This is a genomic window from Streptomyces sp. NBC_00322, from assembly GCF_036147535.1.
In the GTDB taxonomy this organism is placed as follows: Bacteria; Actinomycetota; Actinomycetes; order Streptomycetales; family Streptomycetaceae; genus Streptomyces.
In genome coordinates this window covers 3685745-3743091 of sequence record NZ_CP108019.1, presented here as the reverse complement: position 1 = coordinate 3743091, position 57347 = coordinate 3685745, and the positions used below count along the sequence as shown (strand labels likewise).

General features: G+C 70.6%; 53 protein-coding genes (2 of these 53 running past the window's edge). 37 read left to right on the top strand and 16 right to left on the bottom strand.

The features are described 5' to 3' along the window. A protein-coding gene (locus tag OG905_RS16775; protein ID WP_328670959.1) for a DUF389 domain-containing protein crosses the window boundary here: on the bottom strand, positions 1-232 show its beginning. 719 nt of this gene lie to the left of the window's left edge; the window shows 232 of its 951 coding nt (coding positions 1-232); its start codon is at positions 230-232; its stop codon lies off the left edge, out of view. Positions 233-234: 2 nt separating this feature from the next. Then, the gene (gene coaA / locus OG905_RS16770; RefSeq protein WP_328670957.1) at positions 235-1230 is read right to left on the bottom strand and encodes a type I pantothenate kinase; all 996 of its coding nucleotides are present in this window, start codon (positions 1228-1230) and stop codon (positions 235-237) included. Positions 1231-1381: 151 nt separating this feature from the next. Between coaA and OG905_RS16765 the strand changes: the two genes are divergently transcribed. The 9 genes from OG905_RS16765 to OG905_RS16725 all read left to right on the top strand — a co-directional run bounded on the left by OG905_RS16765 (position 1382) and on the right by OG905_RS16725 (position 10359). Further along, positions 1382-2377: an ATP-binding cassette domain-containing protein gene (locus OG905_RS16765; RefSeq protein WP_328670955.1), complete on the top strand. Its 996-nt coding sequence runs from the start codon at positions 1382-1384 to the stop codon at positions 2375-2377. After that, on the top strand, positions 2374-3183 hold the full coding sequence (locus OG905_RS16760) for an ABC transporter permease (RefSeq protein ID WP_328670953.1): 810 nt from the start codon (positions 2374-2376) through the stop codon (positions 3181-3183). The genes OG905_RS16765 and OG905_RS16760 overlap by 4 nt, the downstream gene beginning before the upstream one ends. A gap of 59 nt (positions 3184-3242) precedes the next feature. Next, entirely contained in the window at positions 3243-5090 is a 1848-nt protein-coding gene (gene glmS, locus OG905_RS16755; protein ID WP_328670951.1) for a glutamine--fructose-6-phosphate transaminase (isomerizing), read from the top strand. Then, positions 5087-5455, top strand: coding sequence for a holo-ACP synthase (locus OG905_RS16750; protein ID WP_266486630.1), 369 nt, complete (start codon positions 5087-5089; stop codon positions 5453-5455). The genes glmS and OG905_RS16750 overlap by 4 nt, the downstream gene beginning before the upstream one ends. A gap of 4 nt (positions 5456-5459) precedes the next feature. Next, on the top strand, positions 5460-6905 hold the full coding sequence (locus OG905_RS16745; protein ID WP_328670949.1) for an NAD(P)H-hydrate dehydratase: 1446 nt from the start codon (positions 5460-5462) through the stop codon (positions 6903-6905). 186 nt (positions 6906-7091) lie between these two features. Further along, complete coding sequence (gene alr / locus OG905_RS16740; protein ID WP_328670946.1) at positions 7092-8249, top strand: alanine racemase; 1158 nt, start codon at positions 7092-7094, stop codon at positions 8247-8249. Positions 8250-8259: 10 nt separating this feature from the next. Next, entirely contained in the window at positions 8260-9486 is a 1227-nt protein-coding gene (locus OG905_RS16735; protein WP_328670944.1) for an alpha/beta fold hydrolase, read from the top strand. Further along, positions 9458-10006 carry a tRNA (adenosine(37)-N6)-threonylcarbamoyltransferase complex ATPase subunit type 1 TsaE gene (gene tsaE / locus OG905_RS16730; RefSeq protein ID WP_328670942.1) on the top strand — a complete coding sequence of 183 codons (549 nt, stop codon included), beginning with the start codon at positions 9458-9460 and terminating at the stop codon, positions 10004-10006. The genes OG905_RS16735 and tsaE overlap by 29 nt, the downstream gene beginning before the upstream one ends. A gap of 167 nt (positions 10007-10173) precedes the next feature. Beyond that, positions 10174-10359, top strand: a complete 186-nt coding sequence (locus OG905_RS16725; RefSeq protein ID WP_328670940.1) for a hypothetical protein — start codon at positions 10174-10176, stop codon at positions 10357-10359. A 39-nt stretch (positions 10360-10398) separates the two neighbouring features. Here OG905_RS16725 and OG905_RS16720 read toward each other — a convergent pair whose 3' ends face one another. After that, positions 10399-10959 (bottom strand): L,D-transpeptidase, encoded by a 561-nt coding sequence (locus tag OG905_RS16720; RefSeq protein WP_328670938.1) that lies wholly within the window; start codon positions 10957-10959, stop codon positions 10399-10401. A gap of 102 nt (positions 10960-11061) precedes the next feature. Here OG905_RS16720 and tsaB point away from each other — a divergent pair, with 102 nt between their 5' ends. The 7 genes from tsaB (at position 11062) to OG905_RS16685 (ending at position 16076) form a co-directional block, all read left to right on the top strand. Continuing rightward, a complete protein-coding gene (tsaB, locus tag OG905_RS16715) occupies positions 11062-11715 on the top strand; it encodes a tRNA (adenosine(37)-N6)-threonylcarbamoyltransferase complex dimerization subunit type 1 TsaB (RefSeq protein ID WP_328670936.1) in 654 nt (217 codons plus the stop codon). Between the two features lie 29 nt (positions 11716-11744). Then, on the top strand, positions 11745-12197 hold the full coding sequence (gene rimI, locus OG905_RS16710) for a ribosomal protein S18-alanine N-acetyltransferase (protein ID WP_328682399.1): 453 nt from the start codon (positions 11745-11747) through the stop codon (positions 12195-12197). Between the two features lie 3 nt (positions 12198-12200). After that, positions 12201-13292, top strand: a complete 1092-nt coding sequence (tsaD, locus tag OG905_RS16705; RefSeq protein ID WP_328670934.1) for a tRNA (adenosine(37)-N6)-threonylcarbamoyltransferase complex transferase subunit TsaD — start codon at positions 12201-12203, stop codon at positions 13290-13292. Continuing rightward, a complete protein-coding gene (locus OG905_RS16700; RefSeq protein WP_328670932.1) occupies positions 13289-13552 on the top strand; it encodes a hypothetical protein in 264 nt (87 codons plus the stop codon). Before tsaD ends, OG905_RS16700 begins: the two co-directional genes overlap by 4 nt. 155 nt (positions 13553-13707) lie before the next feature. Next, a complete protein-coding gene (locus OG905_RS16695; protein ID WP_328670930.1) occupies positions 13708-14064 on the top strand; it encodes a YciI family protein in 357 nt (118 codons plus the stop codon). A 48-nt stretch (positions 14065-14112) separates the two neighbouring features. Then, complete coding sequence (locus OG905_RS16690) at positions 14113-15345, top strand: RNA polymerase sigma factor (protein ID WP_328670928.1); 1233 nt, start codon at positions 14113-14115, stop codon at positions 15343-15345. Between the two features lie 80 nt (positions 15346-15425). Then, positions 15426-16076: a hypothetical protein gene (locus tag OG905_RS16685; protein WP_328670926.1), complete on the top strand. Its 651-nt coding sequence runs from the start codon at positions 15426-15428 to the stop codon at positions 16074-16076. Between the two features lie 7 nt (positions 16077-16083). Here OG905_RS16685 and OG905_RS16680 read toward each other — a convergent pair whose 3' ends face one another. Together OG905_RS16680 and OG905_RS16675 are read right to left on the bottom strand one after the other, a co-directional pair. Next, entirely contained in the window at positions 16084-16389 is a 306-nt protein-coding gene (locus tag OG905_RS16680) for a hypothetical protein (RefSeq protein WP_328670924.1), read from the bottom strand. A gap of 35 nt (positions 16390-16424) precedes the next feature. Next, positions 16425-17612 (bottom strand): THUMP-like domain-containing protein, encoded by a 1188-nt coding sequence (locus OG905_RS16675; protein ID WP_328682397.1) that lies wholly within the window; start codon positions 17610-17612, stop codon positions 16425-16427. A gap of 82 nt (positions 17613-17694) precedes the next feature. Here OG905_RS16675 and OG905_RS16670 point away from each other — a divergent pair, with 82 nt between their 5' ends. The 4 genes from OG905_RS16670 to groL all read left to right on the top strand — a co-directional run bounded on the left by OG905_RS16670 (position 17695) and on the right by groL (position 21549). Then, positions 17695-18609, top strand: a complete 915-nt coding sequence (locus OG905_RS16670) for a polysaccharide deacetylase family protein (protein ID WP_328670922.1) — start codon at positions 17695-17697, stop codon at positions 18607-18609. Further along, the gene (locus OG905_RS16665; protein ID WP_328670920.1) at positions 18606-19259 is read left to right on the top strand and encodes a hypothetical protein; all 654 of its coding nucleotides are present in this window, start codon (positions 18606-18608) and stop codon (positions 19257-19259) included. The genes OG905_RS16670 and OG905_RS16665 overlap by 4 nt, the downstream gene beginning before the upstream one ends. A 258-nt stretch (positions 19260-19517) precedes the next feature. Continuing rightward, the gene (gene groES / locus OG905_RS16660; RefSeq protein ID WP_266486653.1) at positions 19518-19826 is read left to right on the top strand and encodes a co-chaperone GroES; all 309 of its coding nucleotides are present in this window, start codon (positions 19518-19520) and stop codon (positions 19824-19826) included. Positions 19827-19920: 94 nt separating this feature from the next. Beyond that, a complete protein-coding gene (gene groL / locus OG905_RS16655; RefSeq protein ID WP_328670918.1) occupies positions 19921-21549 on the top strand; it encodes a chaperonin GroEL in 1629 nt (542 codons plus the stop codon). A gap of 118 nt (positions 21550-21667) precedes the next feature. Here groL and OG905_RS16650 read toward each other — a convergent pair whose 3' ends face one another. The 4 genes from OG905_RS16650 to OG905_RS16635 all read right to left on the bottom strand — a co-directional run bounded on the left by OG905_RS16650 (position 21668) and on the right by OG905_RS16635 (position 25236). Continuing rightward, on the bottom strand, positions 21668-22363 hold the full coding sequence (locus OG905_RS16650; protein ID WP_328670915.1) for an ester cyclase: 696 nt from the start codon (positions 22361-22363) through the stop codon (positions 21668-21670). 68 nt (positions 22364-22431) lie between these two features. Next, positions 22432-23454, bottom strand: coding sequence for a hydroxyacid dehydrogenase (locus OG905_RS16645; RefSeq protein WP_328682396.1), 1023 nt, complete (start codon positions 23452-23454; stop codon positions 22432-22434). A gap of 265 nt (positions 23455-23719) precedes the next feature. Next, the gene (locus OG905_RS16640) at positions 23720-24493 is read right to left on the bottom strand and encodes an SDR family NAD(P)-dependent oxidoreductase (protein ID WP_328670913.1); all 774 of its coding nucleotides are present in this window, start codon (positions 24491-24493) and stop codon (positions 23720-23722) included. 74 nt (positions 24494-24567) lie between these two features. Beyond that, positions 24568-25236 carry an MOSC domain-containing protein gene (locus OG905_RS16635; protein WP_328670912.1) on the bottom strand — a complete coding sequence of 223 codons (669 nt, stop codon included), beginning with the start codon at positions 25234-25236 and terminating at the stop codon, positions 24568-24570. 80 nt (positions 25237-25316) lie between these two features. On the opposite strand from OG905_RS16635, the gene OG905_RS16630 reads away from it, so the two are divergent. Beyond that, positions 25317-26207: a LysR family transcriptional regulator gene (locus tag OG905_RS16630; RefSeq protein WP_328670911.1), complete on the top strand. Its 891-nt coding sequence runs from the start codon at positions 25317-25319 to the stop codon at positions 26205-26207. 75 nt (positions 26208-26282) lie between these two features. Here OG905_RS16630 and OG905_RS16625 read toward each other — a convergent pair whose 3' ends face one another. After that, positions 26283-26606: a WhiB family transcriptional regulator gene (locus OG905_RS16625; protein WP_266486659.1), complete on the bottom strand. Its 324-nt coding sequence runs from the start codon at positions 26604-26606 to the stop codon at positions 26283-26285. 466 nt (positions 26607-27072) lie between these two features. On the opposite strand from OG905_RS16625, the gene OG905_RS16620 reads away from it, so the two are divergent. The 4 genes from OG905_RS16620 to OG905_RS16605 all read left to right on the top strand — a co-directional run bounded on the left by OG905_RS16620 (position 27073) and on the right by OG905_RS16605 (position 31382). After that, positions 27073-27684, top strand: coding sequence for a response regulator transcription factor (locus tag OG905_RS16620; RefSeq protein ID WP_003948568.1), 612 nt, complete (start codon positions 27073-27075; stop codon positions 27682-27684). 254 nt (positions 27685-27938) lie between these two features. After that, the gene (locus tag OG905_RS16615) at positions 27939-28514 is read left to right on the top strand and encodes a sigma-70 family RNA polymerase sigma factor (protein WP_266486661.1); all 576 of its coding nucleotides are present in this window, start codon (positions 27939-27941) and stop codon (positions 28512-28514) included. Between the two features lie 140 nt (positions 28515-28654). Continuing rightward, a complete protein-coding gene (guaB, locus tag OG905_RS16610) occupies positions 28655-30154 on the top strand; it encodes an IMP dehydrogenase (RefSeq protein ID WP_328670358.1) in 1500 nt (499 codons plus the stop codon). A gap of 103 nt (positions 30155-30257) precedes the next feature. Further along, entirely contained in the window at positions 30258-31382 is a 1125-nt protein-coding gene (locus tag OG905_RS16605; protein ID WP_324983301.1) for a GuaB3 family IMP dehydrogenase-related protein, read from the top strand. A 111-nt stretch (positions 31383-31493) separates the two neighbouring features. On the opposite strand, the gene OG905_RS16600 is transcribed toward OG905_RS16605, so the two are convergent. Together OG905_RS16600 and OG905_RS16595 are read right to left on the bottom strand one after the other, a co-directional pair. Next, on the bottom strand, positions 31494-31982 hold the full coding sequence (locus OG905_RS16600; RefSeq protein WP_328670357.1) for a hypothetical protein: 489 nt from the start codon (positions 31980-31982) through the stop codon (positions 31494-31496). A gap of 124 nt (positions 31983-32106) precedes the next feature. Continuing rightward, positions 32107-33348: a nucleotide sugar dehydrogenase gene (locus OG905_RS16595; protein ID WP_328670356.1), complete on the bottom strand. Its 1242-nt coding sequence runs from the start codon at positions 33346-33348 to the stop codon at positions 32107-32109. 230 nt (positions 33349-33578) lie between these two features. Between OG905_RS16595 and OG905_RS16590 the strand changes: the two genes are divergently transcribed. The 7 genes from OG905_RS16590 (at position 33579) to OG905_RS16560 (ending at position 48069) form a co-directional block, all read left to right on the top strand. After that, complete coding sequence (locus tag OG905_RS16590; protein WP_328670355.1) at positions 33579-35285, top strand: glycerol-3-phosphate dehydrogenase/oxidase; 1707 nt, start codon at positions 33579-33581, stop codon at positions 35283-35285. 358 nt (positions 35286-35643) lie between these two features. Then, positions 35644-38007 (top strand): serine/threonine-protein kinase, encoded by a 2364-nt coding sequence (locus OG905_RS16585; RefSeq protein WP_328670354.1) that lies wholly within the window; start codon positions 35644-35646, stop codon positions 38005-38007. A 139-nt stretch (positions 38008-38146) separates the two neighbouring features. Continuing rightward, complete coding sequence (locus tag OG905_RS16580; RefSeq protein ID WP_328670353.1) at positions 38147-40774, top strand: protein kinase; 2628 nt, start codon at positions 38147-38149, stop codon at positions 40772-40774. A 90-nt stretch (positions 40775-40864) separates the two neighbouring features. Then, on the top strand, positions 40865-42514 hold the full coding sequence (locus OG905_RS16575) for a serine/threonine-protein kinase (RefSeq protein WP_328670352.1): 1650 nt from the start codon (positions 40865-40867) through the stop codon (positions 42512-42514). Positions 42515-42543: 29 nt separating this feature from the next. Next, entirely contained in the window at positions 42544-44214 is a 1671-nt protein-coding gene (locus tag OG905_RS16570; protein ID WP_328670351.1) for a serine/threonine-protein kinase, read from the top strand. A 310-nt stretch (positions 44215-44524) separates the two neighbouring features. Further along, positions 44525-46141: a succinic semialdehyde dehydrogenase gene (locus tag OG905_RS16565; RefSeq protein ID WP_328670350.1), complete on the top strand. Its 1617-nt coding sequence runs from the start codon at positions 44525-44527 to the stop codon at positions 46139-46141. Positions 46142-46254: 113 nt separating this feature from the next. Further along, positions 46255-48069: a GMC family oxidoreductase gene (locus tag OG905_RS16560; RefSeq protein ID WP_328670349.1), complete on the top strand. Its 1815-nt coding sequence runs from the start codon at positions 46255-46257 to the stop codon at positions 48067-48069. Positions 48070-48145: 76 nt separating this feature from the next. Here OG905_RS16560 and OG905_RS16555 read toward each other — a convergent pair whose 3' ends face one another. Then, positions 48146-49099 (bottom strand): LPXTG cell wall anchor domain-containing protein, encoded by a 954-nt coding sequence (locus OG905_RS16555; RefSeq protein ID WP_328670348.1) that lies wholly within the window; start codon positions 49097-49099, stop codon positions 48146-48148. Positions 49100-49839: 740 nt separating this feature from the next. Then, entirely contained in the window at positions 49840-50136 is a 297-nt protein-coding gene (locus OG905_RS16550; RefSeq protein ID WP_328670347.1) for a chorismate mutase, read from the bottom strand. A gap of 300 nt (positions 50137-50436) precedes the next feature. On the opposite strand from OG905_RS16550, the gene guaA reads away from it, so the two are divergent. Further along, entirely contained in the window at positions 50437-52020 is a 1584-nt protein-coding gene (gene guaA / locus OG905_RS16545) for a glutamine-hydrolyzing GMP synthase (protein WP_328670346.1), read from the top strand. Positions 52021-52036: 16 nt separating this feature from the next. Here guaA and OG905_RS16540 read toward each other — a convergent pair whose 3' ends face one another. After that, positions 52037-52477, bottom strand: a complete 441-nt coding sequence (locus OG905_RS16540; RefSeq protein ID WP_328670345.1) for a cupin domain-containing protein — start codon at positions 52475-52477, stop codon at positions 52037-52039. Positions 52478-52545: 68 nt separating this feature from the next. Between OG905_RS16540 and OG905_RS16535 the strand changes: the two genes are divergently transcribed. The 3 genes from OG905_RS16535 to OG905_RS16525 all read left to right on the top strand — a co-directional run bounded on the left by OG905_RS16535 (position 52546) and on the right by OG905_RS16525 (position 55376). Further along, positions 52546-53334 carry a class II aldolase/adducin family protein gene (locus tag OG905_RS16535; RefSeq protein ID WP_328670344.1) on the top strand — a complete coding sequence of 263 codons (789 nt, stop codon included), beginning with the start codon at positions 52546-52548 and terminating at the stop codon, positions 53332-53334. Between the two features lie 157 nt (positions 53335-53491). Further along, the gene (locus tag OG905_RS16530; RefSeq protein ID WP_328670343.1) at positions 53492-54733 is read left to right on the top strand and encodes a hypothetical protein; all 1242 of its coding nucleotides are present in this window, start codon (positions 53492-53494) and stop codon (positions 54731-54733) included. 121 nt (positions 54734-54854) lie between these two features. Next, entirely contained in the window at positions 54855-55376 is a 522-nt protein-coding gene (locus tag OG905_RS16525; protein ID WP_328670342.1) for a DoxX family protein, read from the top strand. A 168-nt stretch (positions 55377-55544) separates the two neighbouring features. On the opposite strand, the gene OG905_RS16520 is transcribed toward OG905_RS16525, so the two are convergent. Further along, complete coding sequence (locus OG905_RS16520; RefSeq protein WP_328670341.1) at positions 55545-56855, bottom strand: PspC domain-containing protein; 1311 nt, start codon at positions 56853-56855, stop codon at positions 55545-55547. A 152-nt stretch (positions 56856-57007) separates the two neighbouring features. Here OG905_RS16520 and OG905_RS16515 point away from each other — a divergent pair, with 152 nt between their 5' ends. Further along, positions 57008-57347 carry the beginning of an ATP-binding protein gene (locus tag OG905_RS16515; RefSeq protein ID WP_266486689.1) on the top strand. Its footprint extends 953 nt past the window's final position, so only the first 340 of its 1293 coding nucleotides appear in the window; its start codon is at positions 57008-57010; its stop codon lies beyond the right edge, outside the window.

Here is a 57347-nt window from a genome sequence, read left to right as displayed (position 1 = left end):
GGTCGATGTTCTCGACGGCGATCGAGCCGGTCTTGTCGATGCCCATCGCGCGCAGGCTGCCGATGAGTTCGTCGCCCGCCTCGCGCGCCACGTCGCACAGCACCAGGTCGCCCCGGGGATTGCGGGCGACGCCCGGGACGACGGCCAGGTGGGTGGTGCCAACCGTCCTCTCCACCGTCCGTACGACTTCGTCCGTACGGTCGGCAGGAACGATCAGGCGCAGATGCAGCATGCTCAGAGTTTACGGAGGGACAGGCGCTGCACCTTGTGGTCGGGTCCCTTGCGGAGCACGAGCGTGGCCCGGCCGCGCGTCGGCGCCACATTCTCCAGCAGATTGGGCTTGTTGATGGTGCGCCACATCGTACGGGCGTAGTCCAGGGCCTCCTCCTCGGAGACCTGGGTGTACTTCCTGAAGTACGAGAAGGGGTTCTGGAAGGCCGTCTCGCGCAGCTTGCGGAAGCGGTTGAGGTACCAGGTCTCGATGTCCTCGGGCCGCGCGTCCACGTACACACTGAAGTCGAAGTAGTCGGCGAGGCCGACGCGGGTGCGGCCGTCCTTGCCGGGCAGGGCCGGCTGGAGGACGTTGAGGCCCTCGACGATCAGGATGTCGGGGCGGCGGACCGTGAGGCGCTCGTCCGGAACGATGTCGTAGATCAGGTGGGAGTAGACGGGGGCGGTGACCTCGTCCTTGCCCGCCTTGATGTCGGCGACGAAACGGGTCAGCGCACGGCGGTCGTACGACTCGGGGAAGCCCTTGCGCGACATCAGTCCGCGGGACTCCAGCTCCTTCATCGGCAGCAGGAAGCCGTCGGTGGTGACCAGCTCGACCCGCGGGTGCTCCGGCCAGCGGGCCAGCATCGCCTGGAGGACACGCGCGACGGTGGACTTTCCGACCGCGACGGACCCGGCGACGCCTATGACGAAGGGGGTGCCGCGCTGCTCGCCGTGGCCGTTTCCGGCGTCGCCCAGGAAGGTGTTGAGCGCACCCCGCAGACCGGCCGTGGCCTGTACATACAGATTCAGCAGCCGGGACAGCGGCAGGTACACGTCCCGTACCTCGTCCAGGTCGATGACATCGCCCAGACCGCGCAGCCGCTCGACCTCCTCGGCGGTGAGGGGGAGCGGGGTTTTGTCGCGCAGGGCGCTCCACTCCGCGCGGGTGAGGTCGACATACGGCGTCGACGCAGGCTCAGCCCGGCGGTGGGCGCTTCGTGGCGGCGAAGAGATCACACAGTCATTGTCGGGTGTGCCGGGCCTGAGTGGCGGGTGGGATCCATCACGCGAGGGGGCCGGGGACCCGGCCGGAATGTCAGTGGCGTACGTCACAGTTATGGGAAAGGTGGACGCCTGCCGACGTCCGTGAACCCCGAGGGGTGGCCCCATGAAGTATGCGATTCAGGCGGAAGGCCTGGCCAAGCGGTTCAAGGAGACCGAGGCCCTGGCGGGAGTGGATCTGGCGGCTCGTACGGGCACGGTGCTGGGTCTGCTCGGGCCCAACGGCGCAGGGAAGACGACGGCGGTGCGGATCTTCGCCACGCTGCTGCAGCCCGACCGTGGCAGAGCCCTGGTGGCCGGACACGACGTCGTGCGGGAGGCCGGTGTGGTGCGCTCCCTCGTCGGCCTGACCGGGCAGTACGCCGCGGTGGACGAGAACCTCACCGGCAGTGAGAATCTGCTGCTCATCGGTCGCCTGCTCGGTCTGCCGAGGGGCGAGGCAAGGGGACGGGCGGCGGAGCTGCTGGGCCGCTTTCAGCTCAGCGACGCGGCGGGACGCGCGGTGAAGACGTACTCAGGCGGTATGCGGCGACGCCTGGACCTGGCGGCCAGCCTGGTCGGACGGCCGCGCATCCTGTTCCTGGACGAGCCGACCACCGGCCTGGACCCGCACAGTCGCGGTGAGCTGTGGGACATGCTGCGTGCCCTGGTCGCGGACGGTGCCACCGCCCTGCTGACCACGCAGTATCTGAACGAGGCGGATGTGCTCGCCGACGACATCGTCGTGATCGACAAGGGGCGGGTCATCGCCGAGGGCACCCCGGACGAGCTCAAGTCGCAGATCGGCGGCCAGGTGCTCGAGCTGCGGCCGGTGCTGGCGCAGGACCTGGCGCGTGCACATGCGCTGGTGGCCCGGGAAGCCGGTCCGGACACCCAGATCGAGGGACAGTCGATCACCGCGCCGGTGAAGGACCCTCAGCTGATGCCCTCGGTGGTGCGCACGCTCGACCGCGAGGGGATAGCGGTGGGCGAGCTGACGCTTCGGCGCTCCTCGCTGGACGAGGTCTTCCTGTCGCTGACCGGGCACCGTGCGGAGCCCGAGCAGCCGGACGGGACCGATGCGGACGAGAGCGAGTTCGAGAAGGCGGTGAGTTCGCTGTGACCGCGACGACGATCACTGCTCCGATCGGCACGTCGGGCCGGGTGCGACCGCTTGCCGGGCTCCAGCAGACCCTCACGATGGCCTGGCGGAGTCTGGTGGCGGTCAAGCACAACCCGCTGGAGCTGGTGGACTACAGCATCACGCCGATCATGTTCGTGTTCCTCTTCACGTTCGTGCTGGGCGGTCAGATGGCCGGTTCGCCGCAGGAGTACCTGAAGTACGCGCTGCCAGGGATCATCGTCCAGAACACGCTGTTCATGACGATGTACACGGCGATGGCGCTCAACACCGACCTGACCACAGGCGTTTTCGACCGGCTGCGCAGCCTGCCGATAGCCCGCTCCGCCCCGCTCGTCGGCCGGATCGTCGCGGACCTCGCCAAGCATGTGTGGGCGATGCTGCTGATGATCGGCCTCGGCCTGCTGCTGGGCTTCAGGATCACCGGCGGATGGAACGGATTCCTGCTCGGCGCACTGCTGTTGGTGGTCTTCGCGGCGGCGGTGTCGTGGAGCGCGGTGCTGATCGGCATGCTGGCGGGCGACGCGGAGAAGGTCCAGGCATTCGCCTTCACGATCATCTTCCCGATCACCTTCACCAGCAGCGCGTTCGTGGTGGTCGACACGATGCCGGGCTGGCTCCAGGCGTGGAGCGACGTCAACCCGGTCACGCATCTGTCGGACGCGTACCGCGGTCTGCTGCTCGGCGGGCCGGTCGCGGAGCCGGTGCTGTGGTCGCTGCTGTGGGCTGGCGGGATAGCCGCGGTCTTCTACCCGTTGGCGATGCGGGCGTACCGGGCGAAAGCGTGACCCGGCCGGTGCGCGCCTGCCGTCTGGGACGTGACAGGCGCGAGCCGTAGGCTGCCGACATGTGCGGAATCGTGGGTTACGTCGGCGGACAGTCGGCGCTTGATGTGGTCATCGCGGGCCTCAAGCGGCTCGAGTACCGGGGCTACGACTCGGCCGGTGTGGCGGTACTCGCCGACGGCGGGCTTGCCGCGGCGAAGAAGGCGGGCAAGCTCGTCAATCTGGAGAAGGAGTTGGTGGGCCGGCCGCTGCCGAGCGGCTCCACCGGCATCGGGCACACCAGGTGGGCCACCCATGGCGGGCCCACCGACGCCAATGCCCACCCTCATCTGGACAACGCGGGACGTGTCGCGGTCGTACACAACGGGATCATCGAGAACTTCGCCGCCCTGCGGGCCGAGTTGACCGACCGCGGGCACGAACTGGCGTCGGAGACCGACACCGAGGTCGTGGCGCATCTGCTCGCCGAGTCCTTCTCGTCGTGCGGCGACCTGGCCGAGTCGATGCGCCAGGTGTGCCGGCGGCTTCAGGGCGCCTTCACGCTGGTCGCCGTGCACGCGGACGAGCCGGACGTCGTGGTCGGCGCACGCCGGAACTCCCCGCTGGTCGTCGGAGTCGGAGAGGGCGAGTCCTTCCTCGCCTCCGACGTGGCCGCCTTCATCGCGCACACGCGCTCGGCCATCGAGCTGGGGCAGGACCAGGTGGTGGAGCTGCGCCGGGACGGCGTGAGCGTCACCGACTTCGACGGAGCGCCCGCGCAGGTGCGCACGTACCACGTGGACTGGGACGCGTCGGCCGCCGAGAAGGGCGGTTACGACTACTTCATGCTCAAAGAGATCGCCGAGCAGCCGAAGGCGGTCGCCGACACCCTGCTGGGCCGGATCGACGTGGAGGGCTCCCTCAGCCTCGACGAGGTGCGGATCCCGGTGTCGGTGCTGCGGGAGGCGACCAAGGTCGTCATCGTGGCCTGCGGTACCGCCTTCCACGCAGGGATGATCGCCAAGTACGCCATCGAGCACTGGACCCGTATCCCGTGCGAGGTGGAGCTGGCGAGCGAGTTCCGCTACCGGGACCCGATCCTGGACCAGCGCACGCTGGTGATCGCGATCTCGCAGTCGGGCGAGACGATGGACACCCTGATGGCCGTGCGGCACGCGCGCGAGCAGGGCGCGAAGGTGCTGGCCATCTGCAATACGAACGGCTCCACGATCCCGCGGGAGTCGGACGCGGTGCTGTACACGCACGCCGGTCCCGAGGTCGCGGTCGCCTCCACGAAGGCGTTTCTGACGCAGCTGGTGGCCTGTTATCTGGTGGCGCTGTATCTGGGCCAGCTGCGCGGCACCAAGTGGGGCGACGAGATCCAGGCGGTCATCCGCGACCTGGCACAGATCTCCGGCGAGGTCGAGCGGGTCCTGGAGACGATGGAGCCGGTACGGGAGCTGGCACGCTCGCTCGCAGACAAGAACACGGTGCTGTTCCTGGGGCGGCATGTGGGCTATCCGGTGGCGCTGGAGGGTGCGCTCAAGCTCAAGGAGCTCGCGTACATGCACGCGGAGGGCTTCGCGGCCGGTGAGCTCAAGCACGGGCCCATCGCGCTGATCGAGGAGGATCTGCCGGTGGTGGTCGTGGTGCCGTCGCCGCGCGGGCGCTCCGTTCTCCACGACAAGATCGTCTCCAATATCCAGGAGATCCGGGCGCGCGGGGCGCGGACGATCGTGATCGCGGAGGAGGGGGACGAGACGGTCGTGCCGTACGCGGACCATCTCATCCGGATCCCGGCGACGCCGACGCTGCTGCAGCCGCTGGTGGCCACCGTGCCGCTGCAGGTCTTCGCCTGCGAGCTGGCGACCGCGCGCGGCAACGAGGTCGACCAGCCGCGCAACCTCGCGAAGTCTGTCACCGTCGAATGATCATCGGGGTGGGGATCGACGTCGCCGAGATCGACAGGTTCGCCGCATCGCTGCGGCGTACGCCCGGGATGGCCGAACGGGTCTTCCTGGAGCGGGAGTTGCTGCTGCCGAGCGGTGAGCAGCGCGGATACGCCTCCCTCGCGGCCCGGTTCGCCGCGAAGGAGGCCGTCGCCAAGGCGCTCGGCGCGCCGGGCGGACTGCACTGGACCGACGCCGAGGTGTACGTCGAGGACAGCGGGCAGCCGCGGCTGCGGGTGCGCGGGACGGTCGCGGCGCGGGCGGCCGAGCTCGGGGTGCGCTCCTGGCATGTGTCGCTCAGTCACGACGCGGGGGTGGCGTCGGCGGTGGTGATCGCGGAGGGTTGAGCGTATGCGTACCGCTTACCGCGTGGAGACCGTACGGGCCGCCGAGGCCGAGTTGATGGCGCGCCTGCCCGAGGGCGCGCTCATGCAACGGGCGGCCGCCGGACTGGCCGCCGCCTGCGCCGGTCTGCTGGGCCGGGTGTACGGAGCCAGGGTCGTGCTGCTCGTGGGCAGCGGGGACAACGGCGGCGACGCGCTGTACGCGGGGGCGCGGCTCGCCCGGCGCGGGGCGGGCGTCGCGGCCGTACTGCTCGGCGCGCGCGCCCACGAGGGCGGCCTCGCGGCGCTGCTCGGCGCGGGCGGACGGGTCGCGGACGACCCCTTCGAGGTGCTGGCCTTCACCGATCTGGTGCTCGACGGAGTGACCGGGATCGGCGGCCACGGCGGGCTGCGTCCGGACGCGGTGCCGGTGATCCGGGCGGCGCGCGGGTCCAACGCGGCGGTCGTCGCGGTCGATCTGCCGAGCGGGGTCGAGGCGGACAGCGGCGAGGTGCACGGCGAGGCGCTGCGCGCCGACGCGACGGTGACGTTCGGCACGTACAAGCCGGCGCTGCTGATCGACCCGGCCCGGGAGTACGCGGGGACGGTGCGGCTCGTCGGCATCGGTCTCGAGGACCACCTGCCGTCGGTGCCCGATGTCGAGGCGCTCCAACACGTGGATGTGGCACAGCTGTTGCCGGTCCCGGCCGCCGAGAGCGACAAGTACCGGCGGGGTGTCGTCGGCGTCGTCGCCGGGTCCGCGCGCTACCCGGGCGCCGCCGTGCTCGCGGTCGCGGGCGCACTGCGGGGTGGGGCGGGCGCCGTGCGGTACGTCGGTCCCGCGGCCCTCGCCGTGATCGCCCGCTTCCCCGAGGCACTGGTGCACGCCGGACCGCCGTCCAAGGCGGGCCGTGTGCAGGCGTGGGTGGTCGGCCCGGGGCTCGGCGACGGGGGCGATGCGGTGGATGCCGTACGGGACGTACTGGACTCCGACGTACCGGTGCTGGTCGACGCGGACGGGCTGCGGCTGCTGGACGCGGTGACGGTACGCGGCAGGAGCGCGCCCACGCTGCTGACGCCGCACGCGGGCGAGGCGGCCGCGCTGCTGGGCGTACCGCGCGAGGACGTCGAGTCCGCGCGGCTCGCCTCCGTACGGGAACTGGCAGCGCGCTACGGGGCGACGGTGCTGCTCAAGGGCTCGACCACCCTGGTCGCCGCGCCGGACGGCGACCGGTCCCCGGTCCGTGTGAACCCGATGGGCACGCCCTGGCTTGCCACGGCCGGAAGCGGCGACGTCCTCTCCGGCCTGGCGGGCTCGCTGCTGGCCGCGGGCCTGGACGCGCGGGACGCGGGCTCGGTGGCGGCGTATCTGCACGGCCTGGCGGCGCGACACGCGGCGGCGGAGGGCACGCCGATCACGTCGTACGAGGTGGCGGAGGCGCTGCCGTATGCGTGGCGGGACGTCCAGGATTGAGGAGCCCCCACCCCGCCCCCTCCTGTAACTGGGGCTTCGCCCCAGACCCCGTATGCGACCTCCGGCCGCATGTCCTCAAACGCCGGACGGGCTGAGGAATTCAGCCCCGCCGCAGGCGGTCACGTCGTGAGGAACCGCACAACCGTTGTACGAGCGCTGTCGTAAGGCTCTGAGACACTGGGCGCGATGAGCCAGACACCACCCATGAGAGCCCGTGCCGAGATCGACCTCGCGGCCCTGCGCGCCAACGTCCGCGCGCTCCGCGCCCGCGCACCCCGTGCTGCCCTGATGGCCGTGGTGAAGTCGGACGCGTACGGACACGGCATCGTGCCCTGCGCGAAGGCCGCGCTCGAGGCGGGTGCCACCTGGCTGGGCACCGCCACACCCCACGAGGCCCTCGGCCTGCGCGCCGCGGGCATCCAGGCGCGCGTGATGTGCTGGCTGTGGACACCGGGCGGGCCCTGGCGCGAGGCCATCGAGGCCGATCTCGACATGTCGGTGAGCGGTATGTGGGCCCTTCGGGAGGTCACCGCCGCCGCCCGTGAGGTGGGGCGCCCGGCCAGGATCCAGCTCAAGGCCGACACCGGCCTCGGGCGCAACGGCTGCCAGCCGGCCGACTGGCCCGAGCTGGTCGCCGCCGCGCTCGCCGCCGAGGCCGAGGGCACGGTCGAGGTCACCGGCCTGTGGTCGCACTTCGCCTGTGCCGACGAGCCCGGGCACCCCTCGATCACCGCTCAACTGGACGTGTTCCGCCACCTGGTGGCGTACGCCGAGAAGGCGGGCATCACCCCTGAGGTCCGGCACATCGCCAACTCCCCGGCGACGCTGACCCTTCCGGAGTCGCACTTCGACCTCGTCCGGACCGGCATCGCCCTTTACGGTGTCTCGCCCAGCCCCGAGCTGGGCACGCCCGCGGACTTCGGACTGCGGCCCGTGATGACGCTGGCCGCGTCCGTGGCCCTGGTCAAGCAGGTCCCGGCCGGTCACGGCGTCAGCTACGGACATCACTACGTCACGGCTCAGGAGACGACGCTCGGCCTCGTCCCGCTCGGCTACGCGGACGGCATTCCGCGCCATGCCTCGGGCCGTGGACCGGTTCTGGTGGGCGGCAAGTGGCGCCGGGTCGCGGGCCGGGTCGCCATGGATCAGTTCGTGGTCGACCTCGGACCGGACGGCGGGGCGATCGCCGAGGGCACCGAAGCGCTGCTGTTCGGTCCGGGCGACCGGGGCGAGCCGACCGCCGAGGACTGGGCCCAGGCGGCGGGCACCATCGCGTACGAGATCGTCACCCGCATCGGAACGAGGGTTCCGCGCGTCTACCTGAACGAGGACTCCGACGAGTAGGAGCGGCACGGTGAGCGAGACCAGCACGGGGGACGTCGTGGCGGCTGCGGCGACGGCCGCCACGACGGGCAACTGGCGCAAGGCGGGCATCGCCGGCGCCGCGATAGGTGTGATCGCCGCGGGCGCGGCCGCGGGCGTCGCACTCGAGCGCCTCACGGTCGGCCGCGGCATGCGCAAGAAGGCCCGGCTCGCGCTGGACGCCTCGGGGCCGTACGGCTCCCTGCGCGGCCTGCCGGGCACGGCGACCGCCGACGACGGCACCCAGATTTACTACGAGGCGGACGAGGTGGACCCGGAGGCGGGCGCCCCGCGCCGCCGCCGGCTCTTCGGCCGCAAGGTGCCCGCGCCGGTCACCGTCGTCTTCAGCCACGGCTACTGCCTGAGCCAGGACTCCTGGCACTTCCAGCGCGCCGCCCTGCGTGGCCTCGTGCGTACGGTCCACTGGGACCAGCGCAGCCACGGCCGCTCGGACCGGGGCGCGTCCCAGTCGGGACCGGACGCCGTTCCGGTCACCATCGACCAGCTGGGCCGCGACCTCAAGGCGGTCATCGACGCGGCCGCGCCCGAAGGCCCGCTCGTGCTGGTCGGGCACTCCATGGGCGGGATGACGGTGATGGCGCTCGCCGACCAGTTCCCCGAGCTCGTACGGGAACGGGTCGTCGGGGTCGCCTTCGTCGGCACCTCGTCCGGCCAGCTCGGCGAGGTCAACTACGGGCTGCCGGTCGCGGGCGTGAACGCCGTACGGCGCGTGCTGCCGGGCGTCCTCAAGGCGCTCGGCTCCCAGGCCGAACTGGTCGAGCGGGGCCGCCGCGCCACCGCGGATCTGTTCGCGGGCCTGATCAAGCGGTATTCGTTCTCGTCCAAGGACGTGGACCCGGCGGTCGCGCGGTTCGCGGAGCGGCTCATCGAGTCGACCCCGATCGATGTGGTCGCGGAGTTCTATCCGGCCTTCGTCGAGCACGACAAGGCCGGGGCGCTGGAGATCTTCCTGGAGGTCCCGGTGCTCGTCCTGGCCGGTGACAAGGATCTGGTGACGCCGAGCTCGCACAGCGAGGCGATCGCGGACCTGCTGCCGGACTCGGAGCTGGTGATCGTGCCGGACGCCGGGCATCTGGTGATGCTGGAGCACCCGGAGGTCGTCACCGACCGGCTGGCGGACCTGCTGGCCCGGGTCGGCGCGGTCCCGGCACCGGCTAACGTTGGCCCGTATGGAAGCACCGCACAGCCCGGCGGCTGAGTCTGCCGCCGCCCGTCTCTTTGTCGAGTCCCCCGAGCAGATGCAGGAGCTGGGGCGCAGCCTCGCGAAGCTGCTGCGCCCCGGCGACCTGGTGATGCTCACTGGCGAGCTCGGCGCGGGCAAGACGACGCTGACCCGGGGCCTGGGTGAGGGCCTCGGGGTCCGCGGCGCCGTCACTTCCCCGACTTTTGTCATCGCGCGCGTCCACCCTTCGCTGACCGGGGGCCCTGCCCTGGTCCATGTGGACGCGTACCGCCTGGGCGGCGGGCTCGACGAGATGGAGGACCTCGATCTCGATGTCTCGCTGCCCGAGTCGGTGGTGGTCGTGGAGTGGGGAGTCGGCAAGGTCGAGGACCTGTCGGAGGACCGGCTGCATGTGCTGATCCACCGTATGGTCGGCACGGTGTCCTGCCTGGGGGCAACCTCCGGACTCCCGGAGCTCGACGAGCACCGCGAGGTCACGTTGACGGGCTTCGGCGCCCGCTGGGCACAGGTGGATCTGGCGGCCCTGGGGGTCTGAGCCGCGACGGGGCCGGTCCAAGCGCGCGACGCGCGCAGAAAGGGTTGGTCGTTCCGACAAGACGTCGGCAAAATGTTGCGCGGGCCGTACCGGGCGTGGTCACATGGTACTGAGACCTGGTTAGGTCTACCTAACCACGCCTGCCCCCGGAGCCCCAGGAGGCGTCCATGTCGGCATCGGACCGCGAATCAGAGCCGCGGCAGCAGCCGCCGGTGCCGCCTGTGCCGATGTCACCGTCGGCCCTGTCGATGCGTGATCTGCTGGCGTCGTGTGCCGCGGCCAGCGCGGTCTCCACCCCGCCCCACGACGAGCAGCTCGCCGGGGAGCGTGAACCGCGCCGCGACGCGGCGTAGTCCGTTCGGGTGAAGGGCGCCCAGGTACAGGGCGCTGTGCTACGGGACGACGACGACCTTCGAGCCGATCGCCGCGAACGTCCACATCGCGTCGCCGTCCGCCCGCTTCATCCGTACGCCGCCGGTCTTTTTGTCCGGGTCCGGGCTCGCCAGCGCCCCGTTCACCGCGGCGCTGAACCCGATCGGCACATTGTCGACGCTGGCGAAGCGCACCACATGCTCGATGCGCACCCCGTCGGAGCCGGGCACGCTGCCGGAGCGCGAGGTGACGGTGTACACACCGGGCACCGGGCTGACCGTCGACGGCATAACCTCGAAGGTCCGCTCCAGCTTGCCGTTGCGGCCCACCAGCCACACGCGCCGCTCGCCGAGCGAGTACACCACGCGCACGCCCTTGCCCGACTTCGCGGGCAGCGCCAGCGGGTTCTTGGGCTTCTGTCCGGTGCCGCCGGAGGCCGGGGCCGAGGGGACCGCACTGGGTGTCGCGGGACCGCCGAACTGGTCGGGGGCGCTCGCCGACGCCTGGTAGGCGAGGAATCCGACGACGGCCAGCGCTGCCGCCGTGAGCCCGGCCACGAGACCCGAGCTGCTCCGTGCCACCGTGCCCACCTTTCTGATGTACGTATCCGTGGTGACGGTAGCAGCAGCCGCACGCTCGGACGGGGCACCGTGGCCAGGCCGCCGGAGCCGTAGGCTGTTTGCGTGCTCCTGCTCGCCGTTGATACCGCCACGCCCGCCGTCACCGCCGCTCTCCACGACGGCAGCTCCGTCGTCGCCGAGTCCTCGTCCGTCGACGCGCGCCGCCATGGGGAACTGCTGCTGCCCGCCGTCGACCGCGTCCTTGCCGAGGCCGGGGTGAAACTCGACGCCGTCACCGCGGTGGTGGCCGGGGTCGGGCCCGGTCCGTACACCGGACTGCGGGTCGGCCTGGTGACGGCCGCGACCTTCGGCTCGGCGCTGGGGGTGCCGGTGTACGGGCTGTGCACGCTGGACGGCCTCGCGTACGCCTCCGGTCTGCAGGAGCCGTTCGTGGTGGCGACGGACGCGCGCCGTAAAGAGGTGTACTGGGCGCGGTACGAGTCCGCGCGCGCCCGGGTGGGCGAACCGTCCGTCGACCGGCCCGCCGACATCGCCGAGCAGCTCGCGGGCCTGCCCGCCGTCGGAGCCGGTGCGCTGCTCTACCCCGAGGCCTTCCCGGACGCCCGCGGGCCCGAGCATGTCTCGGCCGGGGCGCTCGCCGCGCTGGCGGCCGAGAAGCTGGCGGCGGGCGATCAGTTCCTGCCGCCGCTGCCGCTGTATCTGCGCAGGCCCGACGCCCAGGTGCCGAAGAACTACAAGGTGGTCACCCCCAAGTGACCAACACCGCCACCGCCGTGCTGCGTGAGATGCGCTGGTGGGACCTGGAGCCGGTGCTCGCGCTCGAGCACGCGCTCTTCCCCGAGGACGCCTGGTCGGCCGGGATGTTCTGGTCCGAGCTCGCCCATGCGCGCGGGCCGCAGGCCACCCGCCGCTATGTGGTGGCCGAGGCCGAAGGGAAGATCGTCGGCTACGCGGGCCTCGCCGCGGCCGGCGGGCTCGGTGACGTACAGACCATCGCGGTCGCCCGCGAGCAGTGGGGCACGGGACTCGGGTCCCGGCTCCTGACCGATCTGCTGCAGCACGCCACCGCCTTCGAGTGCGACGAGGTGCTCCTCGAAGTGCGCGTGGACAACACCAGGGCCCAGAAGCTGTACGAACGCTTCGGCTTCGAGCCCATCGGATTCCGCCGCGGCTACTACCAGCCGGGCAATGTCGACGCCCTCGTCATGCGGCTCCACGTACAAGGAACAGAGACTTAACAGATGGCTGACGAACCGCTCGTACTGGGCATCGAGACCTCCTGCGACGAGACCGGCGTCGGCATCGTCCGCGGCACGATCCTGCTCGCGGACGCCGTCGCCTCCAGCGTGGACACGCACGCCCGTTTCGGCGGCGTGGTGCCCGAGATCGCCTCGCGCGCGCATCTGGAGGCGATGGTGCCGACCATCGAGCGCGCCCTGAAGGAGGCGGGCGTCTCGGCGCGCGACCTCGACGGCATCGCGGTGACGGCAGGGCCGGGGCTCGCCGGCGCGCTGCTGGTCGGCGTCTCGGCGGCGAAGGCGTACGCCTACGCGCTGAACAAGCCGCTGTACGGCGTGAACCACTTGGCCTCGCACATCTGCGTCGACCAGCTGGAGCACGGGCCGCTGCCCGAGCCGACGATGGCACTGCTGGTCAGCGGCGGCCACTCGTCCCTGCTGCTCGCGCCCGACATCACCTCGGACGTACGTCCGCTCGGCGCGACGATCGACGACGCGGCGGGCGAGGCCTTCGACAAGATCGCCCGGGTGCTCGACCTCGGCTTCCCCGGCGGTCCGGTGATCGACCGTCTTGCGAAGGAGGGAGACCCGGCTGCGATCGCGTTCCCGCGCGGACTGACCGGCTCGCGCGACGCGGCGTACGACTTCTCCTTCTCGGGGCTCAAGACCTCGGTGGCCCGCTGGATCGAGGCCAAGCGGGCCGCGGGCGAGGAAGTGCCGGTACGGGATGTGGCGGCGTCCTTCCAGGAGGCGGTCGTCGATGTGCTGACCCGCAAGGCCGTACGCGCCTGTCAGGACGAGGGCGTGGACCACCTGATGATCGGCGGGGGAGTGGCCGCCAACTCGCGGCTGCGGGCGCTGGCCCAGGAGCGCTGTGAGCGGGCCGGGATCCGGCTGCGGGTTCCGCGGCCGAAGCTGTGCACGGACAACGGCGCGATGGTGGCGGCGCTGGGTGCGGAGATGGTGGCGCGGGGCAGGCCGACGTCCGACCTGGAGCTGTCGGCGGACTCCTCGCTTCCGGTGACCGATCCGCATGTTCCCGGTCGGGGCCACGACCATGTGCACGAGGTCAGCAAGGAGAACCTGTACAAGTGACCGTCACGCTGATGTGGGAGGCCCGGGCGGTCCAGGGCCGGGCCGCCGAGCTGCTGGAGTGGGCGCGGGCCCAGGAGCTGGCGCGCGAGCCGCTGCGCCGGGAGACCTTCCGCGCCCCGCAGGACCGGGTTCTGGTCATCACCTGGTGGGACGCGGACGACGTGGGCGCCGACCTGCCCGAACTCCCGGAGCCCGACGCTCAGTTGATCACGCGGCCGGTCCACCGCTGGCGCTTCGAGTCGGTCGAGACGCAGCCGTAGCCGGCCCCGGATCGGACCGTACCGGTGGCCGCACCCGTGCCCGCCGCGGAAAATCTCGGAAGAATCCCGGGGAGGCTGTCGATCCGGCCGTCTCCTGTTCGACGCATGGGTGAGAGGCGGGGAACGGCCCCGCTCTCCCGAACCGAGGAGTCACCATGCCGCGCTTCCTGTCGATGGTCCGTGTCAACGAGAACGAGCTCGCCGGGGAGGACTTCCCCGAGGACTTCAACGAGCGCATGGGCAACCTGCTGGAGGAGATCACCAAGGCCGGGGTCATGCTGGACACGGCGGGGCTCACCCCGACCTCCGACGGCACCCGCGTGAGCTGGTCCGGCGGGAAGCTGAGCTACACCGACGGGCCCTTCACCGAGAGCAAGGAAGTCATCGGCGGCTACGCCATCATGCAGTGCAAGGACAAGGCCGAGGCGCTCGAATGGACCAAGCGCTTCCTGGAGATCCACCCGAAGCAGTGGGCGGTCACCTGCGAGCTGCGCCAGATCGCCGAAGGCTGATCCGGCCGCGCTTGCCCCGCCTCGGTACGGCTGCTCTGATGGGTGGCCGTGACGGCAGCAAGCGCGACCGAAACGGTCGAAGCGGTATTCAGGATCGAGTCGGCGCGGATCATCGCCGGTGTCACCCGCATCGTGCGGGACGTGGGCATCGCCGAGGAGCTCGCGCAGGACGCTCTGGTCGCCGCGCTGGAGCAGTGGCCGGAGTCGGGTGTCCCGGACAAGCCGGGCGCCTGGCTCATGGCCACCGCCAAACACCGGGCGATCGATCTCGTACGCCGCAAGGAGACGTACGCCCGCAAGCTCGCCGAGGTCGGACGGGACCTGGAGGACGCAGCGCCGCCGCACGAGCCGTCGGGTCCCGACGACATCGACGACGACCTGCTGCGGCTGATCTTCACCGCATGCCACCCGGTGCTGTCGACGGACGCCCGGATCGCACTCACGCTCAAGCTCCTCGGCGGCCTGACCACCGAGGAGATCGCTCGCGCGTTCCTGGCCACCGAGCCCGCGGTGGCCCAGCGCATCGTCCGCGCGAAGCGGTCGCTCGCGAAGGCGGGCGTCCCCTTCGAGGTCCCGTACGGCTCCGACCGCGCGGAGCGCCTCGGCTCGGTGCTCGAGGTCATCTACCTGGTCTTCAACGAGGGGTACTCGGCCACGGCAGGCGACGACCTCGTACGACCGGCGCTCTGCGAGGACGCGCTGCGGCTGGCCCGGGTGCTGCAGGGGCTGATGCCGAAGGAGCCCGAAGTGCACGGCCTGGCCGCGCTGTTGGAGTTCCAGGCCTCGCGCATCCCGACCCGGACGGGCCCGGACGGCGAGCCCGTCCTGCTTGCCGACCAGAACCGCTCCCGGTGGAACCGCCTGCTGATCCGCCGCGGCGTCGAGGCACTGCACCGTGCGGGCCGTGGACCGTACGCCCTCCAGGCCGCGATCGCCGCGTGCCACACGCAGGCGGTCACGTACGAGGACACGGACTGGGCGACGATCGCCACGCTGTACGGGCAGTTGGTGGCGCTGATGCCCTCGCCGGTCGTGGAACTAAACCGGGCGGTGGCCGTCTCGATGGCAGAGGGCCCCGAGGCCGGCCTGGAGCTGGTCGACGCCCTTGCCGACGAACCGGCGCTGAAGGACTACCACTTGCTGCCGACCGTACGAGGCGACCTGCTGGAGCGGGTGGGGCGTACGGAGGAGGCGCGGGCGGAGTTCGAGCGGGCGGCGTCCCTGACCCGTAACGCACGGGAGCGGGAACTCCTGCTGAAGCGGGCCCGGGAATCCGGCTGACCCGGGCTGCTGACCTGAGCGATCACCGCTCCGATACGGTCGGGGAGTTGACGTCGCCGCGCACCCCGTGAAGGAACAGCATGCCCAGCCACCCGCTCCCGCCGCCTCCGCCGCCGCCCGAGTCCGTGCGGGCCTGGCCCGACCGTGAGTCGCTGCTCGCGGACCGTGCCAGGGCGATGGGCGAGTTGAGCCGCCTCAGCATGGGGGCGTCGCAACTGATGCTGCTCTGGCTGATGGCGGTGGGCTTCGCTGCGGGCTGGGGTCTCGTCGGCGGGGCGCTGAAGATCTTCGAAGCGCGCCCCGACGTGCTCAGCGCCGGGTTCGGAGTGATCCTCGCGTGCATGGGTGCCGGGTTCCTGCTGCCGACGGGGATCATGATCGGTCTGGGTGTCCGCCGCGACAAGGTCGTACGCGAACGGCTCCTGAAGTGGTCGTCCCTGGACCGCGACCCGACGACGGACGCCCGCTTCCGCTCACCGGGCCTGAGCCTGTGCTGGTTCGTACCGTCGTTCCTGCTGTGCGCACTGGGCCTGTGGCTGTCGATCGTGACCCCGGCGGAGGCGGAGCCCGGCCGGGATACGTATGCGCAGGTCGTGGTGATGATGGGCCTGGGCCTGATCCTGTGGCTGACGGGCCTGCTCGGTGTCGGGAAGGCGGTGAGTCACTACCGGTGGGCGGTGCGGCTGCCGGCGGGCGCCCCGACGGCCGCGGCGGGCGGCGCGCACCGCTGACCTGCGCTCAGGGGCGGTGGTGGGTCCGCATGTGGGCGTGGCCCAGTTCGGCGTAGACGGCCAGCAAGTCCTGTGTCGCGCCGGACGCGTGCGAGAGCAGGGCGGCGGCGAAGCTGCCGGACTCGGCGCAGAGTGCCAGGGCCTCCAGCGCCTGCGCGACGGCAGGCACGAGCTCCGAGTCGCACAAGGGGTGTCCCGCGTCGATGCGTCCCTGGACGCTCGCCTCGAACGAGTCGTACTCGTCGTCGTGGGCCCAGCGATCGATGTCGATCAGGAGTGGGAAACGCGCCCACGTTTCCCATCTGGTCAGCACCGCGGTTGCATACCGCGGGCCCAGTGTGACCCGGATTACGCAGGCCGCCCGATCAGCATCGTCGGCGCACCCGCCACTCGCGTCAGGAACACCGTCGCCGCGTTCGGTCCGTGCGGCTTCACCTTGCGGCGCAGCTCCTCCGGTTCCACCGCCGAGCCGCGCTTCTTCACCGTGAGTACGCCGACGCCGCGTTCCCGCAGCAGCGCCTTCAACTTCTTCAGATTGAAGTGGAGTTCATCAGTGATCTCGTACGCGTTCGCGTACGGCGTCGGGCGGAGCACGTCCGCCGTGATGTACGCGATCGTCTCGTCGATCAGCCCGCCGTCCAGCTGCTCGGCGGCCTCGGCGACCAGATGCGCACGGATGACGGCGCCGTCCGGCTCGTACAGATAGCGGCCGACCTTCCTGACGCCGGGGTCGGGCAGGCCGCGGCCGGTGAGGGAGTGCGGGCCCGGAAGCAGGGTCGCGCCGAGGGTGGAGGGGCGGGTGCCGAACCAGAGCACCGCCTCCTTCACGTCGCCGCCGTCCGAGATCCACTCCGCCTCGGCGTCCTCGGGGATCGCCTCGTGCGGGATGCCGGGGGCGATCTTGAGGGCCGCGTGCGGGCGGGTGCGGGCCGCGGCGATCGCCCAGGACAGGGGCGGGGAGTAGGCCTCGGGGTCGAAGATCCTGCCCCTGCCGCCCCGCCGCGCCGGGTCCACGAACACCGCGTCGTACGGCGCCGTGTCGATCTCCGTGACATCGGCGCACCGGACCTCGATCAGCTCGGCCAGCCCCAGCGCCCGGGCGTTCGCCCGTGCGACCTGTGCCGTCAGCGGGTCCCGGTCCACCGCCAGTACGGAGATGCCCTGGCGGGCGAGTGCGATGGCGTCGCCGCCGATGCCGCTGCACAGGTCCGCCACGCTGCGCACGCCCAGGGAGGCGAAGCGCCCGGCGCGGTACGAGGCGACGGAGCTGCGCGTCGCCTGCTCGACGCCGTTCGGCGTGAAGAACATCCGCCGTGCGTCCTCGGGCCCGAACTTCGCGATCGCACGCTGCCGCAGGCGCGCCTGCCCGAGGGCCGCCGAGACCAGTTCCGCCGGGTGCTCGCGGCGCAGTCGGGTGGCCGTGGCCAGCTCCTTCGCCGGGTCGTAGTCGACCAGGGAGTCGAGCAGCGCCCGTCCCTCCTCGGTGAGCAGTGCGGCGAAGGAGGCGAGGGGATCGAGGTCGTTCACCCGGCCCATTGTGGGCCAGGCGGGGGATGGTGCGCCCGTGGTGGCGGTGTCGGCCGGGGCGTACGGATTCGTGCTGACAGGATCCAGCGCCATGCAACTAGTACGACAAAACGAAAATAAGCATGGAAATTGGGGCCGAATGGTCCTCGCCGTGCTCATGGTCGCCGCCATCGGCTCCGGATGCGCCTCCGAGTCGTCGGACGACCCCGGCGGCTCGCCCGCCGCTCCCGGTCGGCAGGCCGGACCGGCAGGCGCGCTCTCCGCGTACGTGGAGAAGGTGAAGCGCGCCCAGGCCGTACGGGCCGTCGCCGCCAAGAAATGGGGCCTGGCCAAGACACCGCTCGCCGCGCCCCGGCCGCCCGCCGTCAAGCCCAAGATCGCCACCCGCAAGGGCTTCGAGGTCGACGGCGGCGAGTCCTCGCCACCGGTCTTCACGACGGTGCCGGTGAAGGAGAAGATTGTCTTCCTGACGATCGACGACGGTGCGGAGAAGGACCCCGCCCTTCTCCGGATGATGAGCGATCTTCAGATCCCGTACAGCGCCTTCCTCACCGACTACCTGATCAGCAGCAACTACGGCTACTTCAAGCAGATGCAGGACCGAGGCGTCTCGCTGCACAACCACACCCTCAACCACCGCTATCTGCGCGGCCTTTCGTACGCCCAGCAGAAGCACGAGATCTGCGACCAGCAGACCAAGCTCGAGAAGCGGTACGGAAAGAGGCCCCCGCTCTTCCGCCCGCCGTACGGCAGCTACAACGAGGACACGCTACGCATCGCCCGGTCGTGCGGAATCAAAGCCATTCCCCTGTGGGCGGCCGAGGCGTTTCCCGATCGCATGGAGTGGCGCGAGCGGGACCGGGACCTGCACCCCGGCGACATCATCCTCACCCACTTCCGTGGTCACAAGGACTGGAAGGGCAGCATGCCGGACATGATCCGGCGGGTGATGAAGACGGTCACCGACAAGGGCTACGCCGTGGCAAAACTGGAGGACTACGTATGAGGCAGTCGCACCGGCTGCTGGCCGGACTACTGGCGGCCGGTGCGCTCCTCACCACGGGGTGCGCCCAGTCGGTCGACCCGATCGAGCGCCTCGGGCGCAAGGCTGCGCAGCAGGTCACTCCGGGCGCGGGTGCGCCACGGTCCGCGGCGCACAAGCGGTGGGGGCTGGCCGGACCGCTCGCCCGCGCGCCCGAGCCGCCCGCACACAGGTTCTCGGCGTCGTATGTCGTGGACCATGTGCCGACCCGCGACAAGGTTGTCTTCCTCACCGTCGAGGCGGGCGCGGCGCGCGATCCGCGGTTTGTGCGGATGACGGGCGAACTGAAGCTGCCGGTCAGCCTGTTCCGCGCCGAGGGGCGGCCCGATCTGTCCACGCTCTCGTACGAGGGACAGCGTGCCGAGATCTGCGGGCAGCGCCGCAGCCGCCTGTTCCACCCGCCCCACGGCGCGTACAACGCGGACACGCTGCGGGCCGCAGCCGACTGCGGGGTCCGTGCGGTGGTGCTCGGCCGGGAGTTCCGTGACTACGCGCTGGGCGAACGGCTGCGGCCCGGCGACATCGTCCGCGCGGATGCGAGCGCGACGGCGCCGCTGCTGCGCCGTATCCAGGAGCAGGGGTACGCGGTGGGGCGCCTGGAGGACTACATCTGACCTCGCACCTCCGGCGCGGGGGGCGGAACCCTGGCACCGGCGGCGGCGTTGTCCGTACCGGGACCGAACCGCGGCGCACCGGTGAATTGGCACTCCGCTTGACCGAGTGCTAATCGCGGTCATAGTCTCAGGTCTGGCACTCCCCACTGGAGAGTGCCAACACAGCGACTGGCAGGTCCGGCACCCGCGACGACGGATCCACCTGGTCGCCACCCAGACAGTTAACCCCGTGAGATCTCCGAAGGGGGAGGTCGGATCGTGACGACCGCCAGCTCCAAGGTTGCCATCAAGCCGCTCGAGGACCGCATTGTGGTCCAGCCGCTCGACGCCGAGCAGACCACGGCCTCTGGCCTGGTCATCCCGGACACCGCGAAGGAGAAGCCCCAGGAGGGCGTCGTCCTTGCCGTGGGCCCGGGCCGCTTCGAGAACGGCGAGCGTCTTCCGCTCGACGTCAAGACCGGCGACGTCGTGCTGTACAGCAAGTACGGCGGCACCGAGGTGAAGTACAACGGCGAGGAGTACCTCGTCCTCTCGGCTCGCGACGTGCTCGCGATCGTCGAGAAGTAATTCACCCACGTTTTTGATCTGCGCCCCTGGCCCCCGCACTGATGTAGCCGGGTGCCCAGGGGCGCAGTTCGTTTGAGAGGACAGAGAAGCTCCCATGGCGAAGATCCTGAAGTTCGACGAGGACGCCCGTCGCGCCCTCGAGCGCGGCGTCAACAAGCTTGCCGACACGGTCAAGGTGACGATCGGCCCCCGCGGCCGCAACGTCGTCATCGACAAGAAGTTCGGCGCCCCCACCATCACCAACGACGGTGTCACGATCGCCCGCGAGGTCGAGATCGAGGACCCGTACGAGAACCTCGGTGCCCAGCTGGTGAAGGAGGTGGCGACCAAGACCAACGACATCGCGGGTGACGGCACCACCACCGCCACCGTGCTGGCCCAGGCGCTGGTCCGCGAGGGCCTGCGCAATGTCGCCGCCGGCGCCTCCCCGGCCGCCCTGAAGAAGGGCATCGACGCTGCGGTCAAGGCCGTCTGCGACGAGCTGCTCGCGACCGCCCGCCCGATCGACGACAAGGCCGACATCGCCGCTGTCGCCGCGCTCTCCGCGCAGGACCAGCAGGTCGGCGAGCTCATCGCCGAGGCCATGGACAAGGTCGGCAAGGACGGTGTCATCACCGTCGAGGAGTCCAACACCTTCGGTCTGGAGCTCGACTTCACCGAGGGCATGGCCTTCGACAAGGGTTACCTGTCCCCGTACATGGTGACCGACCAGGAGCGTATGGAGGCCGTCCTCGACGACCCGTACATCCTGATCAACCAGGGCAAGATCTCCTCCATCCAGGACCTGCTGCCCCTCCTTGAGAAGGTCATCCAGGCCGGTGGCTCCAAGCCGCTCCTGATCATCGCCGAGGACGTCGAGGGCGAGGCCCTCTCGACCCTGGTCGTGAACAAGATCCGTGGCACCTTCAACGCCGTGGCCGTCAAGGCTCCCGGCTTCGGTGACCGCCGCAAGGCGATGCTCCAGGACATGGCCACCCTCACCGGTGCCACCGTCATCGCCGAGGAGGTCGGCCTCAAGCTCGACCAGGCAGGTCTGGACGTGCTGGGCAGCGCCCGCCGCGTGACGATCTCCAAGGACGACACCACCATCGTCGACGGTGGCGGCAACCACGAGGACGTCGTCGGCCGCATCAACCAGATCAAGGCCGAGATCGAGTCCACGGACTCCGACTGGGACCGCGAGAAGCTCCAGGAGCGCCTCGCGAAGCTGGCCGGCGGCGTGTGCGTGATCAAGGTCGGCGCCGCCACCGAGGTGGAGCTGAAGGAGAAGAAGCACCGTCTGGAGGACGCCATCTCCGCGACCCGCGCCGCGGTCGAGGAGGGCATCGTCTCCGGTGGTGGCTCCGCGCTCGTCCACGCCGCCAAGGTGCTCGAGGGCGGCCTGGGCAAGGAGGGCGACGAGGCCACCGGTGTCGCGGTCGTCCGCCGCGCCGTCGTCGAGCCGCTGCGCTGGATCGCCGAGAACGCCGGTCTCGAGGGCTACGTCATCACCGCGAAGGTGGCGGAGCTGGAGGCCGGCCAGGGCTTCAACGCCGCGACCGGCGAGTACGGCGACCTGGTGAAGGCCGGCGTCATCGACCCGGTCAAGGTCACGCGCTCCGCTCTGGAGAACGCCGCGTCCATCGCCTCGCTGCTGCTCACGACCGAGACCCTGGTCGTCGAGAAGCCGGCCGAGGAGGAGTCCGACGCAGGTCACGGGCACGGCCACGGCCACAGCCACTGACGTGTGACGTGTGACGTCGTACGAGGTGTGAAGGCCCCGGTTCCCGCCACTGGCGGGAACCGGGGCCTTCCCCGTTCCGGTCTGCGTCGTACCGGTGTCCAGACGACTGTGTGCGGCTTCAGCCGATGGCGCCGAGCTGGCGCATCAGGCCCATGAGGTCCTCGTGCCACCAGCCTTCCTGGATCTTGTCGTTCTTGAACCGGAAGATCGTGGTGCCGGTCATCGTGCACTGCCTGCCCGTGGGCGCGATCCCCATGAATTCGCCCTTGTGGGTGCCTGTCCAGGTCCACAGGGTCACGACGTCGTCGCCCTCGCAGATCTGCCGGTCGAGATCGAAGGTGAAGTCGAAGGCGGCCCGCCACTGGGTGACATCGCGGCGGATTCCGTCGGACCCGACCACGGTTTCCTCTTCCTTGGCGATGTCGTGGTCGGCGTAGTCGGCCGCGAACAGCTCGTCGATGGCGTCAAGGTTGCCCCCGACGGCGATCTCGTGGAAGAACCGGCGGGAAGTTGCCTGGTTCAACTGCTCGTCGCGGACCACATCGAGGTCCGTGAAGGTGGGCATGCCGTCGCAGAGCGCCACCATCTCCTGGAAGATCCGGTCAGTCTCCGGAAGCTTGGAGTTCGCCATCGCCTCTTCGTACGAAGGAAATTCGACGATCTCGACGAGGTGGGAACCATCGGTGCGGTCCTTGCCGATGAGGCTGTGCGTCGCGGTCCGCTTGCCCTTGGTCTGTTGGACCCACTTGTCCATGAGCTGGTCCATCTCATCGAACCGCTCGGTCTTGCAGTCGATTATCTGTACGAATTTCATCGCGTCTCCCGGTTCCACGGGTTGGGTGGGATACGTCCAGTTTAGTGAGATTTGGGGATAGTGCCGGTTCAGGCGGAGTGATTCAGGGTCCCCGGATGCACCGGGTCCGCGAAGGGCAGTCCGGCCGCGAACCGCTCCAGTTCGTCGAGGGCCCGGTCCGTCAAACGGTGGAGTTCATTGCCCAGTGAGCCCGCGATGTGCGGGGTCAGCAGGACGTTCGGCAGGGTGTACAACGGCGAGTCGGCGGCCGGGACTTCCGGGTCGGTGACGTCGAGTACGGCATGCAGTCGGCCCGACACCAGCTCCGCGATCAGCGCCTGCTCGTCGATCAGCGAGCCGCGCGCGGTGTTGATCAGGGTCGCCCCGTCCGGCAGCAGCGCGAGCCGGCGCGCGTCGAGCATGTGGTGGGTGGCCGGGAGCTGCGGGGCGTGGAGGGTGACGATGTCGCTGCGGCCGCAGAGCTCGTCGAGGCCGGTGGGAACGACGCCCAGTGCGGCAGCCTCGGCGGCGGTGACGTACGGGTCGTGGAGCAGGACCTGCAGATCGAAGGGGCGGAGCAGCTCGATGACGCGACGGCCGATCCTGGATGCTCCGACGATACCCACCGTGCGGCGGTAGTTGCCCGCGCTGTCGAGTTCACGCCGCCAGTCGCAGCCGGCGCGCAGTTCCTCGTAGCGCTGCGCCGAGCGCAGGACCTGCTTGCCCGCGAAGAGGATGGCCGCGAGCGTGTACTCGGCTACGGGCAGGGCATTGGCCGCGGCGGCCGAGGTGACCGCGATGCCGCGCTCCCAGCAGGCGTCGGTGATGTGGTGCCTGACGGAGCCCGCCGCGTGCACGACCGCGCGCAGGCGCGGTGCCCGCTCGAGGACTTCGGGGGTCAGCGGGGTGGCGCCCCAGCAGGTGAACAGGACATCGGCCTCGGCGAGGGCGGCGGCGACTGCGGGCGTGGGGGAGGCGAGGTCGTGGGCGATCAGCCGCGGATCGCTGCGGGCGAGCGCGGCGAGGCGGTCGCGATGGCGGTCGGCGAACAGGCGCTCGGCGATGCCGGGACCCATGGCGAGCAGGACGGCGGGGCGCTGCGCGGCGCGCATCGTGAGGCGTTCCGCGGCGCGTTCGACGGGGACGGGGCGCTCGGCGCCCGGGTCGTCCGCGGGGCGATTGTCGGTGGCGTGGTCCATGGTGGAACTCGAGCTCCTCGTATGTCGCTTGAGGTCACTGGGCGAACAACGAGGCCGACCTGGGCGGACGGCCGTATCACCGGCGAGAGAGAACACGGCTCGCTTTTCGCCGCGACTCCCGAGGCCGCCGTCCGCATCCGCCGGCCGGACGGCAGCCGCCACACCCTTGCCGCGGCCCCTACTGCGGACCGTACTTCCGGCCTGTCCTGGACGTGACCCCGCCGATCAGCCCGCGCGGCGCCAGCTTCACCACACCCATCATCGCCTTGTAGCGCGGGTCCGGAATCGACAGGGACTTGCCGCGTGCCAGATCCGCCAGCGCGGCCGCCACCAGCTTGTCCGCGTCGAGCCACATCCACCGGGGGATGTTGTCGGTGCCCATTCCGGCCCGCTCATGGAATTCGGTGCGTACGAAACCGGGGCAGAGCGCCATCAGCCGCACCCCCGACCCCGCCAGATCCCGCGCGGCGCCCTGCGTGAACTGCACGACCCACGCCTTCGACGCGCCATAGGTCCCACGCGGCACGAACGCGGCCACCGATGCCACATTCACCACGCCGCCCCGTCCGCGCTCTCGCATCGCGCCGGTCGCCGCCGACGTGAGCCGCAGCACCGCCTCGCAGTGCACCTTCAGCATCGTCAACTCATCGGCCATGGACACTTCCAGAAAGCGCCCCTTGTTCCCGAACCCGGCGTTGTTGACCAGCAGATCCACCGGATTCCTGCGGTCGGCCAGCCGCTTCTCGACCGCCCCGATGCCCTCGTCCTGCGACAGGTCGGCGGTCAGCACCTCCGCCTCGATGCCGTGCCGGTCGTGCAGTTCGGTGGCCTGCTCCTGCAGCCGCGTGGTGTCGCGGGCCACCAGCACCAGGTTGTGTCCCTCGGCCGCGAGCCGCCGCGCGAACGCGGCGCCGATCCCCGCGGTCGCTCCCGTAATCAGTGCAGTCGTCATAGGCGGCACGTTAGTGCCCCGTGTTCGGGCGCGGCATACGCGTCCACCGTGCCCGCCGCCCCCGGAATCCGGGGCTACGCGCTCTGCTTGGCGACGTACTCCCGTGCGGCCCTGAGCAGTCCGGGGTGGAGCGCGTCGCCCGCCGCGAGCACCTTGGGCAGCAGCGTCCGCTCGGTGGTCTCGGCCCGGAACGCCATGTCGACCGTCACCTCGTGGTCCGGCCGGTGCACGATCTCGATCGGGTCGCCCGCGCGGATCTCGCCCGGCTCGACGACCCGCAGATACGCGCCGGGAGCGCCCTGCTGGGTGAAGCGCTTGACCCAGCGCTTCTCGCCCAGCCAGCTCGCGAACGTACGACACGGAATGCGGGCGCTCGTCACTTCGAGCACCAGCTCGTCGCCGATCCGCCAGCGCTCGCCGATCTTCGCCCCGCTCACGTCGAGCCCGCTCGTGGTGAGGTTCTCGCCGAACGCGCCGTTGCCGAGGGGCCGCCCCAACTCCCGCTCCCAGAAGTCGAGATCCTCACGCGCGAACGCGTACACCGCCTGGTCGGTGCCGCCGTGGTGGCGCAGATCGCAGACCGCGTCCCCCGCGAGACCGCCGGCCCCCTCGCCCTTGGGACCGGGGTCACTCACCCGTACCGCCCCCTCCACCGGCTGTTTGTCGATGCCGGTCGCGCCGCCCGGTGTGTCGGTGTACTCGACGATCTTCGGCCGGCCCACATTCACGGTCAGAAGCTTCATGGACAACACGCTAACCCCCCACTCCCAAAGGAACCAACCAAAAAGAAGGCTCCCCTCCAAGCCTCCCTTATATTCGAAGGATGATCGAAGCCCGTCATCTGAGAGTTCTGCGCGCCGTGGCCGCCACCGGCTCGTTCTCCGCGGCCGCGCGCCGACTGGGCTGCACCCAGCCGGCCGTCAGCCAGCAGATGAAGGCACTCGAAGCATCCGCGGGCACCCCGCTGCTGGTCCGTACGGGTCGTGAGACGCGGCTGACCCAGGCGGGTGAAGTTCTCGTACGCCACGCCTCCGGCATCCTCGCCGGGCTGACCGCCGCCGAGGAGGAGATCGCCGCCATCGCCGGTCTGCGGGCGGGCCGGGTGCGGCTCGTGTCCTTCCCCAGCGGCAGTTCCACGCTCGTACCGACCGCGCTCGCCGCGCTGCGCGTGGCCCATCCGGGCACCCGGGTCTCGCTCGTCGAGGCGGAGCCGCCGCGTTCGGTGGAGATGCTGCGCGAGGGCGACTGTGATGTGGCGCTCGCCTTCCGGTACGGCGCTGCGGCCGCGGAATGGGACGACCTGGTCGTCCGCCCCCTGCTCGCCGACCGCCTCGTCGGCCTTGTCCCCGACGGCCACCGGCTGGCCGGCGCCGATTCCGTGGCCATCGCCGATCTCGCCGACGAGTCCTGGATCGCGGGCTGTCCGCGCTGTCGCCGCCAGCTCGTCGAGGTCTGTGAGGAGGCCGGGTTCACGCCCAGGATCGACTTCGCCACCGACGACCATCCGGCCGTGATCGGCCTGGTCGCCGCAGGTCTCGGCGTGGCGGTGCTGCCCGAACTCGCGATGGAGTCCGTACGGCTGAAGGGTGCACGGACCGTCACCGTGGAGCCGTCCCTCCAGCGCGAGATCGTCGCGCTCACGCTGCCGGACCTGGCCCAGGTCCCGGCGGTCGCCGCCACGCTCGATCAGCTCGCCCTGGCCGCACCCCGCTGACCGCACCACCCCCGCCGGAGAGCCGGACGGGGGTGGTGCAGGAACGTTTCTTCGAGGTTCTCCCAAGCGGGGGCGTCAGCTCCGCGCCGGTCCTCCCACGCTGGTCGCCGGGATCAGACGATGTCGCGCACGCCCCATCAGCTCCTCCCGCTCGTCCTCCGTCAGTCCACCCCACACGCCGTACGGCTCCCGCACCGCCAGGGCGTGCGCCGCGCACTCCGCTCGTACCGGGCACCTCATGCAGACCTCTTTCGCCGAGTTCTCGCGCGCACTTCGTGCGGCCCCCCGCTCGCCCTCGGGGTGGAAGAAGAGCGAACTGTCCACCCCGCGGCAGGCTGCGAGGAGCTGCCAGTCCCACAAATCGGCGTTGGGTCCGGGAAGGCGGGAGAAATCTGCCATAGCGCATGTCCCCTTGAAACCGTACTGAGTGGATACAGGTCAGGTAGCGCACGAGCGGGATGCGGGCAGGATCCGGAGCGGGATCCGAGCCGTATCCGGCACCCGTCCGGCACCCGCGTGTGCCTCACGACCGTACATCTCCTGTGTAAGTAGATGTAAATATGACTCATTGCGAATCTAGCTACAGACACCGCAAAAAGGGAAGAAAAGCAGCTAAATGGGGCATAGCTTCCAGGTGAAAAGCTCCATCACCTGCAGTGCTCTCCTCTGCGCACGGCCCCTCACATAGAGTGCCGAAGGCGGGAGTCCGACCCGTAACTCTTTCGAGTGACCGTCGTTGAGAGTGCGGAGGCGGTTGAAAGAACAAGCGCTAGGGCACATGTCCGAGAGCGTTCAACCGCACAGGTGACGAAACGTACCCAGCCTGGAGGCTCAAGGTGACGCGCATCAGCTGCGGAGGGCGGCCATGACATCCGTCCTCGTCTGCGACGACTCCCCGCTTGCCCGAGAGGCGCTCCGCCGGGCGGTTGCGACCGTACCCGGCGTCGAGCGTGTGACGACCGCGGCCAACGGCGAGGAAGTGCTCCGCCGCTGGGGCGCCGACCGCTCGGACCTGATTCTGATGGACGTACGCATGCCCGGACTCGGCGGTGTCGAGACCGTCCGCCGGCTGCTGTCCGCGGACCCGGGCGCCCGGATCATCATGCTCACCGTCGCCGAGGACCTGGACGGTGTCGCGCTCGCGGTCGCCGCCGGTGCCCGCGGCTATCTGCACAAGGACGCATCGCGGGCCGAACTGCGGGCCACGGTCACCCAGGCACTCGCCGACCCGACCTGGCGGCTCGCCCCGAGGCGGCTGCGCTCGGCCGAAATGGGCGCGGCGCCCACGCTCACCGCGCGTGAGATCCAGGTGCTCGAAGGCATGAGCCACGGCCGGTCGAACGCCGAGATCGGCCGGGAGCTCTTCCTCTCCGAGGACACCGTGAAGACCCACGCCAGGCGGCTTTTCAAGAAGCTCGGCGCTTCGGACCGGGCGCACGCCGTCGCGCTCGGATTCCGCTGGGGCCTGGTGCGCTAAGGGGCACGGGTGGGCTGTCGCGGGGGCTCGATGAACCCCGCCCGCCGCCGGGTGGGCGGGGCGACGGATGACCGCGGGCATCCGTTTCCCTCGCGATGCCGCATCCTTGAGGGGTGGAGTTCCTCGGGGACGAGTCGGTCGAGCGTGAGGGGAGGGCGCAGGAGATGAGTTCCGGCGCACCTGCTCATAACGCTTCGGTGCACAACATTGGACGCAGTGCCACGGATGCTCAGCCGCCAAGGCACCATGGACCGATGCGCGACGACGAGACCACGGTGATCGGTGCACTCGTTCACCGTGCCGTCGATGGCGACGAGCAGGCTACGCACGATCTCCTGGCGTGCGTCCATCCGCTCGCACTTCGCTATTGCCGCACCCGGCTCAGCCGGCTGCCGGGCGATGCGCGTCATTTCGTGGAGGACCTCGCCCAGGAAGTCTGCGTCGCGGTTCTGATGGCGCTGCCGCGCTACAAGGACACCGGAAGGCCCTTCGAGGCCTTCGTCTTCGCCATCGCGTCGCACAAGGTCGCCGATCTGCAGCGGGCCGCCATGCGGCATCCGGGATCGACGGCGGTGCCCTCCGACGAGATGCCCGAGCGGCCCGACGACTCCCTCGGTCCCGAGGAGCGCGCGCTGCTCAGCGACGACGCCGAATGGGCGAAGAGGCTCCTCGCCAACCTTCCGGAGAACCAGCGCGAGCTGCTGGTGCTGCGGGTCGCGGTCGGGCTGACCGCCGAGGAGACCGGGCAGATGCTGGGAATGTCACCCGGCGCGGTACGGGTCGCGCAGCACCGTGCTCTCAGCCGGTTGCGCGCCCTGGCCGAACAGTGAGCCGAGCGGTGAGTCGTACGGCCTCTCACGCACGTATGAACACACAAAGCTGTTCGACGATCTTGATCGTGGAATGAGACGGCTTCCGGGCCCGTTAGCATGGACATCCGCACCGATCAAGGCCATTTGGGGAAGGTGTCATGACCAACGTCGACGGAGTGCCCGATAAATTCGCGACACTCGGGCTGACCTACGACGATGTGCTGCTGTTGCCGGGTGCTTCGGAAGTACTTCCGAACGCTGTCGACACCTCGTCCCGTGTCTCCAGGAACGTCCGGGTGAACATCCCGCTGCTCTCCGCGGCGATGGACAAGGTCACCGAGTCGCGGATGGCGATCGCCATGGCGCGCCAGGGCGGCGTGGGCGTACTGCACCGCAATCTGTCCATCGAGGACCAGGTGAACCAGGTCGACCTGGTCAAGCGTTCCGAGTCCGGAATGGTCACCGACCCGATCACGGTGCACCCCGATGCCACGCTCGCCGAGGCCGACGCCCTGTGCGCCAAGTTCCGTATCAGCGGCGTGCCGGTCACCGACGCCGCGGGCAAGCTGCTCGGCATCGTCACCAACCGCGACATGGCTTTCGAGACCGTCCGCACGCGCCAGGTGCGCGAGGTCATGACCCCGATGCCGCTGGTCACCGGCAAGGTCGGCATCTCCGGCGTGGACGCCATGGAGCTGCTGCGCCGCCACAAGATCGAGAAGCTTCCGCTGGTCGACGACGCGGGCATCCTCAAGGGCCTGATCACGGTCAAGGACTTCGTCAAGGCCGAGCAGTACCCCCATGCGGCGAAGGACGCCGAGGGCCGTCTGCTCGTCGGCGCGGCGGTCGGTGCCAGCCCGGAGGCCCTGGAGCGGGCCCAGGCGCTGGCTGGGGCGGGCGTCGACTTCCTCATCGTCGACACCTCGCACGGGCACAACAGCAATGCCCTCAACTGGATGGCGAAGATCAAGTCGAGCGTGGGCGTCGACGTCATCGGCGGCAATGTGGCGACCCGGGACGGTGCCCAGGCCCTGATCGACGCCGGTGTGGACGGCGTCAAGGTCGGTGTCGGCCCCGGCTCCATCTGTACGACCCGAGTGGTCGCCGGCATCGGCGTCCCGCAGGTCACGGCGATCTACGAGGCGGCGCTGGCCGCGCGGGCGGCGGGCGTTCCGGTCATCGGTGACGGCGGCCTGCAGTACTCCGGCGACATCGGCAAGGCGCTCGCCGCCGGCGCCGACACGGTCATGCTGGGCAGTCTCCTCGCGGGCTGCGAGGAGTCCCCGGGCGAGCTGCTCTTCATCAACGGCAAGCAGTTCAAGTCCTACCGCGGCATGGGTTCGCTCGGCGCCATGCAGTCGCGCGGCCAGGGCCGCTCGTACTCCAAGGACCGCTACTTCCAGGCCGAGGTGGCCTCCGACGACAAGCTCGTCCCCGAGGGCATCGAGGGCCAGGTGCCCTACCGCGGCCCGCTGTCGGCGGTGCTCCACCAGCTGGTCGGTGGTCTGCGCCAGACCATGGGCTACGTCGGGGCGGCCGCCATCGACGAGATGGAGAGCAAGGGCCGCTTCGTGCGGATCACTTCGGCGGGGCTCAAGGAGAGCCACCCGCACGACATCCAGATGACTGTCGAGGCGCCGAACTACAGCAGGAAGTAGTCCACGCGTGCTCAGGGGCGGTTCCGGGGATTCCCGGGACCGCCCCTGACGTGTGCGTCGGGGATACTGGTAGGCGCAGACGTAGAGGGAGAGGCCACACATCGTGACTGAGATCGAGATCGGGCGCGGCAAGCGCGGCCGCCGGGCGTACGCGTTCGATGACATCGCCGTCGTACCGAGCCGGCGCACCCGGGACCCGAAGGAGGTCTCGATCGCCTGGCAGATCGACGCCTACCGCTTCGAGCTGCCCTTCCTGGCCGCTCCGATGGACTCGGTGGTCTCCCCGCAGACCGCGATCCGCATCGGTGAGCTGGGCGGTCTGGGCGTACTGAACCTCGAAGGCCTGTGGACCCGCTACGAGGACCCGCAGCCGCTGCTCGACGAGATCTCCGAGCTGGACGAGGCCGCCGCGACCCGTCGTCTGCAGGAGATCTACGCCGCCCCGATCAAGGAGGAGCTGATCGGGCAGCGGATCAAGGAGGTGCGCGACTCGGGTGTGGTGACTGCCGCCGCGCTCTCGCCGCAGCGCACCGCGCAGTTCTCCAAGGCCGTTGTCGACGCGGGTGTGGACATCTTCGTCATTCGCGGTACGACGGTCTCGGCCGAGCACGTCTCGGGCGCGGCCGAGCCGCTGAACCTGAAGCAGTTCATCTACGAGCTCGACGTGCCGGTCATCGTGGGCGGCTGCGCCACCTACACGGCCGCGCTGCATCTGATGCGTACGGGCGCCGCGGGCGTCCTGGTCGGCTTCGGCGGCGGCGCCGCGCACACCACGCGCAATGTCCTGGGCATCCAGGTCCCGATGGCGACGGCGGTGGCCGATGTGGCCGCGGCCCGCCGGGACTACATGGACGAATCCGGCGGCCGGTATGTGCATGTCATCGCGGACGGTGGCGTGGGCTGGTCCGGCGACCTGCCGAAGGCGATCGCGTGCGGCGCGGACGCGGTGATGATCGGCTCCCCGCTCGCCCGCGCGACGGACGCGCCGGGCCGCGGGCACCACTGGGGCATGGAGGCGGTCCACGAGGACGTGCCGCGTGGCAAGCTGGTGGACCTGGGCATCGTGGGCACGACCGAGGAGGTCCTCACCGGTCCCTCGCACAGCCCCGACGGTTCGATGAACTTCTTCGGCGCGCTGCGCCGGGCGATGGCGACGACGGGGTACAGCGAGCTCAAGGAGTTCCAGCGCGTCGAGGTGACGGTGGCCGACTCGCAGCACCGCCGCTGAATCCGCCGCGTACGAAAGGGGCCCCGCACCGGTGGTGCGGGGCCCCTCTCCGTTTGTCCGGATCAGCCGTCGGCCCTTAGGTCCTGTCCGGTCGATCAGGCCGGACAGGACCTAGCCGTTGGCCTTCTTGGCGCCACCGAAAGCGGCGACGGCGCCGATGATGAGGAAGACGTACGTCATGCCGTCGGCCGACTTGCTCCACGCGTCGGTCAGCACACCGAACTTGTCGATGAAGATGTCCAGGAAGGAGCCGTCCGTCAGCTTGGCGACGACGACAGCGCCACCTATCAACTGACCCAAGTACACGGCGGGGAGCGCGAGCAGCGCGCTGACGACGGGCAGCACGGGGTTGCGGCCGCCTGCCTTGGCGGCGGCGAAGCCGATGAGGAAGCCGACGCCGATGGCCGCGTAGCCGATCTCGCGCTCGATGGCGCCGCTGAGGGCGCCGTACGCACCCGCGCCGACCAGTGCGGCGACGACGGCGACGACGATGCCGATGCCGACGTTGTCACGGACGGGCGCGGCAGGCGGAGTTGGGGCGTACGGGGCGTCGCCGCCGGCGAACGGGTTGCCGGACGACGGTGGAACAGGCTGGCTCATCTGGATTTTCCCCCCAGGGACGGATGCCTCGCACGAGCGTGCGGGCGGAGATCCCGGAGACTAGCAGTCCGGTAGGACAGTTCGGCACTGCGTTATGGAGCTGTTGGATGCGGCTGTTGGGGGCTCAGAGGCGGTGTGCGGCCCCGGCCGGGGTGGCTCCCCTTGTGTCCAGGAGGAGTTGGGCCTTGACGGCCAGGCCCTGCAGGTCGTAGGTGCGGTGGTGCTGGAGCAGCACCGTCAGATCCGCGCTGGCGGCGGCCTCGTAGAGCGAGTCCGCGCGGGGGACCGGGAGTTCGCGAACCCGCCAGTCGGGGACGTACGGGTCGTGGTAGCTGACGGCCGCGCCCAGATCCATCAGACGGCGGGCGATCTCGGTGGCCGGGGAGGCCTCCAGGTCGGGGAGGTCCGGCTTGTAGGTGATGCCGAGGAGCAGCACGCGCGCGCCGCGGGCTGATTTGCCGTGTTCGTTGAGGAGCGTGGCGCAGCGCTGGATGACGTACTGCGGCATCCGGGTGTTGATTTCCTGGGCGAGGCCGACCATCCGCAGGGGGTGGTCCGAGCCGCGGCCGGGGGACGGGACGAGGCCCGGGTCCAGCGGGACGCCGTGGCCGCCGACGCCCGGGCCCGGGCGGAAGGCCTGGAAGCCGAAGGGCTTGGTCTCGGCGCAGCGGATGACGTCCCAGAGGTCGACGCCCAGGTCGTGGCAGAGCACGGCCATCTCGTTGACCAGGGCGATGTTGACGTGGCGGAAGTTCGTTTCGAGGACCTTGACGGTCTCGGCCTCGCGCGGTCCGCGCGCGCGGACGACCTTGTCGGTGAGGCGTCCGTAGAAGGCGGCGGCCGATTCGGTGCACGCGGGGGTGAGGCCGCCGATGACCTTGGGCGTGTTGGCGTAGCCATGGGTGCGGCTGCCGGGGTCCACCCGGCTGGGGGAGTACGCGAGATGGAAGTCGCGGCCGGCGCGCAGCCCGGAGCCCTCTTCGAGGATCGGGCGGAGGAACGTCTCCGTGGTGCCGGGCTGGACAGCCGATTCGAGCAGCACGGTGGTGTGCGGGCGCAGCCGCGCGGCGAGTGCCCGGGCGGACTCGGCGAGGGCGGTGAGATCGAGCGCCCCGTCGGCTCCGGGAGGGGTGGGGGCACAGATGACGGCGGTGCGTACGCGTCCGAGCTCGGCCGGGTCCGTGACGGTCCGGAAGCCACCGGCGAACATGCGGCGGATGTCGGCCGGAGTGCATCCCGCCGCCGGTTCGGGCAGCTGGCGTGGATCGGTGTCATAGCCGATGGTCTCGATGCCGACGGCTACGGCGGCCTGGGCGAGGGGCAGGCCGAGATGACCGAGTCCGATGACGGCGAGATCTGCGGGCATGGCGTTGGCCGTCCTTCCCTATAAGCCGCGGGGACATTGAGCGCAAGCCCTGTGGGCAGAACGGGCAAGCGCAATGTCACACTAGGCGTAAATATGACCGTTATGCCGCATTGTGTGCTCGTGGCTGTCCGAGTGTTATCCACAGGCGGTGGCTGAAGTCGTCGACTGCGGACAGAATCGACGTTGTGAGCCCGATCGCAGGGGCCGTACGGGGGCGACGGGAGGCAGCAGTGAGGACAGCGACACTGGGACCGGTGGAGCGTGCCGAGGCGCTCGCCGAGATGGCCGAACGTGAACTGGACGTGCTGGTGGTCGGCGCGGGCGTGGTCGGAGCAGGGACCGCGCTGGACGCCGCGACAAGAGGACTCTCCACCGGTCTGGTCGAGGCGCGGGACTGGGCGTCGGGCACATCGAGCAGGTCGAGCAAGCTGATCCACGGTGGGCTGCGCTATCTGGAGATGCTGGACTTCGCGCTTGTCCGGGAAGCGCTGAAGGAGCGCGGGCTGCTGCTGGAGCGGCTGGCGCCGCATCTGGTGAAGCCGGTGCCGTTCCTCTATCCGCTCCAGCACAAGGGCTGGGAGCGGCTCTACGCCGGATCGGGGGTCGCGCTGTACGACGCGATGTCGGTGTCGTCGGGGCATGGGCGAGGACTGCCCGTCCACCGGCATCTGTCGCGGCGGCAGGCGCTGCGGGTCGCGCCCTGCCTGAAGAAGGACGCCCTGGTCGGGGCGTTGCAGTACTACGACGCACAGATGGACGACGCCCGCTATGTGGCGACGCTGGTACGCACGGCCGCGAGCTATGGGGCCCATGTCGCGAGCCGGGCGCGGGTGATCGGCTTTCTGAGGGAGGGGGAGCGGGTCGTCGGAGCGCGGGTGCAGGACGTCGAGTCCGGCGGGGAGTACGAGATCCGGGCCAAGCAGGTCGTCAACGCGACCGGGGTGTGGACGGACGACACCCAGGCGCTGATCGGGGAGCGAGGGCAGTTCCATGTGCGGGCCTCCAAGGGCATTCATCTGGTGGTGCCCAAGGACCGGATCCACTCGACGACCGGGCTGATCCTGCGGACCGAGAAGTCCGTGCTGTTCGTCATCCCCTGGGGACGGCACTGGATCGTGGGGACCACGGACACCGACTGGGATCTCGACAAGGCCCATCCGGCCGCGTCCAGCGCGGACATCGACTATCTCCTCGAGCACGTCAACTCCGTGCTGGCGGTGCCTCTGACGCGCGATGACGTCCAGGGGGTGTACGCGGGCCTGCGGCCGTTGCTCGCGGGGGAGTCGGACGCGACCAGCAAGCTGTCGCGCGAGCACACGGTGGCGCATCCGGTGCCCGGCCTGGTGGTTGTGGCGGGCGGCAAGTACACGACGTACCGGGTGATGGCGAAGGACGCGGTGGACGAGGCGGTGCACGCGCTCGACCAGCGGGTGGCCGCGTGCGTCACGGAGAACGTCCCGCTCGTCGGGGCCGAGGGCTATGGCGCGCTGTGGAACGCGCGGGCGAGGACAGCGGCGCGGACAGGGCTTCATGTGGTCCGCGTGGAGCATCTGTTGAACCGGTACGGCTCGCTCATAGAGGAACTGCTGACGCTGATCGCCGACGACCCGAAGCTCGGGGAGCCGCTGGGGGGCGCGGAGGACTATCTGCGGGCCGAGGTCGTCTATGCCGCATCGCACGAAGGGGCGCGGCACCTCGATGACGTACTGACACGGCGGACCAGGATCTCGATCGAGACGTTCGACCGGGGGACACGCTGTGCGCGCGAGTGCGCGGAGCTGATGGCACCGGTGCTGGGCTGGGACAAGGAGCACATCGAGAAGGAGATCGAGCACTACGAGAAGCGGGTGGAGGCGGAGCGCGAGTCGCAGCGGCAGCCGGACGACCTGACGGCGGACGCGGCGCGGCTGGGGGCGCCGGACATCGTGCCGATCTGATCCCGTTGTCCGGCCCGTCCGTGCGGCCTGACCCGCGGGCTTTCTGCCGGAACCCTGTTTTCGGCCCCCGACCCGTTGGAAATCGGCCGTCCGGAGGGTCGATTCGGGGTGGCGAGTGTGGTGGATGGGTGTGTTCCGCTTGGCTGGACAGGGCCCCGACCAGCCAAGCGGTGAGCTTCACCGCGAGTAATGGCATGGTGGGTGCTCCCATGCTTCTGGACCTGTCCTGGCGGACTGCGGACCCGGGAGAGGCGCCGGTCCCGGAGTGAGGGACAATGGGGGCTCTGCCAGGGCGGGTTACCGCATCGCGCGGGAAGCGGCAGGCGCGGGCGAAGATCAGGGATCGCAGAGGGGACGCATGTCGGAGGCGGAGCAGTCGCGGGAGCCCCAGCGGGAAACGGCCGAGGAGCCCCAGCGGGATGCCGGGCAGGATTCCGGGACGGAGCTCAAGCCGGAGTCTCAGGACACCGAGCAGGAGTCCCAGGATCCCGAGAAGAAGCTCGACACGGAGCCGGAGTCCAGGGCGGTGCCCGCATCGATGGCCGAACCGGCGTCCGGTGCCGAGCCGGAGAAGGCGGAGGAGCCGGAGAAGCCTGTGAAGGCTTCCGGGCGGGGCGCCGCCGGGCAGGACTCAGGGCCGGCGTCCGACTCGGGCCGCGGTGACGGGGCCGTGTCCGGGGCCGGCGCGTCAAAGGCGCCCCGGGCAACGTCCCCCAAGCCGACGTCCCCCGAGCCCAAGGCATCTGAGCTCAAGGCGCCCGAGCCCAAGGCATCTGAGCTCAAGGCGCCCGAGCCCAAGGCACCCAAGCCCACGTCCCCCGAGCCCAAGGCGCCCGAGTCCGCGGCAGCCACGCCCGTCAAGGCGGGCGCGGCCGGGCGGAGTTCCGGGCGGGAGACTCAGGGGCGGCTGCTCTCCGGGCGGTACCGGCTGGGCGGCGTCCTCGGGCGCGGGGGGATGGGCACCGTGTGGCGGGCTGTCGACGAGACCCTCGGCCGTACCGTCGCCGTGAAGGAACTGCGCTTCCCCAGCAGCATCGACGAGGAAGAGAAGCGCCGCCTCATCACGCGCACCATGCGCGAGGCCAAGGCGATCGCCCGTATCCGCAACAACAGCGCGGTGACGGTCTACGACGTCGTGGACGAGGACGACCGCCCGTGGATCGTCATGGAGCTCGTCGAGGGCAAGTCCCTGGCCGAAGCCGTACGCGAGGACGGCACGCTGACGCCCCGGCGGGCCGCGGAGGTCGGACTCGCGATCCTCGACGTACTGCGTTCCGCGCACCGCGAGGGCATCCTGCACCGCGATGTGAAGCCGTCCAATGTGCTCATCGCCGAGGACGGGCGCGTCGTGCTCACCGACTTCGGTATCGCGCAGGTCGAGGGCGACCCGTCGATCACGTCGACCGGCATGCTCGTCGGCGCGCCCTCCTACATCTCGCCGGAGCGTGCCCGCGGCCACAAGCCCGGGCCGGCCGCCGACCTGTGGTCGCTGGGCGGGCTGTTGTACGCGAGCGTCGAGGGCTGCCCGCCGTACGACAAGGGCTCCGCGATCGCGACGCTGACCGCCGTGATGACCGAGCCGCTGGACCCGCCGAAGAACGCGGGCCCGCTGGAGGAGGTCATCTACGGCCTGCTCGCCAAGGACCCGGATCAGCGTCTCGACGACGCGGGCGCACGGGCGTTGCTCACCAGGGTGCTGCACGCCCCCGAGGCGCCGGAGCCGCCCGCCGAGCCCGAGCCGTCGCCGGAGGCCACCCGCGTCGTCGCGCTGCCGCCGCTTCCCCCGCCGCCGCCAGAGGCCAGGCCGAAGGACCCGGCGGCCGACCGGGTGCGCGGTGCGCTGCGTTCCGTGCGCAACGCCGCTGCCGCCGCGGCCGCCAAGCCGGAACCGAAACCGCAGACCGCGCCGCAGGCTCCGGCCGCGCGGCCCGCGCCGGTGCGGGCGCCGCTCACCGACGTGGTGCCCCGCCGCACCCTGATGGTCGTCGCGGCTGTCGTCGCGCTCGCCGTGCTGGCGACCGTGCTCTATCTGACGCTCGGCGGTGGCGACAAGAGCGGCAAGAACAAGTCGGGCAAAGACAAGACCACTTCGGCCGGGGTGACCGGCGGCAAGGGCACGGACGCGGGTGGCACCGCGGACGGGGGCAAGGGCAAGGACTCCGCCAAGGACGACCCGAAGGACGGCACCGGGACCGGGGACGGCCAGGGCGGGCAGCCGTCCGGCGGGCCCAAGACCGGTGCCCCCGCAGGCCGGGGCGGAATCCCGGCCGGCTACGTGATGGTCTCGAACGAGCGGTTCCACTTCACCATGGCGATGCCCAAGGGCTTCAAGATGACCGGCATCGCGGGCCAGAACTCCGGCGGGATATTCAACCTGCAGAGCGGTGGCTTCCCGCGCGTTCAGGTCGACTTCAACGGCAGTCCCACGGACGACGCCGCCGCTGCCTGGGAGGGGTTGAGGCTGGCGACCGCCGCCAGCAGCGACGGCTATAAGCACCTCGGGATCAAGCCGGTCCAGTACAAGGGCTATCCGACCGTCGCCGACTGGCAGTTCGAGCGCAATCAGAACGGCCAGCGGGTACGAGTCCTCAACAGGGGCTTCAAGGTGGATGCCGGGCACGGCTACTCGATCATGATCACGTGCAAGGCGAGCGAGTGGCACGGCACGCAGTGCGAGACCTTGCGCAAGACGGCGTTCGCCACATTCAAGCCCAAGGACTGAGTCAGGACACGTATCGTGAGAGCTCGCGGACGGTACGCAGCCGCACGGGGTCGTAAGTAGCCGTCAAACGACCGGAATTGACGGTTTGGTGCGACCCTTGAGGCCGTCCGGGGGACAAGCGCGCGCGTGGGGAGGCGACGTGGACGACTATGCGGGAAGGGTGCTCGCCGACCGCTACCGCCTGCCTCTGCCGCCCTCCGACGAGTACGAACTGGTGGAGACCCGCGCGTTCGACACATACAGCGGGCAGGAAGTTCTGGTGCGGCAGGTGCCGTTGCCGGAGGTCGTGGACGCCGAGGTTGTCGAGACGGACGGCCTGGCCGGGTCGGCGGTGCCGCGCAGAGCCCAGGGGCGTACGGCACGGCGGCCCACGGACCCGGCGGTGCGGCGCGCCATCGAGGCCGCTCAGGCTGCCGCCCAGATCCCCGACCATCCGCGCCTGGACCAGGTCTTCGACGTCTTCGCGGAGGGCGGTTTGCTCTGGATAGTGAGCGAACGGGTCGCCGCGCGGCCGCTCGCGGCGCTTCTGGCGGACAAGCCGCTCAGTCCCTACCGGGCGGCCGAGGTCGCCTCCGACGTACTGACCGCGCTGCGCGTGCTGCACGCGCACGGCTGGACCCATCGCAACATCACTTCCCGAACCGTCCTCGTCTGCGACGACGGGCGCGTGGTCCTGACCGGACTGGCGTCGGGAGCGGCGGAGGAGGCGCTGTGCGGGTATGCCCCGGTGCCGGGCCCCCCGGACGAGTCGGCAGGGGTTTCGGGGCCGCCCGAGGCGCCCGCGCCGTCGGGGGCTTCCCTGGAGGCGGAGAAGTACGCGGATCCGGAGGACGGGGACGGGGACGGGTACAGGGACGCAGACGAGGGTGAGGACGGCGGCGAGGACGAAGGGCCGTACGGGGCTTCGCCCGGCGCTCGGGTCGCCCTGCCGGGGCCCGGAACCGGCATGCCGGACGCCCGGGCCGCGAGGGCGGGTGCGATCGCCGCGTACCGCGCGGGCGCACGGGCCGCGGCGCGCGCCGGCGAGGACCAGCGCGATGGCGACCGTCCGGTCCAGGCGGGTTTCGACCCGGACTGGTGGGCTCGGCGTCCGGGCGAGCCGGGCCCGGATCTCGACATGGACGACGACAGCGACGACGTGGAAGAGGACGGCGGCTGGTCCGGCCCCGGCCGCGTCAGGCTGGCCGGTACGTGGCACGACGGTGCCTTCCCGGCCCAGGACGGCCCGCGCCCCCTCCCGGCAGGCGGCAGCCCCGGCACCCCCATCCCCGGCAGCCACAGCACGGGCGGTTCCGCAGCACGCGGCCACAACGACCCGTACGGCACCCGCCCCGCACTTCCCGGCCCCCGTACCGACAACGTGCCGGCCCCCGCCCGTCATGGCGGGACCGCCCAGGATGCGCTGCGCGCCGATGCCCAGCGTGCCGACGTCCAGCGCAGGCCCGTCGTCGCCGAGGTCCAGGCGCCCACCGGGCGCTGGGACGAGATAGTCGCGGGCGGCAGCACACCCGCCTACCGCGGTCCTGCCACACCCCTGGCCGCCGAGCGGGCCCGGCAGGCGCGGATCGCGGTCGTCGGCGCGGTCACCGAGCGATGGGCCCCCGAGCAGGCCGGACCCGTCCATGAGAACTGGCAGTTGGCCGCCCCCATCGGCCCCGCCACCGACCTCTGGGCGCTGGGCGCCCTGCTCTACCGGGCCGTCCAGGGCCACGCCCCGTACCCCGAGGAGAGCGCCGTCGAGCTGGTCCAGCTCGTCTGCTCCGAGCCGCCCGCCTTCGCCGAGGAGTGCGGCCCGCTGCGCCCCGTCGTCGAGTCGCTGCTGCGCCAGGACCCCACGGAGCGCCCGGACTTCGAGGAACTGCGCGGCTGGCTGCGTTCGCTCGTACGGTCCGCGCCCGAGCCCGAGGCGGGGATGGACGTCGTGCCGGTCCCGTCGGCCGCGGTCGACGGCTCCCGGCTGCCTGTCGTACGCCGCCGGGGCGAGCTGGTGCGCAAACGCCGCGGCTCGGCCGAAGTGGTGCACGGCCGCCATCGCCACAAGAAGTCCAAACGTGAGCGGGGTGGCCCGCGTTCCCTCGGCCGTAGCCTCCTGCTGCTGATACTGCTCCTGCTGGTCGCGGCCGTCGCGTATGCCGTGCTGTTCATGCCGAAGGCGGACTCGCAGCAGCGGGACCGTTCCCAGGGCACGAACGGCGGGCGTCCGCCGGCGACCAGTCCGAGCCCGGACCCCGCCACCACCGACAACCGGCCGTCGACTCCCGCGACCAGCCCCGGTGCCCAGCAGCCCCAGACCTCCGCACCCGCCGGGAATCTCCCGTACGGCTACGCGCTGCGCAAGGATCCGGAGGGTTTCCAGATAGCCGTCCAGAAGTCCTGGCAGCGCCGCCCGATCAACGACGTCGGCCAAGTCCGCTACACCGACGGAAATTTCACTCTGATCGTCGTCCCCGGCCGTGACACCGTGAAAGCGAACGGCGACGATCCGCTGACCTATCAGCGCGACAAGGAGCGTGAACTCCAGCCGTGGCGTGACTCGTCCTGGGCCGGGGCGTCCGGGCTGCGCCGTATCGAGGTCGGGCAGCAGGTCATGGCCGAAGGGCAGTTCACCTGGCAGGACAGCAACGGCCGTGAGGTGTACGTACGCAATCTCGCCCTCGTCATCGGCGGCGGTTACCACGTCATCCAGGTGCTCGGCCCGGAGGACCAGCGCGACAAGGTGACCGAGGTCTACCAGGAGGCCACGAAGGCCTATCGGACCACCCGCTAGCATCACGGCCAGGTCACTTGAGGCATCCGGGGTTCCGCGCCCGTACTTCACCTCCGTAACCTGTCATCCCAAGGAAACTGGGCGGGGGACGTGGAACACAGTCAAAGCACGGGCGCGGGTCTGCTGCTCGCCGGACGCTACCGGCTGAGCGAGACCATCGGCAGCGGCGGCATGGGCAAGGTGTGGCGCGCGCACGACGAGGTGCTGCACCGGGTCGTCGCGGTCAAGGAGCTGACCGCCGGGCGGTATGTCTCCGAGGCGGACCGCATCGTTCTGCACGCCCGCACCCAGAAGGAGGCCCGGGCCGCTGCCCGGATCAGCCACCCCGGTGTGGTCACCGTCCACGACGTCCTCGAACACGACGCCCGTCCCTGGATCGTGATGCAGTACGTCGACGGGCCCTCGCTCGCCGACGCGGCCAAGGAGTCCGGGCGCATCCCGGCCGCCGAGGCCGCCCGCATCGGGCTGCACGTGCTGCGCGCGCTGGGCGCCGCGCACGCCGCCGGAGTGCTCCACCGGGACGTCAAACCCGCCAACGTCCTGCTCAACCGTGACGGCCGGGTGCTGATCACCGACTTCGGGATCGCCGCGATCGAGGGCGACTCGACGATCACCCGGACCGGGGAAATCGTCGGGTCCATCGACTACTTGGCACCCGAGCGGGTACGTGGCGCGGACCCCGGACCCGCCTCCGACCTCTGGTCGCTCGGCGCGACGCTGTACACGGCGGTGGAGGGCGAGTCGCCGTTCCGGCGCTCGTCGCCGCTCGCCAGCATGCAGGCCGTGGTGGGGGAAGAGCCGCGTCATCCCGAGTGGGCGGGCCCCCTGGGGCCCGTCATCATGGCGCTGCTGCGCAAGGATCCCGCTGAACGCGCGTCGGCCGCCGAGGCCGAGCAGATGCTGGCGGAAGCGATGGGAGAGCGCCGGGCGGCCCCGCGTACGCCGCAGGTGCCCGCCCAGCGGACGACGGAGCGGCACACCCGGCCCGTGACCACGCAGCTTCCGACGCCGACGCCCCCCGGTCCGGAGGCCGTTCCGGGGCCGGGTCCGGGCACCGCCTCCGGTTCCGGAACAGGCGCGACGGCCCAGGCCGCGCCGCCCCGGCGCCGCGGCGGCAGGCTGCGCAGGGCCGCGATCGTCGTCGTACTCGCGGCGGTTGTCGGCGTCGGCGCGGGGCTTGCCGCCATGGAGTACGCGGGCGGCGACAACGATGGCGGACCGCGTGCGGGCAACCAGACGACCACCAAGCCGGGCCCTTCCTCGACCAAACCGGGCCCTTCCTCGGCCGTGCCGGCCGGCTGGCACCGCGTGAACGATCCGGAAGGCTTCAGCCTGCTCGTACCGGAGGGCTGGACGCGCCAGACGGACGGCGACCAGGTCGACTACACGCCCGACAACGGCAAGCACCGCATCCGGATCAGCAGTAACGATTCGCCCGACTTCGAGAACCCGTATACGCACATGCTGGACATGGAGAGGGGTCTCGCGAAGCGGCTTCCCCAGTACAAGCGGCTGAAGCTAGGCCAGAACACTTACCGTGACCAGGTGAACTCCGCCTGCTGGGAGTTCACCTGGCACGAGAAGAAGACCTTCCCCGGTCCGCGCCGTGCCATCGACCAGATATACATCGAGGAGAACGGCACGGAGTACGCGCTCTACATGTCGGGCCCGGCGGACGACTGGGCGACGACGCGTCAGCAGTTCGACACCATGCTTCGTGGCTGGCGGCCTCCGGCATGATGGACGCAGGCTGATCGAGGGGGAGTTGCGTGTCCGAGGAAACGCGGCTGATCGCGGGCCGCTACCGGCTTGTGGACCGGCTGGGACGCGGGGGCATGGGCACCGTGTGGCGTGCGGACGACGAGCTGCTCGGCCGTCGCGTCGCCGTCAAGGAGCTCCATCCGGAGGATGCGAGGGGCGGCCGTTCGGCGTCCCCGTACACGTCCACGGCCGCGCCGCTGCGTGAGGCCCGCGCCGTTGCCAGGGTCAAGCATCCGCATGTGATCGTCGTCCATGACGTGGTCGTCGACGACGGACTCCCGTACATCGTCATGGAACTGGTCGACGGCGGCTCGCTCGCCGAGCGGATCAGCCGCGGCGGACCGGTCGATGTGGCGGAGGCCGCGCGGATCGGGCTCGCCCTGCTGGCTGCGCTGCGGGCCGCGCACGAACTGGGGGTGCTGCACCGCGACCTGAAGCCCGCCAATGTTCTCATCGAGGAGTCCACCGGGCGGGTCGTCCTCACCGACTTCGGTATCGCGCAGCTCGCCGGGTCCACGACGATCACCGACTCGGGGTCGTTCGTCGGTTCGCCCGAGTACACCGCGCCGGAGCGGATGCAGGGTGAGACGGCCGGGCCCGAATCGGATCTGTGGTCACTGGGTGTACTGCTCTGCGCGGTGCTGAGCGGTGAATCGCCGTTCCGCCGCGACTCGTTGGGCGGCATTCTGCACGCCGTCGTCGAGGACGAGATCCGTCCGCCCTCCCAGGCGGCGCCGCTGTTGCCGGTCGTGCTGGGGCTTCTCGATCGGGACCCGGAGCGCCGGCTCGGTGCGACGGAGGCGGAGGAGCTGCTGCGTACATACGTCACGACGGGGGCCGTACCGGTGGCTGCCGGGCGCGACACCGCCACCCGACGGGACACCCGCCCCGACCCCCGCCGGAAAAGCCTCCGGGACAGTGCGCCGACGCCGCGTGCGCCTGCGCCGCGGCAGCCCGTGACCCCTGCGGCCCCCGGCCCCGCGCGTGCCGGACGACGGCGTGCGCCGCTGCTGGTCGCGGCGGCCCTCGTGGCCGCGCTGGCCGGGGCGGGAGGGGCGGCAGCGGTCCTGCTCCACAACGACGGCGGTGGCGGCGCCGGAGCGGCTCCGGGCCGTACGGCGACGAGCAGTTCGCCCTCGGTGCGTACGGCGCAGACACCCGCCGCGAACGCCAGGCCGACCCCCACGGTGACCGTGACCACGTCGGCCACACCGCCCCCGGCCAAGAAGCCCGTCGCGCCGGAGGGGTATCTCGCGGTCTCCGACCCGGAGGGCTTCGCCCTCGTCGTCCCCGAGGGCCTCTCCCGCTCCCAGGACGACAAGCGGGTCTACTACATGGCGCCGGACCAGGACATCAGGATCGGCATCCGGGTGCAGAGCCCGGCCGCCGACGGGCCGCTCGGATCGATGCGCCGCTCGGCCGCGGACGGCCCGAACACCAACCCCGGCTACCGTGACGGCAAGGTCACGCCGACCACGCACAACGGACTGACCGCCGCGCTCTGGGAGTTCACCTGGAACGGCTTCTCCAAGGCGGAGGGGGACCGGCACACGTTCGACATCTGCTGGGACGAGAACGGCAAGATGTACGACGTGTGGGTCTCGGCCCCCCTCGGCAGGGCGGACGAGGCGCGGCGGCACTTCGACACCGCATTGGACTCCTTCACGCCCGCAGGCTGACGTCAGACGGGCCTCGCGGCCGACGTCACGGGTCTGCGTCCGGCCCCCGGCCCCGCGGAGGGCTGGGCGGCCGCGGAGGGCGGCCGGCTCTTCGGCCGGGTGGTCGAGGGCTCTTCGGTCAGGTGGTCGAGCACCTGAAGATCGAGGATCTCTCAGGGCTGGTCCGAGAGCGGCTGAAGCCCGGAATACCCGGGACGAGCCCCTGATCAGGGCTTATCTGCCAGTGATCGCTGGCGCGATGGTGAGGGCCTGGTGAAAAGCCGTTACCGACGGGTACCCAAAGCTCCGGATGCGGCATACTCTCGCCCCCATGACGGACTCGCAGGCCCCCGCCGCCGCCCCCGGCACCAATCCGACAGCCGCCGCCCCGGCCGGTGCGCGCACCGCCGCCGACGTGGTCACCCCCGAGGTGGTCGCCCAGCTCACCCGTGGCGTGATCGGCTCCGGCCGAACCGCGAACCACACCCCCTTCACCGGGGAGAAGCTGGCGGACCTGCCCGAGTCCACCCCCGACGACGTCGCCGTGGCCTTCGAGCGCGCCCGCGCCGCCCAGCCCGCGTGGGCCGCGACTCCCGCCCGCGCCCGCGCCGCGGTCCTGCTCCGGTTCCACGACCTCGTACTCGAGCGCCAGGCCGAGGTCCTGGACCTCATCCAGCTGGAGACCGGCAAGGCCCGCCTCCACGCGCACGAAGAGGTCCAGGCCGTCGCCGTCGCCGCCCGTCACTACGGCCGCAGGGCGCCCGCCTATCTCAAGCCCAAGCGGCACACGGGTGTGGTCCCCGTCCTCACCAAGACCACCGAACTGCGCCAGCCGCGCGGAGTCGTCGGCCAGATCGCGCCCTGGAACTACCCGTTCGAGCTTTCCGTCGGTGACGCGCTGCCCGCGTTCGTCTCCGGCAACGCCGTCGTGATGAAGCCCGACACCGAGACCGCGCTCACCGCGCTGTGGGCCCGCGATCTGCTCATCGAGGCCGGACTGCCCGCCGAGGTCTTCCAGATCGTCATCGGCGAGGGCCCGGTCGTCGGCCCGGAGGTCGTCAAGCACGCGGACTACGTCTCCTTCACCGGCTCCACCCGCACCGGCCGCGAGGTAGCCCAGGGTGCGGCCGCCCGCCTGGTCGGTGTCTCCCTCGAACTCGGCGGCAAGAACGCCATGCTGGTGCTGCACGACGCCGACATCGAGAAGGCCGCGGCCGGAGCGATCCGCGCCTGCTTCTCCTCCGCGGGCCAGCTGTGCATCTCCATCGAGCGGCTGTACGTCCACGAGTCGATCGCCGACGCGTTCGTGGAGCGGTTCGCCGCCCGCACGAAGGCCATGCGCCTCGGCAACTCCCTCGCGTACGGAGCCGACATGGGCTCCCTGGTCGGCGAGCGCCAGCTGGAGACGGTCACCCGCCATGTCGAGGAGGCCGTCGCCAAGGGCGCCACACTCGTCGCGGGCGGCGTCGCGCGCCCCGACATCGGCCCGCTGTTCTACGAGCCGACCATCCTGGACGGCGTCGAGGCGCCGATGGCCGTGTGCACCGAGGAGACCTTCGGCCCTGTCGTCTCCATCTACCGCTTCAAGGACGAGGACGAGGTCGTCAAGCAGGCCAACGCCACCCCGTACGGCCTGAATTCGAGCGTCTGGACCAAGGACGGCAAGCGCGGCCACGCCGTCGCCGCGAGGCTGCGCACCGGCACCGTCAACATCAATGAGGGCTACGCCCCCGCGTACGGCAGCGTGCAGTCCCCGATGGGCGGCATGAAGGACTCCGGCCTCAGCCGGCGGCACGGCTCGGAGGGCATCCTCAAGTACACCGAGGCGCAGACCGTCGCCCAGCAGCGGCTGATGCCGCTGGCGCCGTCCTTCGGCATGGACGACGAGAAGTACGCCGCGTTCATGAGCCGCAGCCTGAAAGCGATGAAGGCCCTGCGCCTTCGCTAGGGGGTGTCTTTCGGATCTTGCCGGGCTCGCGATCGCACGCACCAGACCCCGCTCCCTGATCCGGCCTGATCCAAAAGACACCCCTATTTCACCCTTACGCACCGAGGAGAGCCATGCCCGAGCAACCCCCTGCCCCAAAACCTGCCGGGAATCAGGACGAATCCGAGTACGACTACGACGTCATCGTCGTCGGCTCGGGCTTCGGCGGCTCGGTCTCCGCGCTGCGGCTGACCGAGAAGGGCTACCGGGTCGGCGTCCTGGAGGCGGGCCGCCGCTTCACCCGCGAGACGCTGCCCAAGAACTCCTGGGACCTGCGCAACTATCTGTGGGCCCCGGCGCTCGGCCTCTTCGGCATCCAGCGCATCCATCTGCTCGGCAATGTGATGGTGCTGGCGGGCGCGGGGGTGGGCGGCGGTTCGCTCAACTACGCCAACACGCTGTACGTCCCGCCCGCGGCCTTCTTCGAGGACCCGCAGTGGAAGGACATCACCGACTGGCAGGAGGAGCTCGCTCCGTACTACGACCAGGCCAAGCGGATGCTGGGCGTGCGGCTCAACCCGACGATGACCCCCTCGGACGTCCATCTCAAGGCAACCGCCCAGGCGATGGGCGTCGGCGACAGCTTCCACATGGCCCCGGTCGGCGTCTACTTCGGCGACGGCGAGGACGCCGACGGCACATCGACGGCCAAACCCGGGCAGGAGGTCGACGACCCGTACTTCGGCGGAGTGGGTCCCTCCCGCAAGGCGTGCACCGAATGCGGGGAATGCATGACGGGCTGCCGCCACGGCGCGAAGAACACCCTGAACGAGAACTACCTCTACCTGGCGGAAAAGGCGGGCGCCGTCGTCCACCCGATGACCTCGGTCGTCACCGTCACCGAGGACTCGCGCGGCGGCTTCGCGGTCAGCACCCTGCCCAGTGACAACAAGCGCAAGGGCCAGGGGCGTACGTTCACGGCGCGCCGGGTCGTGATCGCCGCCGGTACGTACGGCACCCAGACCCTCCTGCACCGGATGAAGGACGGCGGCCTGCTGCCGCGGATCTCGTCGCGGCTGGGTGAGCTGACCCGTACCAACTCCGAGGCGCTGGTGGGCGCCCTGACCGACAACCGCCGGTACCGCAAGAAGCACGGGGCGGAGAAGGTCGACTTCACGCGCGGTGTCGCGATCACGTCCTCGATCCACCCCGACGAGAACACTCACATCGAGCCGGTGCGCTACGGCAAGGGCTCGAACGCGATGGGCGGCCTGACGATCCTTCAGGTCCCCTACAGCGCGCAGTCCCGCGTCGCGGCCTGGTTCGGCAACATGGCCAGGCACCCCTGGCTCGCGGTCCGTTCGCTCTCCAGCCGCCGCTGGTCGGAGCGGACCATCATCGGCCTGGTCATGCAGTCGCTGGACAACTCCCTGACGACGTACCGCAAACCGAAGGGCATCGGCAAGGGCCTGCTCACCGCCCGCCAGGGTCACGGCGCCCCCAACCCCAACCAGATCCCGGAGGCCACCCGCGCCGCGTCGCTCCTCGCCGAGGAGATCAACGGCTTCGCGGGCTCCAACATCGGCGAACTGATGGGAACCCCGCTGACGGCCCACTTCCTGGGCGGGTGCCCGATCGGCGCCTCCGGCGAGGAGGGCGTCATCGACCCGTACCACCGGCTGTGGGGCCACCCGGGCATCTCGGTCGTGGACGGCGCGGCGGTCTCGGCGAACCTGGGCGTGAACCCGTCGCTGACGATCACGGCACAGGCGGAGCGGGCGATGTCGCTCTGGCCCAACAACGGAGACGAGGACGCCCGCCCGCAGCAGGGCGCGGTCTACGAACGCCTCCCGGCGGTGGCTCCGAAGTCACCGGCGGTGCCGGATTCGGCGTTCGGCGCGCTGAGGCTGCCGTTCCTGGGAATGCCGGCGGTCCCGCCGAAGAAGTAGCCCCCTGGGACTGGACATGCGAAGGCCGCTGCACCCCCCTCCGAGTGCAGCGGCCTTCTGGCTTTGGGGCCGGGTGTTACGCGGTGGCGTCACCGCTGCGGCGGCGCTTCATCGCGAAGACGACACCGGCACCGGCGACGATGGCGATGCCACCGGCGATCCCGACGGTCGGCAGCATGGAGCTGGAACCGGTCGAGGCGAGGTTGCCGGTGACATTGCCGGCGGTGTTGTTGCTCGGCTTCTCGGACGGGACCGGCGCCTTGCCGCCTTCCTGAGGCTTGGTGCCGTCAGTGTCCGTACCGGCCTTGACAATCTGGAACTTGTACGCGACGTCGTTGAAGCCCAGGCAGTCCTTGTCTCCGATGTAGAAGCCACCGCCGAGGGTGAAGCCGACGCCGACCGGAGCGGAGGCCTTGACGTTGACCCTCAGCGGGAGGTTGACCTCGTAGCCAGGCTTCAGCTCGTTGGAGCTAGCGACATAGCCGACAGCCTGACCGTCCTCGTCGAGGGTCTCCCAGGTGTTGGTCACCGGGTCGAGAGACTGCAGCTCGACCTGCTTCGTCTTGAAGAGGTTCTCGCCGTACTCGTCGGAGGCGGCCCCCGCGACGTAGTCGATCTCCTTGATGATCGTCTTCGACGAGTTGTAGACGTTCAGCGTGAACTTGTGCCAACCGCTACCTGCGGCGATCTTGCCGGGCAGGCCCTTGATCGAGAGCTCGAGGTCGGAGGTCTTGCAGACGTCGGGGTCTTCCTCGTCGTCGCCCGGCTCGCTCGCCGTGGCACTCGGCGTCGCGGCCGACGAGGTGGCCGGCGTGCTCGGGGTGGCCGCCGGGGTGCTGCTCTGGTCCGCGGCCGGCGTGGTCGCCGTGGCCGAGGGGGTGCTGCTGACCGTCTCCGAAGGGGAGGCGCTGGCCGTCTCGGACGGGGAGCTCGCCGTCTCGGTCGGCGTCGGCGACGGGTCCGCGAACGCGGCCGGAGCCGACAGGAACGCGGCGGGTGCTATGACAGCGGTCGCTGCAGCGACGGCCATAGCGCGGCGAAGCTTCATTAAGACCTCAGTGAAGTCCGGGCGTACCGCTTTGACACGGCACGGAGTCTGAAGGGCCTACCGAGGTGGGGGTGCATAGGTGAGGCCGTTGTTTCGCATGGTTGACCGGCAAGTGGCTGAAAAGGTTGCCCTCGGACTCACAGAAACTTTATGTGCGCCCCGTCACATGCCACTGGAGCGGGCGGAAACGGCCAAGGGCCCCGAGAGGCAGGCCAAGGGCCCCGCGGATACACCACCGCAGGGCCCTTGGGGGTCAGCACCGACGTCAGGGCAGCGCCGGTGCCGAGGCGCGGCGCCGGGGGGTAGCGCCGCGTGGGGAAGGTCGCCGCCCCGGCGCACAGACGGCGCTCGGGTGGTATCGACCTTTGGCAGTTGTTTCGCGCAGAGGGGGACGCGCTTCTCTTGCATCGTGCTGGACGGGCTGCGGCGTGCGCAACCGTTTGGACCGGATGCGGTCGGCCCCGGGCGTCCCCGGAGCCGACCGCCCTTGGGGTGACCGGGCTGCTGTCCCCTGCCGACCGGTCACGCGCGCTGGGGCGAGGTCCCACGACGTACCTGCGGTACGTCACACGCCCCAGCGAAGCCACGCGTGGTTTCTTACGAAGCCCGCCCCTGGCTGGCACGGACATCGGTACCAACGAAGCCCCGCCGGGCGCGGTCACGCGCCGTACGAGTGAGGATGGGCCCGAACTCAGATGCGGCTCCATGCGCCTTGCGCGGCCTCAGATGCGCCCCCGGCACAGCTCCAGGAGCGTCATCGCGAGCGCCGTTCCGGGCTTTCCGAGCGCGTCGCGGAAATGGCTGAGAACCTCCATTTCCCGCGACAGATTCACGCGGCGGCCGCCGGAGGAGATCCGGGCATCCTGGATGACTGCCGAGACCGCCATCCGTTCCTGTACGAGGCCGATGATCCGGTCGTCGAGTGCGTCGATGCGCTCGCGGGCGCCGGTGATGAGAACCGCGGCCTCTTCGGTGCGGGCGCCGGTCTGCTCGGTCACGGTCTGCTCGGTGACGGTCATGGTGGGGCTCCTTTGCGGGAGGGCCCCGGATCGGCACGGCCCGGAAATGACAGAACGCCCCGGGCCTTGTCGGCCCGGGGCGCCTGGGAAGTTGCTTGTCAGTGGCTCAAGCAGCACGACCATGGCAGCCGGACGGGCCGGTGCCATAGGTAAAGACGAAGGTCAGCTGCTTGTGCATGGGGGAAGTATGGACCGCCCGCCGTCCGCGGCAAAAACCCGGTTCGGATGGTGAGACGAAAAGCGGCTCCGGCGCGCCGGTAGAATCGACAAAACCGACCCCCTCCCGCCGGAAGGCCGCCAGTGTCCTCAGCGTCCCCCGCTGCCGCGCCAGACGTCGTACTCGTCGTCGACTTCGGCGCGCAGTACGCCCAGCTCATCGCCCGCCGCGTCCGCGAGGCCCGGGTCTACAGCGAGATCGTCCCGTCGACGATGCCCGTGGCCGAGATGCTGGCCAAGAACCCCAAGGCGATCATCCTCTCCGGCGGCCCGTCCTCCGTGTACGCGGAAGGCGCTCCCCGTCTCGACCGCGCGATCTTCGAGGCCGGGGTCCCCGTCTTCGGCATGTGTTACGGCTTCCAGCTGATGGCGACGACGCTCGGCGGGACCGTCGACAACACCGGTGCGCGCGAGTACGGCCGTACGCCGCTGCATGTCTCCAAGACCGGCTCGACCCTCTTCGAGGGCACCCCGGCCGAGCAGTCCGTGTGGATGTCCCACGGCGACGCCTGCTCCGCCGCGCCCGAGGGCTTCACCGTCACCGCGTCCACCGACGTCGTGCCGGTCGCCGCCTTCGAGAACGACGAGAAGAAGCTGTACGGAGTCCAGCACCACCCCGAGGTGATGCACTCGACGTACGGCCAGCAGGTTCTTGAGCACTTCCTCTACCGCGGCGCCGGCATTGAGCCGACGTGGACCACCGGCAATGTCATCGACGAGCAGGTCGAGGCCATCCGCGAGCAGGTCGGCGGCAAGCGGGCCATCTGCGGTCTGTCCGGTGGAGTCGACTCCGCTGTTGCCGCAGCTCTCGTGCAGAAGGCCATCGGCTCCCAGCTCACCTGCGTGTACGTCGACCACGGCCTGATGCGCAAGGGCGAGACCGAGCAGGTCGAGAAGGACTTCGTCGCGGCAACCGGCGTCCGGCTGAAGGTCGTCGACGCGCAGGAGCGGTTCCTCGGCGCGCTGGCCGGGGTCAGTGACCCCGAGGAGAAGCGGAAGATCATCGGCCGCGAGTTCATCCGGGTCTTCGAGCAGGCCCAGGCCGAGATCATCGCCGAGGCCGAGCACGGCGAGGACGTCGCGTTCCTCGTGCAGGGCACGCTCTACCCGGACGTCGTCGAGTCCGGCGGCGGCACCGGCACCGCCAACATCAAGTCGCACCACAACGTCGGCGGCCTTCCCGAGGACCTCGAGTTCGAGCTCGTCGAGCCGCTGCGCAAGCTGTTCAAGGACGAGGTCCGGATGGTCGGCCAGGAGCTCGGCCTGCCGGAGGAGATCGTCCAGCGCCAGCCCTTCCCGGGCCCGGGCCTCGGTATCCGTATCGTCGGCGAGGTCACCAAGGACCGCCTGGACCTGCTGCGCGAGGCGGACGCGATCGCCCGCGAGGAGCTGACCGCGGCCGGCCTGGACCGTGACATCTGGCAGTGCCCGGTCGTGCTGCTCGCGGACGTGCGCAGCGTCGGCGTGCAGGGTGACGGCCGCACCTACGGCCACCCGATCGTGCTCCGGCCGGTCTCGTCCGAGGACGCCATGACGGCGGACTGGACTCGCATGCCGTACGACGTGCTGGCAAAGATCTCGACGCGGATCACCAACGAGGTCGCGGACGTGAACCGCGTCGTCCTCGATGTGACGAGCAAGCCGCCGGGCACCATCGAGTGGGAGTAACCACCGCCTGGGCCCGCTAGGACTGCTCCAGCTCGAAGTCCTCGTAGTGGAAGCCCGGGGCGACGATGCAGGTCACCAGGACCGGCTCGTCGCCCACGGGCTCCGCCGCCTGCCAGGTCCCGGCCGGGATCAGCAGTTGGGGCTGTTCGCCGGACTCCACCCCGGGGCCCAGGGTCAGGCTCTGTGTCTCGGACGGCTTCTCGTCCGTGCCGCCGAAGCGGAGGCGGAGCGGGCCGCCGCGGTGCCAGAGCCAGAGTTCGTCGGAGCGTACGCGGTGCCAGCGCGAGCTCTCGCCGGGGTGCAGCAGGAAGTAGATCCCGGTGGCGTACGCGCGCGGGCCGGGGTAGCCGCGCGGGGTCGTCGAGCCCGCCGTCCTCCAGGTCTCCTTGAACCAGCCGCCCTCGATGTGCGGTTCGAGGCCGAGGAGCGGGACCAGCGGAGATGTCGTGTCGGTCATGAGCGCATTCTCGTACAAGGCGTGCGAAGTCTCTGGTCACTTCGGGTACCCGAAGGTAGCTTCCAGCCATGACTGAGAAGCCCCCTCCCATCCCCGTCGAGCAGCTGCGCTTCGCCATGCCGCCCGTGCACGAGTCCGTGGTGGACGAGCGGGCCTACCGCAAGGAGCGGCTCGCCGGGGCGCTGCGGCTCTTCGGGCGGTTCGGTTACGAGGACGGGGTGTCCGGCCATATCACCGCGCGGGACCCGGAGTTCACGGACTGCTTCTGGGTCAATCCCTTCGGTGTGCCGTTCACGCAGGTCACGGCCGGTGATCTGATCCTGGTGAACGACGGGGGCCAGGTCGTCGTCGGCCGCCACCACGTCAACCAGGCCGCGTTCGCCGTGCATGCGCAGGTGCACCGCGCGCGGCCGGATGTCGTCGCCGTCGCGCACACCCACTCCGTGCACGGCCGGGCGCTGTCCGCCCTCGGTGAGCTGATCGAGCCGATCACGCAGGAGGCATGCGGTTTCTACGAGGACCACGCGCTGGTCGACTCGTACACCGGAGTGATCGTGGACGAGGAGGAGGGCCGGCGGATCGCGGGCGCCCTCGGTGCGTACAAGGCCGTCGTCCTGCGCAACCACGGGCTGCTGACCGTCGGCGACTCGGTCGACGCGGCGGCCTGGTGGTTCATCTCGATGGAGCGCTGCGCGCAGGTGCAGCTCGCGGCCCGGGCGGCGGGCAAGCCCGTGCTGATCGAGCACCGGGACGCGGTGGCCACGCGCGATCAGCTCGGCAGTGATCTGGTCGCGTGGATCAACTACCAGCCCCTGTGGCGGCAGATCAGCCAGGAGGAGCCGGAGCTGCTTCAATAGCCCCACAACCGGCCACGCGGTGGCCGAAGTCAATCTCGGCACGGCACATTCACCCGCCCTGGCCTCCGGCGCCGGAGCGTGGACCCCTTCCGTACGGCACAATTCCCAGGAATTGCACGGAAGTTCAGTCGGTACGCGGGAAAGGGCGGCGTCGGTCGTGGCGGTGCAGGAAGCGGGACAGTGCGACGAATGCACGCACGGCGCGCGCGAAGAGCATCGGCGTGCCGTGGCGGCCTTCATCGCCAAGCGGGACGAGCTCGCCGCCGGACAGGGGCTGCCGGTCGCCCTCTCGCACTCGCCGAGCGCCTCGCGCCAGTGGGTGTCGGACGAGCTGTACCAGTCGGCCCGCACGGTCGCCGACCGCAGCCGCGAAGAGGGCGAGGCCTGGCTCCAACTGGTGTGGTGCCGCACGCTGTTGATCATCTGGATGAGCGTGGGGGCGCTGGTGCTCGGTCAGGCGGCCACCGCGATCGGCGCGGGCTGGACCGGCGCCCGGACGGCAGGGCTGATCGCCGCCGTCGCCGTCGGCGGGCTGCTGACCGCGGCCGCGCGGCTGCACCGTTCGCGCGGCGGTCTCCTCGCTCCGCTGATCGGCGAGGACAACCGCCTCTCCACCTCCCGCGCCGTCGCCACCGCCTGGGTGCTGCTCGTCGTCTTCGCGGTCCTGGTGCTCGCCGCCCAGCTGGCCGGTGCCTCCTCGGCCGCCGACCGGGACAGGCTGATCGAAGGTCTCGACCTGGCCAGGGGCGCGGGCACGCTGTCCGTCCTCGCCCTGGTGTGTGGGATCGCCGTTGTCATCCGCAGCGTGGTGGCCGTGCGCGTCACGAACCGGCGGTTGCAGAAGATCCGGGCCGACCGCCCGCGCCTCGCGGATCTGCTCTGCGACGACGGCGGGCGCGGCAGCTTCGCGGATGTGCAGTACGCGCTGGTCAGCGCCGTTGCCGTGGTCTTCGCGCTGGTCCGGCTGGCGCGGCGGCCCGAGCAGCTGCCCGATCTGCCGTGGGGGCTCGCGCTCCTGGTCGCGGTCTCGGCGGCGACGTACTTCGCCGGGAAGTACACGGAGGGCGGCCCGCCGGTCGTCCTTTCGGTCGTACGGGCCCGTGAGGCCGGGGATCTGGATGCCCCCATCCGTACGGGCGACGACATCGAGATCCGCGGCGCGGGCTTCGTGCCGCCGGGTGCGGGTGCGCCCGACCGGCTCGCCCGGATGGTCGTCCGTATCGGCGCGGTGCATGTCCATGTCCCGCTGATCCCGGTCCCGGGCGGCTTCGCCAACCCGACGGACACGGTGCTCACGGTGCCGGTCCCGGCCGAGGTCGAGCCCGGGCAGGTGGACGTCCAGGTGGTGACGGCGGCGGGCGTGGAGAGCAACCGCTGTCCGATCCAGGTGAAGGACTGAGACATGTGAAGGCCTGACTCACCACACTCGTCTGTCACAGAGTGCGCGGCACGGCTGGTGAGCGGCCCGGCTTCGTCGTACGTATGGTCAGTTGACGGGTCAACCGAAGGCGGGACCAGTGATGACACACACATATCGGACGACGGCCGGCTACGGATCGTTCGACGGCGGGCGCGGCGGCTGGAGGGAGAGGGCGAGCCGTTACGCCCTTGTGCCGCTGCGGATCTTTCTCGGCGTGACCTTTATTTACGCGGGCATCGACAAACTCACCGACAGCCAGTTCATGGCGGCCAGCGGCAGCGGCTCCATCGGAGATCTGATGCGCAGCGTGCGTGACACCTCCGCCGTGCCCGCCCTGGTCGATCTTGCGCTCAAGAGCCCCGAGGGCTTCGGCTATGCGATCGCCTTCGGTGAGCTGGCCGTCGGCATCGGCACCCTGGTCGGGCTGCTGGCCCGGCTCGCCGCGCTCGGCGGTGCGCTCATCTCGCTGAGCCTGTGGCTGACCGTGAGCTGGCAGACCGAGCCGTACTACTACGGCAACGATCTCGCCTATCTCATGGCCTGGCTGCCGCTGGTGCTCGCCGGCGCCGCGGTGTTCTCACTCGACGCCCTTCTGGCGGAGCGGCGGCGCCGGATTCCGTAGTGAATCCAGGTCACCGCCCCGGCCAGGAACAGACCGCCGAAGACGACCGGGAAGACCACGAACCAGGGTGTCTGCCACGAGCCGGCCGCATCGCCCGCGTACAGCAGCGCTGCGGCCAGCACGGCGAGACCCGCGACCAGCTTGCCCGGCCGGAAACCATGCCGGAGTTCACGACGCGGCACGGGTCACCTCCACCTGTCCGATGCCCACTTCGAGGTTCAGCTCCACAGTGCCCGAAGGCTTCGCCCCCGCGGGGGCGGGCAGCGTCTGCTGCCGTTTCTTGCCGGCCGAGACGTCGATGTCGTTCGGCCCGTCCTCGGGGAGACGGATGTCGCCGATGCCCGCCTCGGCCCGTACCTTCACCGGCGCGTTCTTCGGCACGACGACCTTGAGCCGGCCGGCTCCGACCTCGGCACTCGTCGACACCGTCCGACCCGCGGGCACGGCGAGGGACGACAGATCGAGCGTCGCGACCCCCGAACCCAGCTCGTAGTGCTCCCGCACGGCTGCCACAGTGGCGGGCTTCCAGCCCGTACGCACCCACTGGGTGCTGATGTCCTTGGGCAGCGCGGCCGCGCCCGCCAGCAGTGCCGCCGTGATCACCGTCATCATGATCGTGCCGAAGCCGGTACGGCCCAGCAGCGAGCTGACCAGTAGGCCCAGCCCGAACACCGCCAGCGCGCAGACCAGTCCGATCTGAAGGCTCGTGCCCAGCGGATTGCTGTCCCAGCTGAGACCGGTGCCGAGGCCGCCCGCGATCAGAGCGTTGAGGAAGATGGCGCCGCCGATTCCGCGCGGGCCGCGCGACTGCGGGGGAGCCGAGGACGTACGCCGCCGGGGCGGTGCGCCGGCCTCCCTCTGCGTCTCCGCCTCCGCGACCGCGTCCTCGGGACCCCACAGATAGCCCGAAGCCACGGGGCCCGTCGTGCCGTCCTTGATGATCGGGTCCCGCCACCACGAGGGGCTGTCGGGCGCGGGCGGCGCCTTGGTCTCAGGCGGGGCCTCGGCCACCGCGTGCGCCGTCGCCGCGTCCAGCGGCGCGCCGCCGGGCGCGGTGACACGGCGGCGCTGCGACCACACGGCCGAGCCCGCGACCGCGATCGAGAGCATCGCGGCGAAGGCGAGCGTCCCGCCGTTGCTCAGCATCGACAGGAACACTCCGCAGCCGGTCAGCGCGAGCAGCACGGCCGCCAGCGAAGCGACCTCGACCCGGCCCGACAGCAGCCTGCGGATCTCGTTCTCCTCCTCGCCCTCCAACGGGATCAGCAGCCAGGCGAAGCCGTAGAAGATGAGGCCGAGACCGCCGGTCACGGAGAGCACGCCGATCACGATCCGGAAGATCACCGGATCCACGTCGCAGTAACGCCCGAGCCCGCCGCAGACACCGGCCACGACCTTCTGGCGGGAGGCGCGGCGCAGCTGCTGCGCTTCGGGCGGCACATCCGGCTGCGCCTGAGGCGAAGTGGTCGGCTGAGTCATACGTCCATGGTGACGGGCCGCGCGCCCAGGCGGCACCCACGCCGACCCTGGCCGTTCCCTGATATCGGCCGCCCGCCCCCGCGCGCGGATCAGGGTCGGTTTAAGGGACGACCCTGATACCGCGGCCCGTCCCTGCGTGTGACGATCGGAACATGCCAGTCGCCGCGCCCCGACCCGCCGGACCCTCCCGCGCCCCCGTGCCCGAGGAGCAGCCGCTGCGCAAGCTGTACCGCAGCGCGGACGGCCGGATGCTCGGCGGTGTGGCACGCGGCCTGGCGGGCCATCTGGGGCTGCCCGTCATCTGGGTACGGCTGGTCTTCCTCGGCCTGTTCATGGCCGACGGCCTGGGCGTGCTGCTGTACGCGGTCTTCTGGATCGTCGTGCCGCTCGGCGTCGGGGGCAGGACCGCCGAGCCGCGCTCCGTCTTCGAGACCACGGCCGACGGCCGGCGCAGGCTGCGCAAGCCCGACAAGGGCCAGCTCTTCGCGATGG

Bases quoted from the DNA above. Each gene is read 5' to 3' on its own strand.
- OG905_RS16765 (WP_328670955.1), top strand. From the start codon at position 1,382: ATGAAGTATGCGATTCAGGCGGAAGGCCTGGCCAAGCGGTTCAAGGAG.
- glmS (WP_328670951.1), top strand. From the start codon at position 3,243: ATGTGCGGAATCGTGGGTTACGTCGGCGGACAGTCGGCGCTTGATGTG.
- OG905_RS16750 (WP_266486630.1), top strand. From the start codon at position 5,087: ATGATCATCGGGGTGGGGATCGACGTCGCCGAGATCGACAGGTTCGCC.
- OG905_RS16745 (WP_328670949.1), top strand. From the start codon at position 5,460: ATGCGTACCGCTTACCGCGTGGAGACCGTACGGGCCGCCGAGGCCGAG.
- alr (WP_328670946.1), top strand. From the start codon at position 7,092: ATGAGCCAGACACCACCCATGAGAGCCCGTGCCGAGATCGACCTCGCG.
- tsaE (WP_328670942.1), top strand. From the start codon at position 9,458: ATGGAAGCACCGCACAGCCCGGCGGCTGAGTCTGCCGCCGCCCGTCTC.
- OG905_RS16725 (WP_328670940.1), top strand. From the start codon at position 10,174: ATGTCGGCATCGGACCGCGAATCAGAGCCGCGGCAGCAGCCGCCGGTG.
- rimI (WP_328682399.1), top strand. From the start codon at position 11,745: ATGCGCTGGTGGGACCTGGAGCCGGTGCTCGCGCTCGAGCACGCGCTC.
- tsaD (WP_328670934.1), top strand. From the start codon at position 12,201: ATGGCTGACGAACCGCTCGTACTGGGCATCGAGACCTCCTGCGACGAG.
- OG905_RS16695 (WP_328670930.1), top strand. From the start codon at position 13,708: ATGCCGCGCTTCCTGTCGATGGTCCGTGTCAACGAGAACGAGCTCGCC.
- OG905_RS16685 (WP_328670926.1), top strand. From the start codon at position 15,426: ATGCCCAGCCACCCGCTCCCGCCGCCTCCGCCGCCGCCCGAGTCCGTG.
- OG905_RS16675 (WP_328682397.1), bottom strand. From the start codon at position 17,612: ATGGGCCGGGTGAACGACCTCGATCCCCTCGCCTCCTTCGCCGCACTG.
- OG905_RS16670 (WP_328670922.1), top strand. From the start codon at position 17,695: ATGCAACTAGTACGACAAAACGAAAATAAGCATGGAAATTGGGGCCGA.
- OG905_RS16665 (WP_328670920.1), top strand. From the start codon at position 18,606: ATGAGGCAGTCGCACCGGCTGCTGGCCGGACTACTGGCGGCCGGTGCG.
- groL (WP_328670918.1), top strand. From the start codon at position 19,921: ATGGCGAAGATCCTGAAGTTCGACGAGGACGCCCGTCGCGCCCTCGAG.
- OG905_RS16650 (WP_328670915.1), bottom strand. From the start codon at position 22,363: ATGAAATTCGTACAGATAATCGACTGCAAGACCGAGCGGTTCGATGAG.
- OG905_RS16645 (WP_328682396.1), bottom strand. From the start codon at position 23,454: ATGCGCGCCGCGCAGCGCCCCGCCGTCCTGCTCGCCATGGGTCCCGGC.
- OG905_RS16640 (WP_328670913.1), bottom strand. From the start codon at position 24,493: ATGACGACTGCACTGATTACGGGAGCGACCGCGGGGATCGGCGCCGCG.
- OG905_RS16635 (WP_328670912.1), bottom strand. From the start codon at position 25,236: ATGAAGCTTCTGACCGTGAATGTGGGCCGGCCGAAGATCGTCGAGTAC.
- OG905_RS16630 (WP_328670911.1), top strand. From the start codon at position 25,317: ATGATCGAAGCCCGTCATCTGAGAGTTCTGCGCGCCGTGGCCGCCACC.
- OG905_RS16625 (WP_266486659.1), bottom strand. From the start codon at position 26,606: ATGGCAGATTTCTCCCGCCTTCCCGGACCCAACGCCGATTTGTGGGAC.
- OG905_RS16620 (WP_003948568.1), top strand. From the start codon at position 27,073: ATGACATCCGTCCTCGTCTGCGACGACTCCCCGCTTGCCCGAGAGGCG.
- OG905_RS16615 (WP_266486661.1), top strand. From the start codon at position 27,939: ATGCGCGACGACGAGACCACGGTGATCGGTGCACTCGTTCACCGTGCC.
- guaB (WP_328670358.1), top strand. From the start codon at position 28,655: ATGACCAACGTCGACGGAGTGCCCGATAAATTCGCGACACTCGGGCTG.
- OG905_RS16600 (WP_328670357.1), bottom strand. From the start codon at position 31,982: ATGAGCCAGCCTGTTCCACCGTCGTCCGGCAACCCGTTCGCCGGCGGC.
- OG905_RS16595 (WP_328670356.1), bottom strand. From the start codon at position 33,348: ATGCCCGCAGATCTCGCCGTCATCGGACTCGGTCATCTCGGCCTGCCC.
- OG905_RS16585 (WP_328670354.1), top strand. From the start codon at position 35,644: ATGTCGGAGGCGGAGCAGTCGCGGGAGCCCCAGCGGGAAACGGCCGAG.
- OG905_RS16565 (WP_328670350.1), top strand. From the start codon at position 44,525: ATGACGGACTCGCAGGCCCCCGCCGCCGCCCCCGGCACCAATCCGACA.
- OG905_RS16560 (WP_328670349.1), top strand. From the start codon at position 46,255: ATGCCCGAGCAACCCCCTGCCCCAAAACCTGCCGGGAATCAGGACGAA.
- OG905_RS16555 (WP_328670348.1), bottom strand. From the start codon at position 49,099: ATGGCCGTCGCTGCAGCGACCGCTGTCATAGCACCCGCCGCGTTCCTG.
- OG905_RS16550 (WP_328670347.1), bottom strand. From the start codon at position 50,136: ATGACCGTCACCGAGCAGACCGTGACCGAGCAGACCGGCGCCCGCACC.
- OG905_RS16540 (WP_328670345.1), bottom strand. From the start codon at position 52,477: ATGACCGACACGACATCTCCGCTGGTCCCGCTCCTCGGCCTCGAACCG.
- OG905_RS16535 (WP_328670344.1), top strand. From the start codon at position 52,546: ATGACTGAGAAGCCCCCTCCCATCCCCGTCGAGCAGCTGCGCTTCGCC.
- OG905_RS16525 (WP_328670342.1), top strand. From the start codon at position 54,855: ATGACACACACATATCGGACGACGGCCGGCTACGGATCGTTCGACGGC.
- OG905_RS16520 (WP_328670341.1), bottom strand. From the start codon at position 56,855: ATGACTCAGCCGACCACTTCGCCTCAGGCGCAGCCGGATGTGCCGCCC.